This window comes from Streptomyces sp. NPDC026522 (assembly GCF_055567555.1).
In genome coordinates this window covers 1-55,155 of sequence record NZ_JBVHQF010000010.1, presented here as the reverse complement: position 1 = coordinate 55,155, position 55,155 = coordinate 1, and the positions used below count along the sequence as shown (strand labels likewise).

General features: G+C 71.7%; 57 protein-coding genes. 18 read left to right on the top strand and 39 right to left on the bottom strand.

Annotation, left to right across the window (positions count from 1 at the left end):
• Positions 1 to 134: 134 nt before the first annotated feature.
• Positions 135 to 1,298 carry an aminofutalosine synthase MqnE gene (mqnE, locus tag ACZ4M3_RS24970; protein WP_136216557.1) on the bottom strand — a complete coding sequence of 388 codons (1,164 nt, stop codon included), beginning with the start codon at positions 1,296 to 1,298 and terminating at the stop codon, positions 135 to 137.
• Positions 1,299 to 1,405: 107 nt separating this feature from the next.
• Entirely contained in the window at positions 1,406 to 1,861 is a 456-nt protein-coding gene (locus ACZ4M3_RS24965; protein WP_136216558.1) for an Lrp/AsnC family transcriptional regulator, read from the bottom strand.
• Between the two features lie 123 nt (positions 1,862 to 1,984).
• Between ACZ4M3_RS24965 and ACZ4M3_RS24960 the strand changes: the two genes are divergently transcribed.
• Entirely contained in the window at positions 1,985 to 2,119 is a 135-nt protein-coding gene (locus ACZ4M3_RS24960; RefSeq protein WP_268250203.1) for a hypothetical protein, read from the top strand.
• Here the strand turns inward: ACZ4M3_RS24960 and ACZ4M3_RS24955 are convergent.
• The 4 genes from ACZ4M3_RS24955 to ACZ4M3_RS24940 all read right to left on the bottom strand — a co-directional run bounded on the left by ACZ4M3_RS24955 (position 2,116) and on the right by ACZ4M3_RS24940 (position 5,748).
• The gene (locus tag ACZ4M3_RS24955) at positions 2,116 to 2,802 is read right to left on the bottom strand and encodes a UbiX family flavin prenyltransferase (RefSeq protein ID WP_467736143.1); all 687 of its coding nucleotides are present in this window, start codon (positions 2,800 to 2,802) and stop codon (positions 2,116 to 2,118) included. The genes ACZ4M3_RS24960 and ACZ4M3_RS24955 overlap by 4 nt on opposite strands.
• Before the next feature lie 104 nt (positions 2,803 to 2,906).
• Positions 2,907 to 3,830, bottom strand: coding sequence for a menaquinone biosynthesis prenyltransferase MqnP (mqnP, locus tag ACZ4M3_RS24950; RefSeq protein ID WP_467736141.1), 924 nt, complete (start codon positions 3,828 to 3,830; stop codon positions 2,907 to 2,909).
• Positions 3,827 to 4,294, bottom strand: coding sequence for a hypothetical protein (locus ACZ4M3_RS24945; protein WP_467736139.1), 468 nt, complete (start codon positions 4,292 to 4,294; stop codon positions 3,827 to 3,829). The genes mqnP and ACZ4M3_RS24945 overlap by 4 nt, the downstream gene beginning before the upstream one ends.
• Positions 4,291 to 5,748 (bottom strand): menaquinone biosynthesis decarboxylase, encoded by a 1,458-nt coding sequence (locus ACZ4M3_RS24940; protein ID WP_136216561.1) that lies wholly within the window; start codon positions 5,746 to 5,748, stop codon positions 4,291 to 4,293. Before ACZ4M3_RS24940 ends, ACZ4M3_RS24945 begins: the two co-directional genes overlap by 4 nt.
• A 90-nt stretch (positions 5,749 to 5,838) precedes the next feature.
• Here ACZ4M3_RS24940 and ACZ4M3_RS24935 point away from each other — a divergent pair, with 90 nt between their 5' ends.
• On the top strand, positions 5,839 to 6,135 hold the full coding sequence (locus ACZ4M3_RS24935; protein ID WP_467736137.1) for a PLD nuclease N-terminal domain-containing protein: 297 nt from the start codon (positions 5,839 to 5,841) through the stop codon (positions 6,133 to 6,135).
• A gap of 29 nt (positions 6,136 to 6,164) precedes the next feature.
• On the opposite strand, the gene ACZ4M3_RS24930 is transcribed toward ACZ4M3_RS24935, so the two are convergent.
• From ACZ4M3_RS24930 to hemL, 8 genes are all read right to left on the bottom strand, one after another.
• Positions 6,165 to 6,662 (bottom strand): SRPBCC domain-containing protein, encoded by a 498-nt coding sequence (locus ACZ4M3_RS24930; RefSeq protein WP_467736135.1) that lies wholly within the window; start codon positions 6,660 to 6,662, stop codon positions 6,165 to 6,167.
• A 25-nt stretch (positions 6,663 to 6,687) separates the two neighbouring features.
• Complete coding sequence (gene ccsB / locus ACZ4M3_RS24925; RefSeq protein WP_467736133.1) at positions 6,688 to 7,767, bottom strand: c-type cytochrome biogenesis protein CcsB; 1,080 nt, start codon at positions 7,765 to 7,767, stop codon at positions 6,688 to 6,690.
• Positions 7,764 to 9,506, bottom strand: coding sequence for a cytochrome c biogenesis protein ResB (gene resB, locus ACZ4M3_RS24920; protein WP_467736131.1), 1,743 nt, complete (start codon positions 9,504 to 9,506; stop codon positions 7,764 to 7,766). Before resB ends, ccsB begins: the two co-directional genes overlap by 4 nt.
• A gap of 13 nt (positions 9,507 to 9,519) precedes the next feature.
• A complete protein-coding gene (locus ACZ4M3_RS24915; protein WP_467736129.1) occupies positions 9,520 to 10,308 on the bottom strand; it encodes a cytochrome c biogenesis CcdA family protein in 789 nt (262 codons plus the stop codon).
• Positions 10,309 to 10,312: 4 nt separating this feature from the next.
• Positions 10,313 to 10,954 carry a TlpA family protein disulfide reductase gene (locus ACZ4M3_RS24910; protein ID WP_467736127.1) on the bottom strand — a complete coding sequence of 214 codons (642 nt, stop codon included), beginning with the start codon at positions 10,952 to 10,954 and terminating at the stop codon, positions 10,313 to 10,315.
• Positions 10,955 to 11,020: 66 nt separating this feature from the next.
• The gene (locus ACZ4M3_RS24905; protein WP_467736536.1) at positions 11,021 to 12,247 is read right to left on the bottom strand and encodes a polysaccharide deacetylase family protein; all 1,227 of its coding nucleotides are present in this window, start codon (positions 12,245 to 12,247) and stop codon (positions 11,021 to 11,023) included.
• Between the two features lie 202 nt (positions 12,248 to 12,449).
• Entirely contained in the window at positions 12,450 to 13,139 is a 690-nt protein-coding gene (locus ACZ4M3_RS24900) for a histidine phosphatase family protein (protein ID WP_467736125.1), read from the bottom strand.
• Positions 13,136 to 14,458 (bottom strand): glutamate-1-semialdehyde 2,1-aminomutase, encoded by a 1,323-nt coding sequence (hemL, locus tag ACZ4M3_RS24895; RefSeq protein ID WP_467736123.1) that lies wholly within the window; start codon positions 14,456 to 14,458, stop codon positions 13,136 to 13,138. Before hemL ends, ACZ4M3_RS24900 begins: the two co-directional genes overlap by 4 nt.
• A 295-nt stretch (positions 14,459 to 14,753) precedes the next feature.
• Between hemL and ACZ4M3_RS24890 the strand changes: the two genes are divergently transcribed.
• A complete protein-coding gene (locus ACZ4M3_RS24890; RefSeq protein WP_136216611.1) occupies positions 14,754 to 15,191 on the top strand; it encodes a hypothetical protein in 438 nt (145 codons plus the stop codon).
• 9 nt (positions 15,192 to 15,200) lie between these two features.
• Here ACZ4M3_RS24890 and ACZ4M3_RS24885 read toward each other — a convergent pair whose 3' ends face one another.
• Positions 15,201 to 16,337, bottom strand: a complete 1,137-nt coding sequence (locus tag ACZ4M3_RS24885; protein WP_467736121.1) for a serine hydrolase domain-containing protein — start codon at positions 16,335 to 16,337, stop codon at positions 15,201 to 15,203.
• A 127-nt stretch (positions 16,338 to 16,464) separates the two neighbouring features.
• On the bottom strand, positions 16,465 to 17,376 hold the full coding sequence (locus ACZ4M3_RS24880) for an RNA polymerase sigma-70 factor (protein WP_467736120.1): 912 nt from the start codon (positions 17,374 to 17,376) through the stop codon (positions 16,465 to 16,467).
• 173 nt (positions 17,377 to 17,549) lie between these two features.
• Here ACZ4M3_RS24880 and ACZ4M3_RS24875 point away from each other — a divergent pair, with 173 nt between their 5' ends.
• From ACZ4M3_RS24875 to ACZ4M3_RS24865, 3 genes are all read left to right on the top strand, one after another.
• Positions 17,550 to 18,035, top strand: coding sequence for a carboxymuconolactone decarboxylase family protein (locus ACZ4M3_RS24875; protein WP_467736118.1), 486 nt, complete (start codon positions 17,550 to 17,552; stop codon positions 18,033 to 18,035).
• A gap of 462 nt (positions 18,036 to 18,497) precedes the next feature.
• Entirely contained in the window at positions 18,498 to 19,292 is a 795-nt protein-coding gene (locus ACZ4M3_RS24870) for a Mut7-C RNAse domain-containing protein (RefSeq protein WP_467736116.1), read from the top strand.
• A gap of 21 nt (positions 19,293 to 19,313) precedes the next feature.
• Positions 19,314 to 20,825, top strand: coding sequence for an FAD-dependent monooxygenase (locus ACZ4M3_RS24865; protein ID WP_467736114.1), 1,512 nt, complete (start codon positions 19,314 to 19,316; stop codon positions 20,823 to 20,825).
• Between the two features lie 16 nt (positions 20,826 to 20,841).
• On the opposite strand, the gene ACZ4M3_RS24860 is transcribed toward ACZ4M3_RS24865, so the two are convergent.
• Entirely contained in the window at positions 20,842 to 21,336 is a 495-nt protein-coding gene (locus ACZ4M3_RS24860) for a hypothetical protein (RefSeq protein ID WP_467736112.1), read from the bottom strand.
• 159 nt (positions 21,337 to 21,495) lie between these two features.
• On the opposite strand from ACZ4M3_RS24860, the gene ACZ4M3_RS24855 reads away from it, so the two are divergent.
• A complete protein-coding gene (locus ACZ4M3_RS24855; protein ID WP_467736110.1) occupies positions 21,496 to 22,257 on the top strand; it encodes an SDR family NAD(P)-dependent oxidoreductase in 762 nt (253 codons plus the stop codon).
• 139 nt (positions 22,258 to 22,396) lie between these two features.
• Complete coding sequence (locus ACZ4M3_RS24850) at positions 22,397 to 22,984, top strand: dihydrofolate reductase family protein (protein WP_467736108.1); 588 nt, start codon at positions 22,397 to 22,399, stop codon at positions 22,982 to 22,984.
• 21 nt (positions 22,985 to 23,005) lie between these two features.
• Here the strand turns inward: ACZ4M3_RS24850 and ACZ4M3_RS24845 are convergent, their stop codons facing one another.
• Positions 23,006 to 24,205, bottom strand: a complete 1,200-nt coding sequence (locus ACZ4M3_RS24845) for an RtcB family protein (RefSeq protein ID WP_467736106.1) — start codon at positions 24,203 to 24,205, stop codon at positions 23,006 to 23,008.
• Positions 24,206 to 24,399: 194 nt separating this feature from the next.
• Between ACZ4M3_RS24845 and ACZ4M3_RS24840 the strand changes: the two genes are divergently transcribed.
• From ACZ4M3_RS24840 to ACZ4M3_RS24830, 3 genes are all read left to right on the top strand, one after another.
• The gene (locus tag ACZ4M3_RS24840; protein ID WP_467736104.1) at positions 24,400 to 25,254 is read left to right on the top strand and encodes a DUF3558 domain-containing protein; all 855 of its coding nucleotides are present in this window, start codon (positions 24,400 to 24,402) and stop codon (positions 25,252 to 25,254) included.
• Positions 25,255 to 25,448: 194 nt separating this feature from the next.
• On the top strand, positions 25,449 to 26,318 hold the full coding sequence (locus ACZ4M3_RS24835) for a DUF3558 family protein (RefSeq protein WP_467736102.1): 870 nt from the start codon (positions 25,449 to 25,451) through the stop codon (positions 26,316 to 26,318).
• Positions 26,319 to 26,440: 122 nt separating this feature from the next.
• A complete protein-coding gene (locus ACZ4M3_RS24830; protein WP_467736100.1) occupies positions 26,441 to 27,739 on the top strand; it encodes a DUF2637 domain-containing protein in 1,299 nt (432 codons plus the stop codon).
• 81 nt (positions 27,740 to 27,820) lie between these two features.
• On the opposite strand, the gene lysS is transcribed toward ACZ4M3_RS24830, so the two are convergent.
• Entirely contained in the window at positions 27,821 to 29,548 is a 1,728-nt protein-coding gene (gene lysS, locus ACZ4M3_RS24825) for a lysine--tRNA ligase (RefSeq protein WP_467736098.1), read from the bottom strand.
• Between the two features lie 181 nt (positions 29,549 to 29,729).
• On the opposite strand from lysS, the gene argS reads away from it, so the two are divergent.
• Complete coding sequence (gene argS, locus ACZ4M3_RS24820) at positions 29,730 to 31,502, top strand: arginine--tRNA ligase (protein WP_467736096.1); 1,773 nt, start codon at positions 29,730 to 29,732, stop codon at positions 31,500 to 31,502.
• A 26-nt stretch (positions 31,503 to 31,528) separates the two neighbouring features.
• Here argS and ACZ4M3_RS24815 read toward each other — a convergent pair whose 3' ends face one another.
• Entirely contained in the window at positions 31,529 to 32,470 is a 942-nt protein-coding gene (locus ACZ4M3_RS24815) for an NAD-dependent epimerase/dehydratase family protein (protein ID WP_467736094.1), read from the bottom strand.
• A gap of 70 nt (positions 32,471 to 32,540) precedes the next feature.
• Between ACZ4M3_RS24815 and ACZ4M3_RS24810 the strand changes: the two genes are divergently transcribed.
• Positions 32,541 to 33,530 (top strand): LysR family transcriptional regulator, encoded by a 990-nt coding sequence (locus ACZ4M3_RS24810; protein ID WP_467736092.1) that lies wholly within the window; start codon positions 32,541 to 32,543, stop codon positions 33,528 to 33,530.
• Here ACZ4M3_RS24810 and ACZ4M3_RS24805 read toward each other — a convergent pair.
• Entirely contained in the window at positions 33,527 to 33,928 is a 402-nt protein-coding gene (locus tag ACZ4M3_RS24805) for an ATP-binding protein (protein ID WP_467736090.1), read from the bottom strand. The two genes, ACZ4M3_RS24810 and ACZ4M3_RS24805, sit on opposite strands and share 4 nt — an antisense overlap.
• 112 nt (positions 33,929 to 34,040) lie before the next feature.
• On the opposite strand from ACZ4M3_RS24805, the gene ACZ4M3_RS24800 reads away from it, so the two are divergent.
• Positions 34,041 to 34,865 (top strand): helix-turn-helix domain-containing protein, encoded by an 825-nt coding sequence (locus tag ACZ4M3_RS24800; protein ID WP_467736088.1) that lies wholly within the window; start codon positions 34,041 to 34,043, stop codon positions 34,863 to 34,865.
• Positions 34,862 to 35,104: a DUF397 domain-containing protein gene (locus tag ACZ4M3_RS24795; protein WP_467736086.1), complete on the top strand. Its 243-nt coding sequence runs from the start codon at positions 34,862 to 34,864 to the stop codon at positions 35,102 to 35,104. Before ACZ4M3_RS24800 ends, ACZ4M3_RS24795 begins: the two co-directional genes overlap by 4 nt.
• On the opposite strand, the gene ACZ4M3_RS24790 is transcribed toward ACZ4M3_RS24795, so the two are convergent.
• The 8 genes from ACZ4M3_RS24790 to ACZ4M3_RS24755 form a co-directional block, all read right to left on the bottom strand.
• Positions 35,086 to 35,358, bottom strand: coding sequence for a DUF1876 domain-containing protein (locus ACZ4M3_RS24790; RefSeq protein ID WP_136216588.1), 273 nt, complete (start codon positions 35,356 to 35,358; stop codon positions 35,086 to 35,088). The genes ACZ4M3_RS24795 and ACZ4M3_RS24790 overlap by 19 nt on opposite strands.
• A 56-nt stretch (positions 35,359 to 35,414) precedes the next feature.
• Positions 35,415 to 35,774: a hypothetical protein gene (locus ACZ4M3_RS24785; protein WP_467736084.1), complete on the bottom strand. Its 360-nt coding sequence runs from the start codon at positions 35,772 to 35,774 to the stop codon at positions 35,415 to 35,417.
• 83 nt (positions 35,775 to 35,857) lie between these two features.
• The gene (gene hemB, locus ACZ4M3_RS24780; protein ID WP_361313015.1) at positions 35,858 to 36,859 is read right to left on the bottom strand and encodes a porphobilinogen synthase; all 1,002 of its coding nucleotides are present in this window, start codon (positions 36,857 to 36,859) and stop codon (positions 35,858 to 35,860) included.
• 146 nt (positions 36,860 to 37,005) lie between these two features.
• Positions 37,006 to 38,673 carry a bifunctional uroporphyrinogen-III C-methyltransferase/uroporphyrinogen-III synthase gene (locus ACZ4M3_RS24775; protein ID WP_467736082.1) on the bottom strand — a complete coding sequence of 556 codons (1,668 nt, stop codon included), beginning with the start codon at positions 38,671 to 38,673 and terminating at the stop codon, positions 37,006 to 37,008.
• Entirely contained in the window at positions 38,670 to 39,638 is a 969-nt protein-coding gene (hemC, locus tag ACZ4M3_RS24770; protein WP_467736080.1) for a hydroxymethylbilane synthase, read from the bottom strand. The genes ACZ4M3_RS24775 and hemC overlap by 4 nt, the downstream gene beginning before the upstream one ends.
• The gene (locus ACZ4M3_RS24765) at positions 39,635 to 41,440 is read right to left on the bottom strand and encodes a glutamyl-tRNA reductase (RefSeq protein ID WP_467736078.1); all 1,806 of its coding nucleotides are present in this window, start codon (positions 41,438 to 41,440) and stop codon (positions 39,635 to 39,637) included. The genes hemC and ACZ4M3_RS24765 overlap by 4 nt, the downstream gene beginning before the upstream one ends.
• Complete coding sequence (locus ACZ4M3_RS24760; protein ID WP_467736076.1) at positions 41,437 to 42,291, bottom strand: redox-sensing transcriptional repressor Rex; 855 nt, start codon at positions 42,289 to 42,291, stop codon at positions 41,437 to 41,439. Before ACZ4M3_RS24760 ends, ACZ4M3_RS24765 begins: the two co-directional genes overlap by 4 nt.
• A gap of 273 nt (positions 42,292 to 42,564) precedes the next feature.
• Positions 42,565 to 42,843 (bottom strand): glutaredoxin family protein, encoded by a 279-nt coding sequence (locus ACZ4M3_RS24755; protein WP_399279136.1) that lies wholly within the window; start codon positions 42,841 to 42,843, stop codon positions 42,565 to 42,567.
• A gap of 123 nt (positions 42,844 to 42,966) precedes the next feature.
• On the opposite strand from ACZ4M3_RS24755, the gene ACZ4M3_RS24750 reads away from it, so the two are divergent.
• From ACZ4M3_RS24750 to ACZ4M3_RS24740, 3 genes are all read left to right on the top strand, one after another.
• A complete protein-coding gene (locus ACZ4M3_RS24750) occupies positions 42,967 to 43,941 on the top strand; it encodes an HAD family hydrolase (protein WP_467736074.1) in 975 nt (324 codons plus the stop codon).
• A gap of 330 nt (positions 43,942 to 44,271) precedes the next feature.
• Complete coding sequence (locus tag ACZ4M3_RS24745; protein WP_467736072.1) at positions 44,272 to 45,081, top strand: ECF subfamily RNA polymerase sigma factor, BldN family; 810 nt, start codon at positions 44,272 to 44,274, stop codon at positions 45,079 to 45,081.
• 222 nt (positions 45,082 to 45,303) lie between these two features.
• Positions 45,304 to 46,509, top strand: a complete 1,206-nt coding sequence (locus ACZ4M3_RS24740; protein ID WP_467736070.1) for a DUF5667 domain-containing protein — start codon at positions 45,304 to 45,306, stop codon at positions 46,507 to 46,509.
• A 102-nt stretch (positions 46,510 to 46,611) separates the two neighbouring features.
• Here ACZ4M3_RS24740 and ACZ4M3_RS24735 read toward each other — a convergent pair whose 3' ends face one another.
• The 10 genes from ACZ4M3_RS24735 to ACZ4M3_RS24690 all read right to left on the bottom strand — a co-directional run bounded on the left by ACZ4M3_RS24735 (position 46,612) and on the right by ACZ4M3_RS24690 (position 54,987).
• Positions 46,612 to 47,607, bottom strand: a complete 996-nt coding sequence (locus tag ACZ4M3_RS24735; protein WP_467736068.1) for a lysophospholipid acyltransferase family protein — start codon at positions 47,605 to 47,607, stop codon at positions 46,612 to 46,614.
• Positions 47,607 to 48,680 (bottom strand): NAD-dependent epimerase/dehydratase family protein, encoded by a 1,074-nt coding sequence (locus tag ACZ4M3_RS24730; RefSeq protein WP_467736066.1) that lies wholly within the window; start codon positions 48,678 to 48,680, stop codon positions 47,607 to 47,609. The genes ACZ4M3_RS24735 and ACZ4M3_RS24730 overlap by 1 nt, the downstream gene beginning before the upstream one ends.
• Before the next feature lie 95 nt (positions 48,681 to 48,775).
• A complete protein-coding gene (locus tag ACZ4M3_RS24725) occupies positions 48,776 to 48,874 on the bottom strand; it encodes a 30S ribosomal protein bS22 (protein WP_003948845.1) in 99 nt (32 codons plus the stop codon).
• A 140-nt stretch (positions 48,875 to 49,014) separates the two neighbouring features.
• On the bottom strand, positions 49,015 to 49,224 hold the full coding sequence (locus tag ACZ4M3_RS24720) for a helix-turn-helix domain-containing protein (RefSeq protein ID WP_008738568.1): 210 nt from the start codon (positions 49,222 to 49,224) through the stop codon (positions 49,015 to 49,017).
• 114 nt (positions 49,225 to 49,338) lie between these two features.
• Positions 49,339 to 50,169, bottom strand: a complete 831-nt coding sequence (locus tag ACZ4M3_RS24715) for a phosphatase (RefSeq protein ID WP_467736064.1) — start codon at positions 50,167 to 50,169, stop codon at positions 49,339 to 49,341.
• Between the two features lie 91 nt (positions 50,170 to 50,260).
• On the bottom strand, positions 50,261 to 51,409 hold the full coding sequence (locus ACZ4M3_RS24710) for an acetoin utilization protein AcuC (RefSeq protein WP_467736534.1): 1,149 nt from the start codon (positions 51,407 to 51,409) through the stop codon (positions 50,261 to 50,263).
• Positions 51,381 to 52,610 carry an MFS transporter gene (locus ACZ4M3_RS24705; protein ID WP_467736062.1) on the bottom strand — a complete coding sequence of 410 codons (1,230 nt, stop codon included), beginning with the start codon at positions 52,608 to 52,610 and terminating at the stop codon, positions 51,381 to 51,383. Before ACZ4M3_RS24705 ends, ACZ4M3_RS24710 begins: the two co-directional genes overlap by 29 nt.
• Before the next feature lie 206 nt (positions 52,611 to 52,816).
• Positions 52,817 to 53,647 carry a DUF5995 family protein gene (locus tag ACZ4M3_RS24700; RefSeq protein ID WP_467736060.1) on the bottom strand — a complete coding sequence of 277 codons (831 nt, stop codon included), beginning with the start codon at positions 53,645 to 53,647 and terminating at the stop codon, positions 52,817 to 52,819.
• 23 nt (positions 53,648 to 53,670) lie between these two features.
• A complete protein-coding gene (locus ACZ4M3_RS24695) occupies positions 53,671 to 54,255 on the bottom strand; it encodes a hypothetical protein (protein WP_467736058.1) in 585 nt (194 codons plus the stop codon).
• A 78-nt stretch (positions 54,256 to 54,333) separates the two neighbouring features.
• Entirely contained in the window at positions 54,334 to 54,987 is a 654-nt protein-coding gene (locus ACZ4M3_RS24690; RefSeq protein WP_467736056.1) for an HAD family hydrolase, read from the bottom strand.
• Positions 54,988 to 55,155 lie beyond the last annotated feature (168 nt).

Genomic DNA, 55,155 nt, shown 5'->3' with positions numbered 1-55,155 from the left:
GGCGGAGAATATCTATTACCAGATGGGCCCGGCAATGCTTTTCCGGCGCCTCTTGCGGCGCCCGGGAACGGCGCGGGCCCCGGTCCACCAGGACCGGGGCCCGCCGCCTCCGTACCACCCGCGCGCCGTGCGCGTCAGACGCGCATCGCCTGCGGCGACTCGCGCAGGTCCGCGTCCGGGCCGGGGTACTCGCGGATGATCTCGTAGCGCGTGTTGCGCTCGACCGGGCGGAAGCCGGCTTCCCGGATGAGCTCCAGGAGGTCGTCGCGGCCCAGCTTGTTCGGGGTGCCGTAGTTGTCGGCGTCGTGCGTGATCTTGTACTCCACGACCGAGCCGTCCATGTCGTCCGCGCCGTGCTGGAGCGCCAGCTGGGCGGTCTGCACGCCGTGCATCACCCAGAAGACCTTCACGTGCGGCACGTTGTCGAACAGCAGGCGCGAGACCGCGAAGGTCTTGAGCGCCTCGGCGCCCGTCGCCATCGTCGTGCGCGCCTGGAGCTTGTTGCGGACCTTGCCGTCCTGCATGTCCACGAAGTCGTGCTGGTAGCGCAGCGGGATGAAGACCTGGAAGCCGCCGGTCTCGTCCTGGAGCTCGCGCAGCCGCAGCACGTGGTCGACGCGGTGGCGCGGCTCCTCGATGTGCCCGTAGAGCATGGTCGAGGGGGTCTTGAGGCCCTTCGAGTGCGCCAGGCGGTGGATGCGCGACCAGTCTTCCCAGTGGGTGCGGTGGTCCACGATGTGCTGGCGGACCTCCCAGTCGAAGATCTCGGCGCCGCCGCCGGTCAGCGACTCCAGGCCGGCCTCGATCAGCTCGTCCAGGATGTCGGAGGCCGACATGCCGGAGATCGTCTCGAAGTGGTGGATCTCGGTGGCGGTGAACGCCTTCAGCGAGACGTTCGGCAGCGCCTCCTTGAGCGCGGAGAGCGAGCGCGGGTAGTAGCGCCACGGCAGGGTCGGGTGCAGGCCGTTGACGATGTGCAGCTCGGTGAGGTTCTCGTTCTCCATGGCCTTGGCCAGGCGGACGGCTTCCTCGATGCGCATCGTGTACGCGTCCTTCTCGCCCGGCTTGCGCTGGAACGAGCAGTACGCGCAGGACGCGGTGCACACGTTGGTCATGTTGAGGTGGCGGTTGACGTTGAAGTGGACGACGTCACCGTTCTTGCGCGTGCGCACCTCGTGGGCGAGGCCGCCGAGCCAGGCCAGGTCGTCGGACTCGTAGAGGGCGATGCCGTCCTCACGGGTCAGCCGCTCGCCGGAACGGACCTTCTCCTCCAGCTCACGCTTGAGCCCAGCGTCCATGCCGGTCCTCTCCTCTGTCTGTCCTGATCTGTCCTGCACTGCCCGTGCCTGCGCGGTTGCCGCGCCGACCCGTGTCCGGGTGGCCGCAACCGCCACCCACCGTACTCTCAGCCCTCTTCGGGCAGTTCCCCGACCCGGTTCTCCCACTTGGTGGAGAGCACGATCGTGGTGCGGGTGCGCGAGACGCCCTTGGTGCCGGAGAGCTTGCGGATGATCTTCTCCAGGCCGTCCACGTCGCTGGCGCGCACCTTCAGCATGAAGGAGTCGTCGCCAGCGATGAACCAGCAGTCCTCGATCTCGGCGAGGTCGCGCAGCCGGCGGGCCACGTCCTCGTGGTCCGCGGCGTCGGAGAGGGAGATGCCGATCAGCGCGGTGACGCCGAGGCCGAGCGAGGCCGCGTCCACGGTCGCGCGGTAGCCCGTGATCACGCCCGCCGTCTCCAGGCGGTTGATGCGGTCGGTGACGCTGGGGCCGGAGAGGCCCACGAGACGGCCCAGCTCCGCGTACGAGGCACGGCCGTTTTCCCGGAGTGCCTGGATGAGCTGCCTGTCCACCGTGTCCATTACGTGGAGCCTTCCATTATTCGGCGATTCTGCGAGTCTAGGTATAGAATCTAAGGCACACAGGGGTCAACACCCTGTGATTTCATTCAACAGATCAAAGACGATCTTCAGGAGTGGTTCACCGTGTACACGATCGAGATGGCCTACGCGCACATGCGACAGCTCCAGGAGCTGGCCAACCGATCCCGCACCGACCAGCCGTCCGCCGCGCACCGCGTCGACAAGATGCGCAAGCCGCGCACCGACAAGAAGCGCTAAGCACCGCTCGCCTCCCGGGGAGCCCGGGTACCTCCGAGCTCCCCCTCCCACCTGCGGTACAGCTGGTGCGGCACGCCTGCCGCGTCCAGCACCCGCCCCGCGACGAAGTCCACCAGATCCTGGATGTGCGTCGCACCCGCGTAGAACGCCGGAGAGGCGGGCAGCACGACCGCGCCCGCCTCGTCCAGCGCCACCAAGTGCTTCAAGGTCTGCCCGTTCAGCGGGGTCTCCCGCACCGCGACCACCAGTCGGCGCCGCTCCTTGAGCGTCACGCTCGCGACCCGCTGGAGCAGGTCCTTCGACAGCCCCAGCGCCACCCCCGCCACGCACGCCGTGGACGCGGGCACGATCAGCATCCCCTTGACCGGGTACGAACCCGAGCTCGGGCCGGCGGCCAGGTCCCCGGCCCCCCAGTGGCGTACGCCGTCCAGCGCGGGCGGGGCGAAACTGCCCGGCTTGCCGTCCGCGCCGCGTTCCAGCCACTGGGCGAGGTCCGCGCGCCAGTGCGCGTCACGGAACGCGATGCCGGTTTCGTCCAGCAGGGTGAGCCGCGAGGCCCGGCTCACCACCAGGTCGACGCTTTCCCCCGCCGCGAGGAGCCCGCGGAGCACCGCCGCCGCGTACGGCGTCCCGGACGCCCCGGAAACCCCGACCACCCACGGGGTGCGCTTGCCGTCAGTCATGACTCCGAGACTATCCGGCCACCGCGGGCGGGCACGGAGTAAGGTGCCCGGACGTTCAAAGGGTGGACACGAAAGACGGCGGCGGCCGCCCCCGGGCCGCCCGGCTACAGGGTCAGTCCGCGTACGGCCAGGTCCAGGACGGCGCAGACGAAGAGCGCGATCCCGATGAAACCGTTCACCGTGAAGAAGGCGCGGCCCAGCCGGGACAGGTCGTGCGGCGTGACGATCATGTGCTCGTAGAGGAACGCGGCCACGACGATCACCAGGCCGGCCCAGAAGAACACCCCGGCGTGCGTGGCCACCGCGTACCAGGCCAGCAGGCCGGTGGTGACGACGTGCGCGCCGCGCGCGCCCCACAGCGCGGCCGGGATGCCGAAGCGGGCCGGGACGGACTTCACGCCCTCCGCGCGGTCGGCGGCCACGTCCTGGCAGCCGAAGATCAGGTCGAAGCCGCCGATCCACACGCCGACGGCCAGGCCCAGGATCACCGCGTCCCAGGACCACGTACCGGTGACCGCCAGCCAGGCCCCGACCGGACCCATCGCCTGGGCCAGGCCCAGGATGGCGTGCGGGAAGTTCGTGAACCGCTTGCCGTACGGGTACACCACCATCGGGACCACGGCGAGCGGCGCGAGCGCCAGGCACAGCGGGTTCAGCAGCGCCGCCGAGCCGAGGAACACCGCCAGCGCCACCCCGGCCCCGGTCCAGGCGGAGCGCACGGACACGGCGCCGGTGACGAGTTCGCGCCCGGCGGTGCGGGGATTGCGGGCGTCGATCTCCCGGTCGATGATCCGGTTGGCGGCCATCGCGAAGGTCCGCAGGCCCACCATGCACACCGTGACGAGCAGCAGCTCGGCCCAGTGCATCGTGCGGTCGAGCTGGAACATGGCGGTCAGGGCCGCGATGTAGGCGAAGGGCAGCGCGAAGACCGAGTGCTCGATCATCACCAGTCGCAGGAACGCCTTGACCCGGCCGGGGGCCTGCGGCGCGGGACCGGAACCGACGACCCCGTCGGCTGTCGTCATCATGCGAGGTCGCTCCGGAACGCTTCGAGGTCGGCCGCGAAGTCCGGCCCGGGCCGCAGCTCCAGGGTCTGGGCCGGCCCGTCGTGGCCCTCGGGCGGGGTGACGCGGGCGGTGACGGTCCAGCCGTCCGCGTCCGGGCGGCCGTCCAGGCGCAGGACGTCGCCGGCTTCCACGGTGAACGGGCCGCCGGCGCGCAGGGCGTCCCGCAGCCGCTCGGCGAAGTCCTCCGCCTCGATGTCGCGCAGGCCGGTCAGCTCGAAGCCGTCGCCCTCGCCGTCCTCGCGGTCCAGCATCAGCGCCCAGATGTTGCCGGGGCCCGCGAACTCCTCGGGCGTGACGCCCGCGTGCTCGGCGGCCCGGCGGACCTCCGGGTCGGCCGGGTCGAGTTCGGGGCGGACGAGGGCCACGTAGGTGCTCTCACCGCCGATGAAGAGGGCGGGGCCCCCGAATGCGGATACCGGGCTCACAGGCCGTACTCCTTCCAGCGGCTGTCGACCAGGGCGGCCGTCGCGGGGTCGGACTCCACCATGTCGGGCCAGCCGCCGTCGCGGGTGTAGCCCTCCTCCGGCAGCTTCTTCGTCGCGTCGATGCCCGCCTTGCCGCCCCAGAACTGCTGGTAGGAGGCGTGGTCGAGATGGTCGACGGGACCCTCGACCACGGTGAGGTCGCGGCTGTAGTCCGTGTTGCCGAGCGCCCGCCAGGACACCTCGTGCAGGTCGTGGACGTCGCAGTCCTTGTCCACCACGATGATCAGCTTGGTCAGCGACATCATGTGCGCGCCCCAGATCGCGTGCATGACCTTCTGGGCGTGCTTGGGGTACTTCTTGTCGATCGAGACGATCGCGCAGTTGTGGAAGCCGCCGGACTCGGGGAGGTGGTAGTCCACGATGTCCGGGACGATGATCTTGAGCAGCGGCAGGAAGAAGCGTTCCGTCGCGCGCCCCAGCGGCCCGTCCTCGGTCGGCGGGCGGCCGACCACGATGGACTGGAGCAGCGGGCGCTTGCGCATCGTCACGCAGTCGATCGTCAGCGCCGGGAACGGCTCCTGCGGGGTGTAGAAGCCGGTGTGGTCGCCGAACGGCCCCTCCGGCAGCATCTCGCCCGGCTCCAGCCAGCCCTCGATGACGACTTCGGCGTTCGCGGGCACCTGGAGCGGGACCGTCTTGCAGTCGACCATCTCGATGCGCTTGCCCGCGACGAACCCGGCGAACAGGTACTCGTCGATGTCCCCCGGCAGCGGCGCGGTGGACGCGTACGTCACCGCCGGCGGGCAGCCGAAGGCGATCGCGACGGGCAGCCGCTCGCCGCGCGCGGCGGCGACCGCGTAGTGGTTGCGGCTGTCCTTGTGGATCTGCCAGTGCATGCCGATGGTGCGCTTGTCGTGGCGCTGGAGGCGGTAGAGCCCGAGGTTGCGCACGCCCGTCTCCGGGTGCTTGGTGTGCGTCAGGCCCAGGTTGAAGAAGGAGCCGCCGTCCTTGGGCCAGGTGAACAGGGCCGGGAGCCGGTCGAGGTCCACGTCGTCGCCCGTGAGGACGACCTCCTGGACGGGGGCGGAGTCGCCCTTCACCTTCTTCGGCGGCACGTGCACCATCGAGCCGAGCTTGCCGAACGCCTCGCGCACCCCGATGAAGCCCTGCGGCAGCTCGGGCTTGAGCAGCCCGCCGATCTTGTCGCTGATCTCGGCGTACGACTTGAGGCCGAGGGCCTTGAGCAGCCGCCGGTCGGTCCCGAAGACGTTCATGGCGAGCGGCATGGCCGAGCCCTTGACGTTCTCGAAGAGCAGCGCGGGCCCACCGGCCTTGTTGACTCTGTCGACGATCTCCCCGACCTCCAAGTAGGGGTCGACTTCGGCCTTGATGCGCTTGAGGTCGCCCTCCCGCTCCAGAGCCCGGAGCAGCGAGCGGAGATCGTCGTAAGCCATGGGGCCCAGTATCCGTCACCTACTACCCTGGGGGCGTCACCGGGGCTCCGCGTGGGCCCGCCGCCACTGCCTGGGAGTCGGTCCCGCACCGTGCTGCGCTACCTGCCGTTCCTGCTGATCATCGCGCTGACCATCTACGCCTTCATCGACTGCCTGAACACGCCGGAGGAGGAGGTCAAGCACCTGCCGAAAGTGGTGTGGGTGCTGATCATCCTGCTGTTCTCGATCGTCGGACCGGTGGTGTGGCTGTTCGCGGGCAGGACCCGGACGGCGGCCGGCGGCGGCCGTGCCCGCCGCACCGAATGGGTGGCCCCCGACGACAACCCGGAGTTCCTGCGGTCCCTGCGCGAAGAGCGCGACAAGAACGAGGACAAGGACAAGGACTGAAGACAAGGGCTGAGCGCCGGCGCCCGCGCTCAGGCCCGCCGGGTCAGGGGGCGCGCGTAGGAGTCGCGCAGCTCGGCGCGGCGGGCGCGCGACCAGCCGGCGGGGGCCGTCAGCGCCGCTTCGAGGAGTTCGAAGTGCTGGTGCCAGTCCGCCAGGACCTCCGGCGGTTCGGGGCCCGGGCCCTCGCGTTCGTTCAGGAACCGGATCACCGTCGAGTCCGTGCCGACCGGCTCCAGGTGGAAGCGGATCCGGCCGAGCCCGCCGAGCGTGTACTCCACGACCCGTTCGACGTCCCAGGCCGTGATCCGGCCCGATGCCGCCGGGCCGCCGTCGAGCGGGCGCAGGGTGACGGCGCCGTCGAGGTGCCGCTCCAGGACCTCCGCCTCGCCCAGCCAGCCGCGCAGCCCGTCCGCCGTGGTCAGCGCGGGCCAGAGGGCCTCGTACGCGTACGGCAGGTGCGGCTCGAAGCGGATCAGCCGGCGGTCCTCGCCGCGGCTCTCGCTGGTGCCATGGCTCACAGGAGACATGACACCAGCGTCCCACTCCCGCCGGTCAGACGCCCGCGTACGAGTGCTTGCCGTTGAGCAGGATGTTCACGCCGTAGTAGTTCCAGATCCAGCAGGCGAAGGCGAACAGCGCCAGGTAGGCGGCCTTGCGGCCCTTCCAGCCCGCGGTGGCCCGCGCGTGCAGGTAGCAGGCGTACGCCACCCACGTCACGAAGGACCAGACCTCCTTGGGGTCCCAGCCCCAGTAGCGGCCCCACGCGTCGCCCGCCCAGATGGCGCCCGCGATGATCGTGAAGGTCCACAGCGGGAAGAACGCCGCGTTGATCCGGTACGAGAACTTGTCCAGCGTGGCCGCCGAGGGCAGCCGCTCCATGACCGAGGTGACGAAGCGGCCCGGCTGCTCGCCGCGCTCCAGCCGGGCCTCGTAGCCGTCGCGGAAGAGGTACAGCAGCGTGCCGGTCGCACCGATGTAGAAGACCGCGCCGCAGATGATCGCGGTGGAGACGTGGATCCACAGCCAGTACGAGTGCAGGGCGGGAACCAGCTGGTCGCTCGCGGTGTACAGCCAGGTGGTGGCGATGCCCAGGTCCAGCAGGACGGTGGTGACCAGGATCAGGCCCATCCAGCGGACGTTCTTGCCCAGCAGCAGCAGGATCAGGTACGCGGCGACGGCCACCGTGGAGAAGGTGAGCGAGAACTCGTACATGTTGCCCCAGGGGGCCCGCTTCACGGACGTCGCGCGCGCGACGACGCCGGCCGCCTCGATGAGGAACGCGAGCGCGGTCAGCGAGACCGCGATCCGCCCGTAGAGGTCGCCCTGCTCGGTGCCGCCCGCGGCGCCGGGGCCGTCCGGGACGTCACGGGTGCCGGCGGCGGAGCGGGTGACGACCTTCGGCCGGTCCAGGACGGCGGTGCCCCCCTTGGCACGCACCTGCACCGCCGGGGCCGCGGCGGCCTTGGCGCCGGTCAGCGCGGCGGCCGTACGGCCGACCTTGCTGCGGCTGCCGAAGATCCACTCTGCGATGTGGGCGAGGAAGGCGAGCGTGTAGACCGCCATGGACGAATAGACCAGGTAGTTGCTGATCTGGGCCAGGTTCTCATTGGCCTCGGCTGCGAGCGGCGTCATCCGCGCTCCCCTTCAACGGTTTCCTTGACAGGTTGGTCGGGCGCCGAGGGCGCCTGCTGGTGGAGTGCGGCGGCGAGTGCGGCCAGCTCCTCCGGGAGCTTGGTGGACTCGCTGCGGCCCAGGGCCGCCATCTCGACCACGGTCACCCCGTCCTCGCCCGTGACCGCCCGGACCCAGATCCGGCGGCGCTGGATGAACAGGGAGGCGGCCAGGCCGCCGATGGCGGCGATTGCGCCCGCGAGGGCGAGGCCGCTGCCGGGCTGGTGGGTGATGGAGAAGGTGGCCCAGCGCTCGATGCCCTCGAACTTCACGGTGCCCGCGCCGTCCGGCAGGGTCATCGTCTCGCCGGGCAGCATCTTCTGCTTGAACAGCTGCCCCGAGTCGTCCTTGAACATCTGCATCTTCGACGTGTCGAGCTGGTAGACGTTCTGCGGCAGACCCGAGTCCACGCCGAGGCTGCCGTGCCAGGCGCTGAGCATGAGCGCCGGGAAGTCCAGGTCGGGGAACTGGGAGAACATCGTCCCCTTGCCCTCGCCCGCGTAGGTCGGCACGAACATGGCACCGAAGCCGAGCTGTTCCTTCTTGCCGTCCTTGTTCTGGTAGCCGTCGGTGACCTTGATGGCGCCGGAGGAGGTCAGGTTCGAGTCCTGCGGCAGCATCGGCACGGCGTCCTTGAAGATCACCTTGCCGGTGGGGTCGGTCACCGAGACGATCGGCGCGTAGCCGTGGCCGAGGAGGTAGACCTTCGAGCCGTCGACCTCCAGCGGCTTGTTGACCTCGATCTCGCGCTTGTGCGGTGCGCCGTCCGCGCCGTCGCGGAAGGTGACGTACGCCTTGAAGTCGCGCGCGGTGCCCTTCTGCGGGCCGGTCTTGGCGTACGAGGCGTCGAACCGGTCCAGGGTGAAGGAGAAGGGCGGCAGGTCGTCGGGGGTGAAGAAGGACCCGGACTTGAAGTCGTCGTACTGGGTGAGCGTGTTGGAGAAGCCCTTGCCGCGCAGGACGAGCTTGCCGCCCTCGGACTTGTAGAGCTGCCCCCAGGCGAAAGCCACCAGCATGACGATGAGGGCGATGTGGAAGGCCAGGTTCCCGGCCTCGCGCAGGTAGCCCTTCTCGGCGGCCACCGAGCCGGCACCCGGTTCGGCGGCGGCCGTCTCGGTGCGGAAGCGGCTGCCGCCGAGCACCTTCCCCGCCGCCGCGATGACCTCGCCGGCGGGCTTCTCCGTACGCCACGTCGTGTACGCGGGCAGCCGGTCCAGCCGCCTCGGGGCGCGGGGCGGACGGCCGCGGAGCTGGCCGACGAACTGCCAGGAGCGGGGCAGGATGCAGCCGATCAGCGAGATGAACAGCAGCAGGTAGATCGCGGAGAACCACACCGAGCTGTAGACGTCGAAGAGCTGGAGCTTCTCGGCGACCGTCACCCAGGAGGCGTGCTCGCGCTTCCAGGTGGCGACCTTCATCGCGTCGACCTGGGTCTGCGGGATGAGCGAGCCGGGGATGGAGGCGAGGGAGAGCAGGAACAGCAGGATCAGCGCCACCCGCATGGAGGTGAGCTGGCGCCAGAACCAGCGCAGCCAGCCGATCACGCCGATGCCCACGGGGCCGCCGGGGGCGTCCTCCAGGGGGGCGGTGGACAGCTGCGCCCGGGCGGCGGCGTCGTCCGTCTGCTGGGACGCCTCGGCCTGCCGGGAGGCGGCGGTCTGCTGGGACGCCTCGGGGGACGCCTTGTCGGTCGTACTCATGTCCGTGTAGTCCTCAGATCCCCACCGTGAAGCCGTTGGTCCAGCTCTGCATGTCGCTGATGAGCGTGCCCCACCAACCTGTGACGAGGAGCAGTCCGGTGACGATCAGCATGCCGCCGCCGATCCGCATCACCCACGCGTAGTGCCGCTTCACCCAGCCGAACGCACCGAGCGCCTTGCGGAACGCGAGCGCCGTGAGGATGAACGGCACCCCGAGGCCGAGGCAGAACACCGTGGTCAGCAGGGCGCCGCGGCCCGCGGTCGCCTGGTCGATGGAGAGCGTGTTGACGGCGGCGAGGGTGGGCCCCATGCAGGGGGTCCACCCGACGCCGAAGAGTACGCCGAGCAGGGGCGCGCCGATCAGACCGGCGGCCGGTTTCTTGTGGAAGCGGAACTCGCGCATCGTCAGGCCGGGGATCGCCCCCATGAAGAACAGGCCGAGCACGATCACCAGGCCGCCGAGGACGCGGGCTATGACGTCCTTGTTCTCCGCGAGCGTGTCGCCGAAGTAGCCGAACAGCGCGCCCGTCGAGACGAAGACCGCGGTGAAGCCGAGGACGAACAGGCTCGCCCCGGCCAGCATCCGGCCGCGCCGGGCTTCGGCGAGGTCGGCGCCGCCGACGCCGGTCACGTAGGAGAGGTAGCCGGGGACCAGCGGCAGCACGCAGGGCGAGAAGAAGGAGACCAGGCCGGCCAGCAGGGAGAGCGGCAGCGCGAGCAGCAGCGCCCCGTTGAGGACGGTGGTGTTCACGCCGGTCGCCCCGGCGGCGAGCAGGTGGAGCTCGGTGACCTCGGTGACCACGGGGTCACTTCTCCGCGAGCAGCGGGTCGATCATCGAGCGCAGCTGGGTCTCGTTGAGCGCGACCAGCGTGCGGGCGGCGATCTTGCCCTCCTTGTCGAGGACGACCGTGGAGGGGATCGACTGCGGGTTCAGCGTGCCCTTGGGGAAGCGCAGGATCAGCCGGCCGTCGGGGTCGTAGAGGCTCGGGTAGGTGATCCCGAAGTTCTCTTCGAAGGCGGCGGCGTTCTGCTTGCTGTTGTCGCGGATGTTCAGGCCGACGAAGGCGACGTCCTTGCCGCTGTCGGCCAGCTCCTTGGACACCTTCGCGAAGTACGGGGCCTCGGCCCGGCACGGCGGGCACCACGAGCCCCAGACGTTGAGGACGACGACCTTGCCCTTGAGGGTGGTCGTGTCGAGCGTCTTGCCGTCGACCGTCTCGCCGTCGAGCTTGGGCGCCTGGGTGCGCTCGCCCTTGGCGACGGTGGAGATGCCGCCGGCGCCCGCGACGTAGTTGCCGCCGGCCGAACCGGAGGGCTTGCTGCTGTCCGAATCCCCGCACGCGGTGAGGGTGAGGGCGCTCGCGAGGGTCACCGCGGTCAGCAGGCTGACGCGGCCGCTGGTCGAGCGGCGGCTACTTCGGCGGGCAAGCGCGCGGCTAAGGCTCATGTGAAAAGTTTCGCATGACCGATTTGCGGATCTTCCGCGCCCCCCGGGGGTGTGTTAAGCCGCTGGTCAGCTGAGGGAGAGATACGTGCGCCAGCCACCGGCCGGCTCCTGGCCGGGGGTGAGGGCGCGCAGCTTGGCGAGGAGGCGCGGGTCCTGGACGTCGAGCCAGTCGGCGAACTGCCGGAAGGATACGAGCCGTACGTCCTTTTTGTCCGACATGCCCTTGAGGGCTTCCTCGACGGCGTCCATGTAGATCCCGCCGTTCCACTCCTCGAAATGATTTCCGATGAACAGGGGCGCGCGGTTCGTCTCGTACGCCCGCTTGAAGCCGCTCAGGTAGGCGCCGGTGGCCTGGGTGCGCCAGAACGGGTAGTTGCCGGGGACGCCCCGGGTGGTGTTGACGGACTGGTTGGCGAGGATGTTGTAGTCCATCGACAGCACCTCGAAGGAGTGCCCGGGGAAGGGCATCGACTGGAGGGGCAGGTCCCACAGGCCCTCCCGCTTCTGCGGCCACCGCTGGTCACCGCCGGGCGAGGAGGCGTCGTAGCGCCAGCCGAGCTTGCGGGCGGTGGGCAGCAGGTTGTCCTGGCCGAGCAGGCAGGGGGTGCGGGCGCCGACCAGCTCCTTGCCGTAGTCGAAGGGCAGGGGTTCGAGGTCGGTGAAGCCGGTGTTCGTCCGCCAGTTGGTGACGAACGACACGGCCTGGTCGATCTCGCTCTGCCAGTCCTCCTGGCTCCAGTGCGCGACCGAGCCCGAGCCGGTGCAGAAGTGGCCGTTGAAGTGGGTGCCCACCTCGTGGCCGTCCAGCCACGCCTGGCGCACGTGGGTGAGGGTGGCGCGGATGTGCTCGTCGCTGAGGTAGCCGATGTCGGAGGCGCCGACGGGGTTGCCGGGGGGCCGGTAGAGCTCCCGCTTGGACTCGGGCAGCAGGTAGAGCCCGGAGAGGAAGAAGGTCATGGCCGCGCCGTGGTCCTTGGCGACCTTGAGGAAGCGCGGGAAGAGGCCGTTGCCGACCTCGCCGGCGCCGTCCCAGCTGAACACCACGAACTGGGGCGGGGTCTCGCCCGGCTGGAGCGGGACGGGGGCGGCCGGCTGGTGCGGCTGCGGGCCGGTGTCGGCGGTGGAACCGTCGCCGATCGGCTTGACGGGGGCCGCGCCGCCCTTGGTGCCGCCCCGGGGGTTCGCGGGACCCGGGCTGCCCGGGCCGGGCGCGCCGCCGCCGCACCCGGCGAGGCCGGCCGCCGCGGCGCCAAGTCCGAGGCCGAGCAACGCCCTTCGGCTGAAGTCGCGCACATCGCTCATGAAATGTCATACAAGCGGACATTCACGGGGAGGGGGAGGGCGACACGACCCCTCGGAGCGACTTGTACGAAAATAGGCCAACTCTTGGTCCATCCCAGGCCGAGCCCGGGGTGGCGGGCCGGGACCGCGCGGCGCCGGGCGGCCGGGGCGCGCAGCCCCGTACCTACCGCCCGGCCAGGGCCTACGCCTGCGCCTACGCGCCGAAGGCCTTCGACTTCCCCTTCACCGGCTTGGCCCCCGCCAGCAGGTGCGCCGGGACCAGGTCCCGGGCCGGCTCGCTGTAGCCCACCGACACCAGCGCATCGCCCTGGAACGTGAACGAGGTCAGCGACGCGAGCGTGCACTGACGGCGGCGCGGGTCGTGCCACAGCCGCCGCTTCTCCGCGAAGCTGCGCACGATCCAGATCGGCAGCTGGTGGCTCACCGCCACCGCCTCGTGCCCGCGCGCCGCGTCGCGCGCCGCCTCCAGCGCGCTCATCATCCGCACGACCTGCTCGACGTACGGCTCGCCCCAGGACGGCCTGAACGGGTTCGTCAGGTGTTTCCAGTTCGCCGGCTTGCGCAGCGCCCCGTCACCCACGCCGAACGTCTTGCCCTCGAAGACGTTCCCCGCCTCCAGCAGCCGCGCGTCGCTCGCCACGTCCAGTCCGTGCGCCTTCGCGACCGGCGCGGCCGTCTCCTGCGCCCGCTCCAGCGGGGAGGACACGACGTAGGTGATGTCCCGCGACTGGAGGTGCTCGGCGACCCGCTCGGCCATCTGCCGGCCCAGGTCGGAGAGGTGGTAACCGGAGCGGCGGCCGTAGAGCACGCCGTCCGGGTTGTGCACCTCGCCGTGCCGCATCAGGTGGACGACGGTGATCTCGCCCGGTGTGCTGCTGCTCATGCGGTGGCCTCCGCGGCGGCGCGGGCGGCGGCGGGCAGGGCGGCGGCGATGCGCTCCACGGCCTGCTCGTCGTGGGCGGTCGACACGAACCACGACTCGAACGCCGACGGCGGCAGGTAGACGCCCTGCGCCAGCATCGAGTGGAAGAAGCCGTTGAAGCGGAAGGCGTCCTGCTTCTTCGCGTCGTCGTAGTTCTTCACCTCGTCCTCGGTGAAGAACACCGAGAACATGTTGGAGGCGGTCTGCAGCCGGTGCGCGACGCCCTCCTTGGTCAGCGCCTCCGTGACCAGGCCCTGGACCTGCCGCGACACCGCGTCGACCTTCCCGTACGCCGCCTCGTCCAGCAGCCGCAGCTGCGCGAGGCCGGCGGCGGTGGCGACCGGGTTACCGGAGAGCGTGCCCGCCTGGTAGACCGGGCCGGCCGGGGCCAGGTGGCCCATCACGTCGGCGCGGCCGCCGAACGCCGCCGCCGGGAAACCGCCGCCCATGACCTTGCCGAAGGTCATCAGGTCCGGCTTGACCCCGTCGACGCCGTACCAGCCGGCGCGGGAGGTGCGGAACCCCGTCATCACCTCGTCGGAGATGTACAGGGCGCCGTTCTCCCGGCACAGGTCGGCCAGGCCCTGGTTGAAGCCCTCGCCGGGAGTGACCACGCCCATGTTGCCGGGCGCCGCCTCCGTGATCACACAGGCGATCTCGCCGGGGTGCGCGGCGAACGCCGCCCGGACCGCCGCCAGGTCGTTGTAGGGGAGCACGATCGTGTCGCCGGCCTGCGCGCCCGTGACACCGGGGGTGTCGGGGAGCGCGAAGGTCGCCAGCCCGGAACCGGCGGAGGCCAGCAGCGCGTCGACGTGCCCGTGGTAGCAGCCGGCGAACTTGACGACCTTGGCGCGGCCGGTGAAACCGCGGGCCAGCCGGATCGCCGACATGGTCGCCTCGGTGCCGGACGACACCAGACGCACCTGCTCGACGGGCTCGATGCGCGCGACGATCTCCTCGGCGAGTGCGACCTCGCCCTCGCCCGGGGTACCGAAGGACGTGCCGCGGGCGACGGCGGCCTGGACCGCCTCGATCACGGCCGGGTGGGAATGGCCGAGGATCATCGGCCCCCACGAGCAGACCAGGTCGACGTACTCGCGGCCGTCGGCATCGGTCAGATACGGACCGGTACCAGACACCATGAACCTGGGCGTACCCCCCACGGCGCGGAACGCGCGCACGGGAGAGTTCACGCCGCCGGGCGTCACTACGGACGCGCGCGCAAACAGGTTCTGCGAGACTGGGGCTTCATAGGGATACGGGTAGCTCACACCAGCCATGGTCTCAGAGGCCGCGACGGACTTGCGGACGGGCGTTTCACCGCGCCGCCCCGGGGGAGGTCACTGCCATGATGATCAGGCTGCGTGGCGGGGGCCGCGGGGCCGGGGCAGGCAATACCAGTCGGGTGGAGATATGCAACGCGGTGGTGGACCGGGCGAGGGTACGGACGGCCTGGACCCGCAGCGCGCCCGTGATGCCCGCCGTCGCGGCAAGCACCGGCGGCGCGGCACCGAGGCCGCCGATGCGGTACCCGAACCCGTCCGGCCGTCGGACGACCTGCCCAAGGGGCGCGGTATGGGGGTGACGTACAAGTACTTCGGCGCACCGGACGGCGCGACGGCGGCGCGGGTGCCCGTCACCATGCGGCCGGAGGAACTCGGCGGCGACGAGCTCGGCATGGGCGGCCTGTTCACCAAGATCAAGCCCGAGACGATGGCGGCCATGGTGCTGACCGGCATCGAGGGAATACCCCTGCACAAGGTGCCCCCGCTGGAACTGGTCGTCCTGCACCCCGACTACGCGGTGGTCAAGCTGCCGATGACGGTGGTGGACCCGCTGCGCGGCGTCGGCGAGGAGTCGGTCGGCGCGGCGGCCTTCATCTGGTCCACGGTGCCGGACCGCGGCGGTCCGAGCGACGCGTTCAACGTCTACCAGCTCCTGCACGAATGGCAGGACTTCTCCCACCGCCTCCACGAGGCGGGCCACCAGGCGTACTGCCTCGTCTGGCCGTGACGCGCGGTCTCACCCGGTCAGGGTCTTGAGGGCGCGTTCGCGCAGCGGGGCCAGGCGGACGCGGGGGGCGCCGTTGTGGACGGCGTTGGTGGCGATGACCACGTAGCGGCCGGTGGCGGGGGCGAGGTAGAGGCTCGTTCCGGTGAAGCCGTGGTGGTAGGCCACCGTTCCGCCGGCGGCGAGGACCCAGCCCAGGCCCCGGTAGAGGCCCGGCTCGATCTCGGCCTGCGGGGCGAGGCTCTCGCGCAGCCACCGGCAGAGCGGGCTCGCGTCGGCGTGGGCGGGGTCCGGGTGGGCGGGGTCCGGGTGGGCCGGGTCCGGGTGGGCCGGGTCACCGTGGGCGGGGCTCGCGTGACTGGGGCTCGGGTAGCTGGGGCGCTGGTGTCCGCCGAGCAGGTGCTCCGCGTACGTGGCGAGGTCGGCGGCGGGCGCGAACACCCCGGCGTGGCCGGCCACCCCGCCCATCGTCGCCGCGTTCTCGTCGTGCACCCAGCCCCAGAGGCGGTCATGGCCGTCGGGGTGCTCGGTCGGCGCGACGTCGGGCGCCTGGGGGACCGGACCGTAACTGGTGCGGCCCATGCCCAGCTCGGCCCAGAAGGCCGCGGCCTGCCGGTCCAGCGGCTCGCCGCCGACGTGCGCGAGGGCCAGGCCGAGCAGGATGTAGCCGCGGTTGATGTAGCGGTGGGTGCCGGGCAGGCTCTCCATCAGCTCGTGGCAGATCAGCTCGTGCAACGGCCGCGAGGTGAGGTCGTACAGGTCGAGACGGGTGGCGGCCTGGAGACCGGAGGTGTGCGACAGCAGCTGGCGCATGGTGGCCTCGCCGCTGGGCATGTGGCCCTCCATCGGCGGCAGGTACGCCCGTACCGGGGTGTCGAGGTCGAGCAGCCCGTCCGCGACCGCGCGGCCGACGAGCGGCCAGGTGGCGGTGACCTTCGTCAGCGAGGCCAGGTCGTAGACGGTGTTCTCGTCCGGGGCCTTGGGGTTGGTGTACGGGGAGACCACCCCGGCGGAGATCACCGTCCGCTCCCCCGCGGCCGTACCGCAGACGACGACACCGCCGGGGGTGGCGCGGGCGGCGACGGTCTCGGCCAGCGTGTCGCGCAGCCCGTGGGTCTCGGCGGTCGTGAACGGTACGGCCTGGGTCATCTCTGCCTCCGGGGTCGTGCTGGGCGGTGGTGATCTCCGCACTTAGCGTGGCCAGCGCGGGCACGGCCCGCCCGTCGCCGCGCCGGACCGTCCGCCGGGTCCCCCGGGCGGGTGCTCGTGCGCGCGGTCAGCGGCGCAGGGCCGTCGCCCGGCGCATGTGGGACAGCTTCTCGGGGTTGCGCACGGCGTACAGCCCGGTGATCAGGCCCTCGTCCATGCGCAGCGCCAGGACGGTGTCGAGTTCGCCTGCGAGGTGCAGGACCAGCGCCGGGTGGGCGTTGACGTGGGCCGGCCGCAGCGACGCCGCGGTGAGCCTGCCCAGGCCGGCGGCCAGCAGCCGGGCCACCTTGTCGGCGCCCACGACGGGCCGCAGGACGGCCTGCTTGATCCCGCCGCCGTCGCCGAGGAGGACCACGTCCGGCGCGAGCAGGTCGACCAGGCCCTGGATGTCACCCGTCTCGACCGCCCGCCGGAACGCCTCGAACGCGTCGCGGCTCTCGGTCGGCGACACCGCCCCGCGCGGTCGGCGCGCCGCGACGTGTGCGCGCGCCCGGTGGGCGATCTGGCGGACCGCGGCCGGGCTCTTGCCGACGGCGTCGGCGATCTCGTCGTAGCCCAGGTCGAACACCTCGCGCAGCACGAACACCGCCCGCTCGGTCGGCGCGAGCGTTTCCAGGACCAGCATCATCGCCATCGAGACGCTGTCGGCCAGCTCGACGTCCTCGGCGACGTCCGGTGCGGTCAGCAGCGGCTCGGGCAGCCACTCGCCGACGTACGTCTCCTTGCGCCGGCCGAGCGCGCGCAGCCGGCTCAGCGCCTGGCGGGTGGTGATCCGGACCAGGTACGCCCGCCGGTCCCGCACCGCGGCGAGGTCGACGCCCGCCCACCGCAGCCAGGTCTCCTGGAGCACGTCCTCCGCGTCGGCGGCCGAGCCGAGCATCTCGTAGGCGACGGTGAACAGCAGGTTGCGGTGGGCGACGAACGCCTCGGTGGCGGGGTCCGGGCCCACTGCTCGCTCGCTGTGCTGTCCGTTCTCCACCGGCTGCTCCTCGCCCGTTCGCTCCGACGCTGACACGCGCACAAGACGCCGCTCCCCCGGAGTCTGTGACACCGCTGCGCCGTGGCGCTCGTCACAGGGCCGCACCTGTCACACGGAGCGGGCCGCCGGCATCTCTTGTGCGTCCCGGCAACACCACGAGTGAGGACGACGTCATGGAAACCCGGTTCAACCTGTTCGAGAACGAGATCGCGCTCAAGTTCGCCAAGCGGTTCGCCAACACCGGCCTGGTGACCCAGCAGTCGCCGCTGGCGAAGTCCACGCAGGAGCTGGTGTCGCTGCGCGCCAGCCAGATCAACGGCTGCGGCTGGTGCATCGACATGCACACCAAGGAGGCCGCGGCCGCCGGTGAGACGGCGGTCCGGCTCCACCTGGTCGCCGCGTGGCGCGAGTCCACCGTGTTCACCGACGCCGAGCGGGCGGCGCTGGCCCTCGCCGAAGAGGGCACCCGGCTCGCCGACGCCCACCAGGGCGTGTCCGACGAGACCTGGGCCGAGGTGCGCAAGCACTACGACGACGACGAGACCGCTGCGCTGGTCTGCCTGGTCGCCCTGATCAACGCGGCCAACCGGCTCGCGGTGATCGTCCACCAGCAGGGTGGCTCCTACGAGCCCGGCATGTTCGCCGCGGCCCTCGGCTGACCCCGCGCCGGTCGCGGTCGCGGCGGGTGCCGGGCGGGGCCGGGGCCTGATCGGCCGCTGCGCCGCCGCGCAAGCGCCTCCGGGCTCCGCCCGGACCTCGCGGGGCTCCGCCCCGCACCCCGCGCCTCAAACGCCGGCGAGGCTGGATTTGCCCCGCCGTGCGCGGCGCGCGTCCGGGCGGAGCCCCAGCCCCTCACCGTCGGCGGATGGGGGGCGGGGCTGGGGCCGCCCGACCGCGGCAGGGCTGCCCGCTGGGGCCACCGTGTCGGCGCTGCCCGGAGGCAGGGCGACCGCGCTCCGCCCGGTGCGCATCCCGAGGGCCGCCGCGGTCTCCGTCTCCAGCGCCGGGACCACGGGCGGCGAACGCGCCCGCCGGGCCGGAGCTGCCCGAGGGCACGGCGCACCGCGGCCGGGGCCCGAAATTCCCAGCCGGTCGCCGGAGGCCAATGGCATGCTGGCAGGGTGAACGGACCCGGCATTCAGCTCACCCTCGCACCCGAACTGCACGTCTTCGCCGCGCCCAGCCGGCGGGCCGAGCGGGTTCCCACCGTGACCGACGGCGCCTCCAGCCTCGGGCACGTCGTCGAGTCCGCAGGCGTCCCGCTCACCGAGGTCGGCCGACTGCTCGTCGACGGCCACGAAGTGCCCGTCTCGTACGTGCCCCAAGCAGGTGAGCTGGTCGAGGTGTTCGGCGTCGACCGCCCCCAGCGGATCCCGCAGCACAGCGACGACGGCACCACCCCCCTCCGGTTCCTCCTCGACGTCCATCTCGGCACGCTCGCCCGCCGTCTGCGCCTGCTCGGTGTCGACGCCGCCTACGAGAACGAGGACATCGGCGACCCCGCCCTCGCCACCCGCTCCGCCGCCGAGCACCGCATCCTGCTCTCCCGTGACCGCGGCCTGCTGCGCCGCCGGGAGATCTTCGCCGGGGCGTACGTCTACAGCGACAACCCCGACGAACAACTGCGCGACGTACTCAGCCGCTTCGCCCCGCCCCTCGCACCCTGGACCCGCTGCACCGCCTGCAACGGACCGCTCCGCCAGGCCGACAAGGGCAGCGTGGGCGACCGCCTCCAGCACGGCACGCAGCGCTCCTACGACGTGTTCGCCCAGTGCACCGACTGCGAACGCGTGTACTGGCGCGGCGCCCACCACGCCCGCCTGGAGCGGATCGTCTCCGACGCCCTGGCGGAGTTCGGCAACAACAGCGGCAACACCGGCGGCAACAGCCATGGCGACGGTGACGCCGCCGCGTGACGTGCGGCAGACTGCCGAGGCATGACTGCCGCTGAGGACCACACCCCCAACGCCGTTGTCGACGTCGCCGTTGTCGGCGCCGGCCCCACCGGGCTCCTGCTCGCCGGCGACCTCGCCGCCGCCCGCCTCTCCGTCACCCTCATCGAGCGACGCCCCCGCACCGCCGCCAATCTGACCCGGGCCTTCGCCGTCCACGCCCGCACCCTCGAACTCCTCGACGCGCGCGGCGTCGCCGACCAACTCGTCTCCACCGGCCGACGGATCGACCGCTTACGCCCCTTCGGTGGCATGGCCCTCTCCCTTCAACGGCTGCGCTCCCGCTACCCCTTCGTACTGGTCACCCCCCAATATGAGACAGAGAAACTGCTGGAGCGCCGAGCGCTGTCCACAGGGGCGGTCATCCGATATGACTGGCAAGTCACCGGCCTCCACCAGGACGACGACACCGTCACCCTCGACATCGCCACCCCCACCGGCCCCGTACGCCAGACCGCCCGCCACGTCGTCGGCACCGACGGCGTCCGCTCCACCATCCGCCAGGCCCTCGGCCTCCCCTTCCCCGGCCGGGCCGTCGTCCGTTCCATGGTCCTGGCCGACGTACGGCTGACCCGGCCCCCCGAGGACTTCCTCGCCGTCAACGGCAGCGCCGACGCCTTCGCCCTCGTCGTCCCCTTCGGCGACGGCTGGTACCGCGCCATCGCCTGGCACCGCCACGGCCGCGCCGCCGACACCGACCCCGTCGGCCTCGAAGAACTGCGCACCATCACCCGCGCCGCCCTCGGCACCGACTACGGCATGCACGACCCCCGCTGGATGTCCCGCTTCCACAGCGACGAGCGCCAGGTCCCCCGGTACCGCGTCGGCCGCGTGTTCCTCGCCGGGGACGCCGCCCACGTGCACTCCCCGGCCGGCGGCCTCGGCATGAACACCGGCCTCCAGGACGCCGCCAACCTCTCCTGGAAGCTCGCCGCCGTCCTGGGCGGACACAGCCCCGACCCCGAGGCCCTCCTCGACAGCTACCACCGCGAACGCCACCCCGTCGGCCGCCTCGTCCTGCGCGCGAGCGGCGCACTCGTCCGCACCGCCATGGTCAGCGACCCCGCCCGCCGCGCCGCCCGCGCCCTCGGCGCCGCGCTCCTCGCCCGGCTCCGCCCCGCCCAGGAACGCGCCCTCGGCATGATCTCCGGCACCGCGATCGCCTACCCGCCCCCGCCGGGCACCCGCCGCCCCACCACCGCGGGCCGCCGCGCCCCCGACCTGCCCCTCGCCGACGGCCTGCGCCTCTACGAGGCCCTGCGCACCGGCGGCTTCGTCCTCATCACCCCGCCCGGCCGGCCCACCCCGCCCGGAAGCCCGCTCGCCCACCACCACTGGCCCACCGGGCGGCGTACGGCGACCGTCCTGGTACGCCCCGACGGCTACGTCGCCTGGAGTTCCGAGCGGGCCGACGACACCGCCACCGCCGCCGCCGTCGCGTCCTGGCTCCTCCCGCAACCCGCCGCCCCGCACAAGGAGCAGCCCCCGCAGGAGTAGCCACCCGGAGCAGTCTTCAGAACGAGTACGCGTCGCCCGTGTCCAGCGCCAGCACCGCGTGCTCGTTGTTGCCGCTGTTGCGGTCGGAGGCGCCGCCGTCCCACCAGGTGTCGACCCGCACCACCACCTCCGGAACCCGCTCCCGCAGCCCGAGCAGCAGCCCGATGTGCCGCCCCTGCCCGTGCGCGGGCAGCGGGCCGGTCTCGCAGACCACCTCCCGCCGCCCCGCCCGAGCACAGCCCTCGGCCAGCTCCTGCCGGTCCCCGAGGTCCACCGACAGCCGTACCCGCAGCGTGGCGTCGGCCACCGCGTTCGGCCCCTCGTTGTGCGGGACCAGCCACACCCGCAGCTGCCCCCGGTCCAGCTGGACCCGGCCGTGGTACGAGACGTCCGCCTCGGGCTCGGGCGCCCGGGCCCCGGCACTGCCCGCGCTCCCGACGCCGCCCAGCACCAGCAGGCCGGCCACCACCACACTCCGTACGGCACCACGGCGCACCGCAACCACCTCCACGCGCGAACGCTAGACCGCCCGGACACCCACCGGTCGGACCATCACACGAACGAGGGCGCGCCGCGGCCCGTTCCGGCGGCCAACCAGCGGCACCGTGCCATCGGCCTATGCTGGCCGGGAATCGCCCGTACGAACGAACGACGAACGAGGAGCACGCCCATGAGCCCCGCCACCCGGACCGCCGTCATCACCGGCGCGAGCAGCGGCATCGGCGCGGCCACCGCCCGGCAGCTCGCGGCGGCCGGCTACCACGTCGTCCTCACCGCGCGCCGCAAGGACCGTATCGAGGCCCTCGCCGCCGAGCTCGCCGACGCCGGACACGAGGCCACCGCCCACGCCCTCGACGTCACCGACCGCGCCGCGGTGGACGCCTTCGCGGCCGCCCTCCAGCGCTGCGACGTGCTCGTCAACAACGCCGGCGGGGCGATCGGGGCCGAGCCCGTCGCCACCGGCGACCCGGCCGACTGGCGCACGATGTACGAGGTCAACGTCATCGGGACGCTCAACGTCACCCAGGCCCTCCTGCCGGCCCTCGTCGCCTCCGGCGACGGCACGGTGGTCGTCCTGTCCTCCACGGCCGGGCACTCCACGTACGAGGGCGGCGCCGGCTACGTCGCCGCCAAGAACGGAGCCCGCGTCCTCGCCGAGACGCTCCGCCTGGAGATCGTCGGGCAGCCCGTGCGCGTCATCGAGATCGCCCCGGGCATGGTCAAGACGGAGGAGTTCGCGAAGACCCGCTTCCGGGGCGACGCGGAGAAGGCCGAGAAGGTGTACGCGGGCGTCGCGCACCCCCTCTCCGCCGACGACGTGGCCGACACCATCACCTGGGCGGTGACCCGCCCCAGCCACGTCAACATCGACCTCCTGGTGGTCCGCCCCCGCGCCCAGGCCTCGAACACGAAGGTCCACCGCGAGCTCTGAGCCCGCCGCGGCGCGAGCGGGGCCGCGCGCCTTGCCGGGCGCGCACCCGGCGACGCTGCGGGCCGGCCCCCGGGTGAACACCCGTCCCCTCGGCCTGAATTACTGTCGGAGTAAATTCAGGCCGAGGGAACGGACCCCCATGCGCAAGCTCACTTACTTCGTCGGCACCACCATCGACGGCTTCATCGCCGCCCCCGACGGCGACTTCGACTTCTTCATGCCGCACCTCACCGAGGACTACCTCCCGTACCTGCTCACCGAGTACGCCGACACCTTCCCGGCGCCCGCCCGCGCCGCCCTCGGCGTCGCCGACGCGCCGAACGCCCGCTTCGACACCGTGCTCATGGGCCGCGGTACGTACGCCCCCGGCCTGGCCCAGGGGCTCACCAGCCCGTACCCCCACCTCCACCAGATCGTCCTCTCCCGCTCGCTCCCCGCCAGCCCGGACCCGGCCGTCGAGATCACGGCCGAGGAGCCGGTGAAGCTGGTCCGCCGGCTCAAGGAGGAGTCCGGACTCGGCATCTGGCTCTGCGGCGGCGCCGACCTGGCCGGCCAACTCCTGCCCGAGATCGACGAACTGATCGTCAAGCAGTACCCGATCGTGGCCGGCACCGGCATCCCGCTCTTCCGGGCCGACTTCGCGCCCCGCACCTTCCGGCTCACCGACAGCCAGTCGTTCCCGGGCGGAAACCTCGTCCTCACCTACGCCAAGGCGTCCGACCAGTAACCACGACGCCGGGGCTCCGCCTTAGCCCTTGATGCAGATGACCTGCTTGAGCTTGGCCACCACCTCGACCAGGTCGGTCTGCTGGTCGATGACCTGCTCGATCGACTTGTACGCGCCCGGGATCTCGTCCACGACGCCGGAGTCCTTACGGCACTCCACGCCCTGGGTCTGCTCCGCGAGGTCCCGGGCGGAGAAGCGCTTCTTCGCCGCCGTCCGGCTCATCTTCCGGCCGGCGCCGTGCGAGGCCGAGTTGAAGGACTTCTCGTTGCCGAGTCCCTTCACGATGTACGAACCCGTCCCCATCGAGCCGGGGATGATCCCGAAGTCACCGCTGCCGGCGCGGATCGCACCCTTCCGGGTGACCAGCAGGTCCATGCCGTCGTACCGCTCCTGCGCCACGTAGTTGTGGTGGCAGCTGATCTCCTGCTCGAAGGAGACCTTGGCCTTCCGGAACTCCTTGCGGATGACCTCCTTGAACAGGCTCATCATCACGGCGCGGTTGAACTTCGCGTACTCCTGCGCCCAGAAGAGGTCACTGCGGTACGCCTCCATCTCCGGGGTCGCCGCCAGGAACACGGCCAGGTCCCGGTCGACCAGACCCTGGTTGTGGGAGAGCCCGCGGGCCACCTCGATGTGGAAGTTCGCCAGCTCGTTGCCGATGTTGCGGGAACCCGAGTGCAGCATGAGCCAGACGGAACCGGACTGATCGAGACAGAACTCGACAAAGTGGTTTCCCCCACCGAGCGTTCCGACCTGCTTTGCAGCCCGTTCCCGGCGGTTTTTGACCGCATCGGCGAGGTAGTCGAACCGCTGCCACAGGTCGTCGTAGGCCGCCTCCTTCGCCCCGAACCCGTACAGCCGCTGCGGGTCCACGGGCTCCTTGTGCAGGCCCACACCCACCGGGATCGCGCGCTCGATCTTCGACCGAAGCGCCGACAGGTCGCCCGGGAGGTCGTTCGCCGTGAGGGAGGTCCGCACCGCCGACATGCCGCAGCCGATGTCGACGCCGACCGCCGCCGGGCAGACCGCGTCCTTCATCGCGATCACCGAACCGACCGTGGCGCCCTTGCCGTAGTGGACGTCCGGCATGACGGCCAGGCCCTTGATCCACGGGAGCGTCGCCACGTTGCGCAGCTGCTGCATCGCGTGGTCCTCGACCGACGCGGGATCGGTCCACATCCGGATCGGAACTTTCGCCCCGGGCACCTCTACATACGACATAACAGCCTCAAAACCCCGTTAACCACAGGAAAGTCGGAATACGCAAAAAGCCTCGCTCATGGCTCCAAAGCGGACAAGGAACCGGCGCCGGCACCAGCGTGTGCGATAGACATTGTGTCCAGCCGTGCCCCAGCCACGGCAAAGCAATTTTCCTGACCGCCGGGCAGCCGGCCGGCCGAAGGGAGCCATGGGACGTGCAGCGCAAGGCAGTACGACGGCGGGCCCTGCCAGGCGTCGCGATGCTCACCGCGCTCGTGGCCGGGGTCACCGGCCTCACCGGGTGCACCGAGACGAGCAAGCCCGGCACCACCACCGACGCGAAGGCCGGCGGCAGCACCGCCCTGCCCGCGCAGCCGGGGAAGTACCGCTACCTCCCCGCGCCGTGCAAGGCCGTCGACGCCAAGCGGCTGCGGGCCATGCTCCCGGCCGACGAGAGCCTCACAAACGAGCAGCGCGAGCAGCTCTACGCCGGGACCGCGGACGCCTCGTACGACGCCGACCGGCGCGTCGGCTGTAGGTGGACCGCGCAGACGCCCTCGGACACCCGGCTGTTGTCCATCGGCTTCGAGCGCGTGGTCTCGTACGACCGGGCCGCCGCGAGCGACGACGACAAGGCGCGGCAGGTGTACGTACGCCGCCTCACCGACGCGCACCTGCCGTTCCCCGGCGCCACGGCGACGCCTTCCGCACCCGCCGCACCCGCCGCACCCGCCGCCCCCAGCACGCCCCCGAGCCCCGCCGGCAGCCCCGCCGGCAGCCCGAGCGGCAGTGCCAGCCCCAGCCCCAGCCCCAGCGCCGCGCCCGAGCTCGGCTCGCGCGTCCTGGAGGGGCTCGGCAACGAGGCGTACATCGAGGACAAGCTGAGCCCGGCCGGTACCAGCACCGCCCAGTCGCGCACCGTGCGCACTGTGTTCCGTACCTCGAACGTCATCGTCACCATCGAGTACAGCGTCCAGCCCGCCCAGCCCGGCGCCGCCCCTTCCAGCACGGAAACCCAAGACAAGGTGCGGCAGTTGGCGCAGGCGCTCGTCGAGCGCTTCAACGACTGACCGTACGCGCCGGAAGGGGGCGCGCGCGCCCCGCGTGACGGCGCGCACAGCAGCCGGGCGCCGGGTCGGGCTACCGTTGTTCGAGTCCCGCGCCCGAACCGCGCCGACACCAAGGGCCGCAGCAAGGGCCGCAGCAAGGCCCGCACGAAGGCCGTAAGAAGGCCCGTGAGACGGCCCCAACGACTGAAGGAACCATGCACCGATCAGCCTCGCGCCTCACCCGCGTTCTCGCCTGCGCAGCCGTCCCGGTGATCCTCACCGTCGCCGGATGCTCCTCCGATTCGGGCAAGGCCTCGGGCTCGGACGGCAAGAAGTCCGATTCCTCCGCATCCTCCAAGCCGGGCGGGAAGAAGACGCCCACCCTGGAGAAGGTGGCGTTCAGCACGCTGCCGGAGCCCTGCAAGGCGGTGCAGCCGAAGACCGTCGACGCCCTCGTGCCCAAGGCGAAGGACAAGAACGGCGCCGCGACGAAGTCGAACGACCTCTCCAGCCGGGCCAGCTGCTCCTGGAACGGCCTCGACGAGGACGGGCTCAAGGGCTCGCAGTACCACTGGCTGTCGATCTCGCTGGTCCGCTACGACTCCCACGCCACCCTCGGCAGCGGCAACAAGCGCGCCGAGGACCAGTACAACAAGCAGGTCGAGACGGCGAAGAAGGTCGACGGCGCCCACGACGTCAAGGTGGAGCAGGCCGGCGGGATCGGCGACCAGGGCACGTCCGTCGCCTACGGCGTGAAGAAGGACGTGGACTTCTTCAACACCACCGTCGTCGTACGCGACAAGAACGTCGTGATCACCCTCGACTACAACGGCGCCGCCTACGAGGGCGCGGCCGCCCCGGACCAGGGCAAACTGCTCCAGGACGCCATCGCCGCCGCCAAGGAGACGGCCGCCTCGGTCGAGGCCGCCGGCACCGGCCAGCCGGCCCCCGGCCAGCCCGCCGACCAGCCCGCCGCGAGCCAGCCCGCCCCCGGACAGGGCGCGCCCCAGGGCGGCGCCCCGCAGCCGTCGCAGTCGGCGCAGGAGTCCAAGTCCCCGGAGCCCTCGAAGTCCGCGGGGCAGTAGGAAACGGCGGAGGCGGGGGCAGCGGTAGGGCTGACATCCAGTCACCCGTACTCTGTGCCTGCCCGGGCTCGTCACAGCTCCCGGCAGCAGCTCGTAGCACGTCGAAGGGGAGGGGATCACGGGTGGCCGCGATGCAGCTGACTCGTACGCACCGGATACTCATCGGTGTCGTGGTCGCCGGAGCCGTGGTCATCGCGGGCATCGGTTTCGCGGGTTCGTACTCCGCGGTGCGCGCGCTGGCCCTGAAGAAGGGTTTCGGCAACTTCTCGCTGGTGTTCCCCATCGGCATCGACGCCGGCATCTGCGTGCTGCTGGCGCTCGACCTGCTGCTGACGTGGATCCGCATACCGTTCCCGCTGCTGCGCCAGACGGCGTGGCTGCTGACCGCCGCGACGATCGCGTTCAACGGTGCGGCGGCCTGGCCGGATCCGCTCGGTGTCGGCATGCACGCCGTGATCCCGATCCTGTTCGTGGTCACCGTCGAGGCGGCCCGGCACGCGGTGGGCCGGATAGCGGACATCACCGCCGACCGGCACATGGAGGGCGTCCGGATCACCCGCTGGCTGCTCTCCCCCGTCCCCACCTTCAAACTGTGGCGCCGGATGAAGCTGTGGGAGCTGCGCTCGTACGAGCAGGCGGTCGGCATGGAGCAGGACCGGCTGATCTACCAGGCCCGCCTCCAGGCCCGCTACGGGCGCGCCTGGCGCCGCAAGGCCCCCGTCGAGGCGCTGATGCCGCTGCGCCTGGCCCGTATCGGCGTGCCGCTCGCCCAGACGGCCCCGACGGGTCTCGCCGCGGCCGGCATCGAGCCGCTGCTGCTGCCCCCGGCCGAGGTGGAAGGGGATGCGGAGCCCGCGGCCCCGGCCCTCGAAGCGGCGCCGCACGGCCAGGCGCCCGGAACCCCCGCCCCGCAGGGCCGGGCGCCCGAAGCCCCCGGCGCCCCCGGCGACCAGCCCGCCGCCCCGCAGCCCGTGGTTCCCGGCCCGCTCCCCGCCCAGCTGCCCTTCGCGGTGGAGCCGACCGCCATGCCCGCGGCCCACAACAGCGCCTGGTTCGCCGCGCCCCTGGCCCCCCAGGCGGCGTACGAGGGCGGCTACAACCCCCAGTACGTCGAGGGCCTGGAGCCGACCCCGGTCATGGCTCCGGCCGGCCCGGACCAGCAGGACCAGGCCCCCGCCCCGGAGCCGGAGACCGCCCCGGACGCGGACATCGACGAGGTGAAGTTCACGGAGGCCGCCTACGAGGTGTTCCGCGGCTTCCTCGACGAGCACTCGCAGTTCCCGACCCCGGAGCAGGTGGACATACACCTCTCGGACCGCCACGGGATAGTGCACCCGCGCAGCGCCTCGATGATCCGTCGCCTGATGCCGGAGCTCAAGCTCCGCTACCAGCGCGACCTGGAGAACGAGCACATCGCGTAAGCGGCCCCACCAGCACGGCGGAAGGGCCCGTACCCCCGGTGGCCACCGGGGCTACGGGCCCTTCTCACGTCCTACGGGGGTTCAGGCGGCCAGCAGCTTGCGCACCCGGTCCGCCCCCACCGCCAGCAGCAGCGTGGGCAGCCGCGGCCCGGTCTCCCGGGTCACCAGCAGCCGGTACAGCAGCGCGAAGAACGTGCGCTGCGCGACCTTGAGCTCCGGCGTCGGCTTGGCGTCGGGCTCCAGCCCGGCCATCACCTTCGGCACGCCGTAGACCAGCGTGGTCAGCCCGTCGAGCGACCAGTGCGAGTCCAGCCCCTCCAGGAGCAGCCGCAGCGACTCCCGGCCCTCGTCGTCCAGCGAGGCCAGCAGCTCGGTGTCCGGCTCCTCGCGCACCAGGGTCCGCTGGTCGGCCGGGACCTGGGTGGTGATCCAGTTCTCGGCGCGGTCCAGCCGCGGCCGGACCTCGTCCAGCGAGGCCAGCGGCCGCTCCGGCTCCAGGTCGGACAGGATGCGCAGGGTCTGCTCGTCGTGCCCGGCGGTGATGTCGACCACCGAGGCGAGCGTGCGGTACGGCATGGGGCGCGGGGTGCGCGGCAGCTCACCGGCAGCGGTCCGTACGGCGCGGGTGTGCGCGGCCGCGTCGGCCGGCAGCACGGAGCCGTCGGCGACCTTGGCCTCCAGCTTGTCCCACTCGTCGTACAGCCGCTGGATCTCCTGGTCGAAGGCGATCTTGAAGGACTGGTTCGGGCGGCGGCGCGCGTAGAGCCAGCGCAGCAGCTGCGGCTCCATGATCTTGAGCGCGTCGGCCGGGGTCGGGACCCCGCCCTTGCTGGACGACATCTTGGCCATGCCGCTGATGCCGACGAACGCGTACATCGGTCCGATCGGCTGCTCGCCGCCGAAGATGTGCACGATCTGTCCGCCGACCTGGAACGACGAGCCGGGCGAGGAGTGGTCGACGCCGGAGGGCTCGAAGATCACGCCCTCGTAGGCCCAGCGCATGGGCCAGTCGACCTTCCAGACCAGCTTGCCGCGGTTGAACTCGCTGAGCGCGACCGTCTCGGTGAACTCGTCCTCGGTGCAGACGTAGGTCAGCTCCGTGGTCGCGTCGTCGTACGAGGTGACCTTGGTGAAGTCCTTGCCGCAGGCACCGCAGTACGGCTTGTACGGGAAGTACTCCGCGCCCTCGGCGCTGCCGTCGTCCTCGGCGGCGGCGCCCGAACCCTCGGCGGCCTCCAGCTCGGCCTCGTCCACCGGCTTCTGCTGCGGCTTCTTGCCGCCCGGCTTCTGCTTCGTGCGGTACTGGTCGAGTACGGCGTCGATGTCCGCGCGGTGCTTCATCGCGAACAGCACCTGCTCGCGGTAGACGCCGGTCGTGTACTGCTCGGTCTGGCTGATCGGGTCGTACTCGACGCCCAGCTCGGCCAGCGACTCGACCATGGCGGCCTTGAAGTGCTCGGCCCAGCTGCCGTACGCGGACCCGGCCGGGGCCGGGACGGCGGTCAGCGGCTTGCCGATGTGCTGCGCCCAGCTCTCGTCCACGCCCTCGACGCCCGCCGGCACCTTGCGGTAGCGGTCGTAGTCGTCCCAGGACAGGACGTGCCGGACCTCGATGCCCCGGCGGCGGATCTCGTCGGCGACCAGGTGCGGGGTCATGACCTCGCGCAGGTTGCCCAGGTGGATCGGGCCGGACGGGGAGAGTCCGGACGCGACGACGACAGGTTTGCCGGGTGCTCGGCGCTCCGCCTCGGCGATGACCTCGTCCGCGAAACGGGAGACCCAGTCGGTCTCGGTGCTGCTCTGAGCCACGACACGTCCTTCTATCTCGAATGCTGGCTTACGCCATTCTCCCAGACGGAACGGGCCGCTCCGGGGTTGCTTTTCTCCCGGGAAACCGCAGGGCCTCCCGTGGGATACTCGGGCTTTGTCGGAACAACCAAGTTCACCTCCCAGCGTGCCCCCGGGCGCGACCTCACAGGAACGGCAGCTCATGGCCTCGGTCCCTTCCCTCGCTTCGTCCGTCAACCAGCGCGTCGCGGACGCCCTCGCCTCCGCCCTGCCGGAGGCCGGTGCCAGCGACCCGCTGCTGCGACGTAGCGACCGGGCCGACTTCCAGGCCAACGGCATCCTGGCGCTCGCGAAGAAGGCCAAGGCCAACCCGCGCGAGCTGGCGGCGGACGTGGTCGGCGCGATCCCCACCGGTGACCTGATCCAGGAGATCGAGGTCTCCGGCCCCGGCTTCCTCAACATCACGATCAGCGACCGGGCGATCATCGAGACGCTGGCCGCCCGCGCCGCCGACGACCGCCTCGGCGTCCCGTACGCCGCGAACGCCGGCACCACGGTGATCGACTACGCGCAGCCCAACGTCGCCAAGGAGATGCACGTCGGCCACCTGCGCTCCGCCGTGATCGGCGCCGCGATGGTCGAGATCCTGGAGTTCACCGGCGAGAAGGTGGTCCGCCGCCACCACATCGGCGACTGGGGCACCCAGTTCGGCATGCTCATCCAGTACCTCCTGGAGCACCCGCACGAGCTGGACCACAAGGCCGACGGCGGCGAAGAGGTCTCCGGCGAGGAGGCCATGTCCAACCTGAACCGCCTCTACAAGGCCTCGCGCGCCCTCTTCGACTCCGACGAGGAGTTCAAGACGCGGGCCCGCGCCCGGGTGGTGGACCTCCAGGCCGGGGACCCGCAGACCCTCGCGCTGTGGCAGCGGTTCGTGGACGAGTCGAAGATCTACTTCTACTCCGTCTTCCACAAGCTGGACATGGACATCCAGGACCCGGACGTCGTCGGCGAGTCCGGCTACAACGACATGCTCGCCGAGACCTGCAAGCTGCTGGAGGACTCGGGCGTCGCCGTGCGCTCCAACGGCGCACTGTGCGTCTTCTTCGACGAGTACAAGGGCCCGGACGGCAACCCGACGCCCCTGATCGTCCAGAAGTCGGACGGCGGCTTCGGCTACGCCGCGACCGACCTCTCCGCGATCCGCAACCGGGTGGGCGAGCTCAAGGCCGACACCCTCATCTACGTGGTGGACGCCCGCCAGTCCCTGCACTTCAAGATGGTCTTCGAGACGGCCCGCCGGGCCGGCTGGCTGAACGACGGGGTCAAGGCCGTCCAGCTGGCCTTCGGCACCGTCCTGGGCAAGGACGGCAAGCCGTTCAAGACCCGTGAGGGCGAGACCGTCCGCCTGGTGGACCTGCTGGACGAGGCCGTCGAGCGGGCGACCGCCGTCGTGCGCGAGAAGAGCGAGAAGATCGGCCTGACCGAGGAGGAGATCGTCTCCAACGGCCAGTACGTCGGCATCGGCGCGGTCAAGTACGCGGACCTCTCCACCTCCGCCGGCCGCGACTACAAGTTCGACCTCGACCAGATGGTGTCGCTGACCGGTGACACGTCCGTGTACCTCCAGTACGCGTACGCCCGTAACCGCTCGATCCTGCGCAAGGCGGGCGAGGTCCGGCCCGTCGCGCACCCGGAGCTGGCCCTGGCCCCGGCCGAGCGGGCGCTGGGCCTGCACATCGACCAGTTCGGGGAGGTCGTCGCGGACGCGGCCGCCGAGTACGCCCCGCACAAGGTCGCGGCGTTCCTCTTCCAGCTGGCGACGCTCTACTCGACCTTCTTCGACCAGTGCCCGGTCCTCAAGGCCGACACCGCGGAGCAGATGGAGAACCGCCTCTTCCTCTGCGACCTGACCGCCCGCACCCTCTCCAAGGGCATGGCGCTCCTCGGCATCCGCACCCCCGAGCGCCTCTGACGGACGGGGCGGGCCTACGGGGCCGTTCAGAGCGCTTCCGCGACGGCGCCGGGCAGCCAGTCGGCCGTGCGGGAGAAGGCGAAGCCCAACTCCCGCGCCCGGTCGTTGGCCATGGCGTAGTGCCGTTCGAAGGAGAACGGTGACGCGACCCCGCCCGCCGCGACGGTCCGGTACACGGGCCTGCCCCCGGTCTGCCCGGCGATCACGGCCACCAGGTCGCGTACGTCGAGCAGACCGTCGGAGCAGGCGTTCACCGGCCCGGTGAACGCGGTGGCCGTCGCGGCCCACAGCAGCACCTCGGCCAGCTCCCGGTAGTGGATGAAGACCGTGGGCCGCGCCCCGGCGTGCACGGCGATCTCCCGCCCCCGGGTGACCTGCTCGACGTAGTGCGCCAGGCGGCCGGTGAACTCCCGGGCGCCGCCGCCGAGTACGTGGGCGCTGCGCACGCAGGCGAAGTCGAACCGGCCCCCACGGCTGAAGACCGCCTCCGCCTGGCGCTTGCCCTCGGCGTAGTGCGCCTCCCGGTGGGCCGCGTCGTGCCAGGGCAGGTCGGTGCGTACCGGCCAGCCGGCCGGGTCCACGACGTCCTCCGCGACCGGCGTACCGGGCGCGACGGCGGCCAGCGCCCCCGGTTCGGCAGTGGCCGGGTCGTACACCTCGATCGTGGACGTCATCACGTACCGCCGGGTGCGCCCGGCGAAGACGCGCACGGCGATCGCGGCCTGCACGGGGGTGTAGCAGACCTGGTCGACCACCACGTCGAAGGTGCGGTCACCGAGCGCGGCGGTGAGGGCGGCCTCGTCGTCGCGGTCCACGACCAGGTGCTCCACGCCCGCCGGCGGCGGGGCGGAGCCGCGGTTGACCACCGTGACCCGGTGTCCGGCGGCCTGCAGCCGCTCGACCAGGAGCTTCCCGAAGTACCGGCTTCCGCCGATGACGCAGACCTGTTGCCTGTGAGTCGTGTGCATGCCGCCATCCTGAAGACGTACCGCCCCCGGCAGAAGTGCCCACTTGGTACCCGCGTATTAAGGAAAACTGTTGATCGATGTGCAACGGCTCCGCGTCCTGCGGGCGGTGGCGGAGCACGGCAGCTTCAACCGGGCGGCAGCGGCCCTGCGCCTCACCCCCTCGGCCGTCTCCCAGCAGGTGGCCGCCCTGGAGCGCGGCCTGGGCGCGCCGGTCGTCGCGCGCAGCACGCGCGGGGTCACCCTCACCCCCGCCGGACGGATCATGGTCGGCGCGGCCGAGTCGGTCGCCGCCGAACTCACCCGCGCGCGACAGCAGGTCGACCGGCTCGGCACGGGCCGCACCCGGCTCGCCATCGCCACCTTCACCAGCGGCGGCCGGCTCCTGCTCCCCGGCGCCCTCACCGAGCTGATGGCGACCCACCCCGACACGGTGGTCCACGTCAGGGAGGACGAGCCCGAGGACAGCCTGGCCCTGGTCCGCCGGGGCGCCGTCGACCTCGCGCTCGCCTACCGCTTCGACGGCCCGCTGCCCGGACGCACCGGCCGCAGCCCCGCCCTGGAATGGACGCCCCTCATGGCGGACCCGCTGTACGTGGTCCTGCCCGAGGAGCACCGTCTGGCGGACCGCGCGGCGCTCGACCTCGCCGAGTTGGCGGACGAGCCCTGGGTGCTCGGCTGCCTCAAGACGGAGGCGTACCTGCGCCGGTACGCCGAGCGCGCCGGCTTCGACCCCCAGGTGCGCGGCACCACCACCGACTACTTCTTCGCCCGCTCCCTCGTCGCCGCGGGCCTCGGCCTCTCGCTGATCCCGTCCATCGCCCTGGCCCCGCCGGTACCGGGCCTGCGCGCCGTCCCGGTCGAGGCGCCGACCCCGACCCGGCACATCGGCGTCGCCACCCTCGGCCACCACCGCGACCAGCCGGAGCTCACCACCCTGATCCGCGCCCTGCGGAACCGGGCGGCGGCGCCCGCGTGGCCCCGACCGGGGGCGTCGGGTCCCGGGTCGCGCGGCGAACGTTCCGCTGGGCACCGCCGGGTCGGGGAGCGGGGGCGGGGCTAAGGAGTGTCCAGCTCGCACCACACCGTCTTGCCGGGGCTGCGCAGGCCGACGCCCCAGCGGTCGGCGACGGCCGCGACCAGCAGCAGCCCCCGGCCCCGTTCGGCGGCGGCGTCGCGGTCCGCGATGCGCGGGCGGCCGCCGCCGCTGTCGTGCACCTCGACCCGGACGACGCCGTCGAAGCGGAACAGCCGCAGGCGGTAGCCCCGGCCGGGGGGCACGCCGTGCAGCAGGGCGTTGGTGGCCAGCTCGCTCACGCAGAGCAACACGTCGTCCAGCCGGGCCCCGGCGTCCCACGCGTCCAGGGTCTCGGCCGCGAAGTGCCTGGCTGCGGCGACGGTTTGACGGCTGCGCGGATAGAACCGGTCCCGCACGAGGGCGGGTTCATTCGTCACGTTCACCTGACGAGCGTCGCGGTCTGTGACTAGCGTCACAGAGGCGACCGACCCGTACTCCTCACTGAGTACGGGTTGTCACGGCTATCACTCGTGCACAGGTGGGGAGTTCACTTTCATGCCACCAAGGAAGAGGGCCCGGCCGAACTCGACGACCATGAAGATGGTCGGTGAGCTCGTCGCCGTCGCCCGCGTAGCCAAAGGACTGACCCAGCGCGCCCTCGCCGAACTCGTCGTCATAGACGTCGAGACGCTGGCCTCCATCGAGCAGGGCAGGCGCGTCCTGATGCCGGACGTCGCCGAGCGGATGGACCGGATCCTCGGCCTCCCCGGCCTGCTGACGGTCGCCGCGAACCGGCTGCCGGAGGTCGACACCATCCCGGCCTGGGCCGAGGAGTACATGGAGCGCGAGCGGGAGGCCCTGGCGCTGTCCTGGTACGACACGATGACCGTGCCGGGGCTGCTCCAGACCGAGGCCTACGCCCGCGCGGTGCTCAGCTGCCGCGTCCCGTACGCGGGCGAGGAATGGATCGAGCTCCAGACCGCCCTGCGGATCAAGCGCCAGGAGATACTGCGCCGCCCCACCCCGCCCACCCTCAGCTTCGTCATCTGGGAGGCGGCCCTGCGCGACCGGATCGGCGGCGACGAGGTCTACCGGGAGCAGCTCAGGCACCTGCGCGCCTGCGCGGACCGGCCGGGCATCGCCATCCAGGTGCTGCCCCTGGGCAGCACCGCCCACGCGGGTCTCAACGGCCCGTTCATCCTGCTCGAAACCCCCGAGCACCAGCACCTCGCGTACTCGGAGACCCAGCGCGGCAGCATCCTCGTACGGGACCCCAACGAGGTCAGCATCCTCACGCAGAAGTATGCGATGCTGCGGTCACAGGCCCTCAACTTCGTGGAGACGAAGGCCCTGTTGGACCGGCTGCTAGGAGAGCAATGAGCACCGAACTCGTGTGGTTCAAGTCCAGCTACAGCGGCAGCGAGGGCGGCGCCTGCCTCGAAGTTGCCGTCGCCTGGCGCAAGTCGAGCTACAGCGGTGACGAGGGCGGTGCGTGCGTCGAGATGGCCACCTGCCCCGCCGACCAGGTACACGTGCGGGACTCGAAGGTCCCGCACGGTCCCGTCCTCACCCTCTCACCGGCTACCTGGACCCGCCTCGCTCACTGGGTCAGCGGGTAGGAGTGCCGGCCCGACTCCGCGTCGATCTCGGTGTGGGCCTTGTCCAGTAGCTGCGACGCGAGATCCATGAGCGCCCGTGCGCCCGCGATCTCCTCACCGACCCGGAGCTGGTCCGTGTCGGACGGATGGCGCATGGCGTAGCCGCGCGCCCGCAGTTCTGTGCCGTCCATGAGCCTGAGCAGGGCTGCCGCGCTGGTGCGGTGGCCCTCCTCGGTGAATTCCATCTCCACGTGCCACCCGGCGAGCGTGGCCATGAGGCATCACCTCCAGAGGTCGACCTCTTCCCTCCAGGGTGCGCCCACCGCTCGGCCTACGGCCAGTCGACCATGCCGTAGAAGAGGACCCAGGCCAGGAGGACGGCCGCGGGCGCGAGCGCGGCGAGCAGCACGCGCTTCGCGGCGTGCCGGCGCTGCCAGGGCAGCACCCAGGCGGTCACCAGCAGGCCGAGCGCCACGGCCAGGCCGGCCTGGAACACCGTGAAGGCGGCGGCGAAGCTGTCGTCGAACCGGTGCGCCTCGTCGCCGTTGCAGGAATCGCAAGCCATCGGGCTGATCCCGGCGAAGAACAGCGCCACCAGGCCGAGCGGCAGCGTGATCAGGGTCGCCACGAGCGGCGCGACGAAGGCGCGGCGGTCGGGGGCGGCGGTGGCGGTGGCGGCGTTCTGCGTCATGCCCCCATCCAGCCACCGCCGCGCCGCCCGCGCATGAGTGCCGGTACTCATCCGGCGGGCGAGGCTACCCAGGTGGGGACCCCTCAGCGCTCCCGGCCCAGCCACTGCGCGACCTCGGTCGCCCAGTACGTGAGGATCGTGTCCGCGCCCGCCCGCTTGATGCCGAGCAGCGTCTCCATGACGGCGCGGTCGCGGTCGATCCAGCCCTTCTCCGCCGCCGCCTCGACCATCGCGTACTCGCCGCTGATCTGGTACGCGGCCACCGGCACGTCCACCGCCTGCGCGACCCGGTACAGGATGTCCAGGTAGGGGCCCGCGGGCTTGACCATGACCATGTCGGCGCCCTCCTCCAGGTCCAGGGCCAGCTCCCGCAGGGACTCGCGGGCGTTCGCCGGGTCCTGCTGGTAGGTCTTGCGGTCGCCCTGGAGGGAGGAGGCGACGGCCTCGCGGAAGGGACCGTAGAACGCCGACGAGTACTTCGCCGTGTACGCCAGGATCGACACGTCCTCGTGCCCGGTCTCGTCCAGCGCGTCGCGGATCACCCCGACCTGGCCGTCCATCATCCCGCTGGGCCCGACCACGTGCACCCCCGCGTCGGCCTGGACCTGCGCCATCTCGGCGTACCGCTCCAGCGTCGCGTCGTTGTCGACGCGGCCGTGCTCGTCCAGGACACCGCAGTGGCCGTGGTCGGTGTACTCGTCCAGGCACAGGTCGGACATGATCACCAGATCGTCCCCCACCTCCGCCTTCACGTCGCGGATCGCGACCTGGAGGATGCCGTCCGGCTCCGTGCCCGCCGTGCCCAGCGCGTCCTTGTTCTCGTCCGCCGGGACACCGAACAGCATGATCCCCGCGACGCCCGCCGAGACCGCCTCCACGGCGGCCTTGCGCAGGGTGTCGCGGGTGTGCTGGACCACGCCCGGCATCGCCGAGATGGGCAGGGGCTCGCTGATGCCCTCGCGCACGAAGGCGGGGAGGATCAGGTCCGAGGGGTGCAGGCGGGTCTCCGCGACCATCCGCCGCATCGCCGGGGTGGTGCGCAGCCGGCGGGGGCGCGAGCCGGGGAAGGATCCGTACGTGCTCATCTTGTAGTCGCCTCTTCGAGCATCGAGAACAGTCGGGAACCAGCGTAGGCCGTACCCGCCCGCACCCCCGCGCCGCACCGCACCCCGGGTACGCCGCGGGGCCCGGACGCATCGCGTCCGGGCCCCGTCGAGTCCTACGGCCGCCCTCAGGTGGTACGGCGGCGGCGCGCGCCCGGGCGGCGCTCGCTCGGCCGGTACACCGACTCGCCGGCCTCCTTGGCCGCCTCGCGGCGCGCGGCCCCGTACTCGGCCAGCGCCTCCGCCAGCTTCGACACCGACGGCTCCGGCGACAGCACGTCGACCCGCAGGCCGTGCTCCTCCGCCGTCTTGGCCGTCGCCGGGCCGATACAGGCGATCACCGTCACGTTGTGCGGCTTGCCGGCGATCCCGACGAGGTTGCGCACCGTCGAGGACGACGTGAAGAGAACGGCGTCGAAGCCGCCGCCCTTGATCGCCTCACGGGTGTCCGCCGGCGGCGGCGACGCGCGCACCGTCCGGTAGGCGGTGACGTCGTCGACCTCCCAGCCGAGCTCTATCAGGCCCGCGACCAGCGTCTCGGTCGCGATGTCGGCGCGCGGCAGGAAGACGCGGTCGATCGGGTCGAAGACCGGGTCGTACGGCGGCCAGTCGTCCAGCAGTCCGGCGGCCGACTGCTCGCCGCTCGGCACGAGGTCCGGCTTCACGCCGAACTCGACCAGCGCGGCGGCGGTCTGCTCGCCCACCGCGGCGACCTTGATGCCGGCGAAGGCGCGCGCGTCGAGCCCGTACTCCTCGAACTTCTCCCGCACCGCCTTCACCGCGTTGACGGAGGTGAACGCGATCCACTCGTAGCGGCCGGTCACCAGGCCCTTGACGGCCCGCTCCATCTGCTGCGGGGTGCGCGGCGGCTCCACGGCGATGGTCGGCACCTCGTGCGGCACCGCGCCGTACGAACGCAGCTGGTCGGAGAGCGAGGCGGCCTGCTCCTTGGTGCGCGGCACGAGCACCCGCCAGCCGAACAGCGGCTTCGACTCGAACCAGGCCAGGTCCTCGCGGCGCGCGGTGGCGCCGTGCTCGCCGACCACGGCTATGACGGGCCGCGCGCCCTCGGGCGAGGGGAGCACCTTGCCCTGCTTGAAGACCTGCGCGATCGAACCCAGCGTCGCGCTCCAGGTCCGCTGCCGGGTCGTCGTACCGGCCACGGTCACCGTCAGCGGGGTGTCGGGCTTGCGCCCGGCGCCCACCAGCTCGGCGGCGGCCGCCGACACCGTCTCCAGCGTCGCGGAGACGACGAGGACGCCGTCGCTGGCGCCGACCTCGCTCCAGCAGCGCGCCGAGGCGGTCCGGGCGTCCAGGAAGCGCACGTCCGCGCCGCCCTGGCCGCGCAGCGGCACACCGGCGTACGCGGGCACGCCGACGGCGGTCGCGACACCGGGCACCACCTCGAAGGGGATCCCCTCGGTGGCGCAGACGAGCATCTCCTCGGCCGCGTTGCCGTCGAGCCCGGGGTCGCCGGTGACGGCACGCACGACCCGCCTGCCGGACCGCGCGGCCTCCATGACAAGATTGGTGGCGTCGCGGATCACCGGCACCCCGGCGGCTGCTGACACTTCGTCAGCGATCGTCAGCTGCGGCGTGTCGACACCCGCGCGCGCGTGGGTACGGACGACCTCCAGCACCTCGGGCTCCGCGATCAGCACGTCCGCCGAGGCGAGCGCCTCCACGGCGCGCAGCGTCAGCAGACCCGGGTCACCGGGGCCGGCGCCCAGGAAGGTGACGTGCCCGTGGGCGGCGACCGCCGCAAAAGCGGAGGGAGTGGGACTTGAGGGGTTCAAAGCGATCGCTCCCCCATCAGACCGGCCGCGCCCTTGGCCAGCATCTCGTCCGCGAGTTCGCGGCCGAGCGCCATGGCCTCGTCGTAAGACTGGGGCACGGGACCGGTGGTGGACAGCTGCACCAGCGTCGAGCCGTCGAGGGTTCCGACGACTCCGCGCAGGCGCATCTCATTGACAATCTGCCCGTCGGCCAGCAGGTCGGCGAGCGCGCCCACGGGGGCGCTGCATCCGGCCTCCAGGGCGGCGAGGAGGGACCGCTCGGCGGTCACGGCGGCCCGGGTGAACGGGTCGTCGAGTTCGGCGAGGGCGGCGATCAGGGCCGGGTCCGACGCGAGGCACTCCACGGCCAGGGCTCCCTGGCCGGGTGCGGGCAGCACGTTGTCCACGGACAGCAGGTCGGTGGCCTCGTCGCCGCGGCCGATCCGGTTCAGGCCGGCGGCGGCCAGGACCACGGCGTCGAGCTCACCGGCGCGCACGTACCCGATCCGGGTGTCGACGTTCCCGCGGATCGGCACGGTCTCGATGACCTTGCCCAGGCTCTTGGCGTACGCGTGCAGCTGCGCCGTGCGGCGCGGCGAACCGGTGCCGATCCGGGCGCCGTCGGGCAGCTGCTCGAAGGTCAGGCCGTCCCGGGCGACGAGCGCGTCCCGCGCGTCCTCCCGCTTCGGCATCGCCGCGATCACCAGTTCCGCGGGCTGCGTGGTCGGCAGGTCCTTCAGCGAGTGGACGGCGAAGTCCACCTCGCCCCGGGCCAGCGCGTCCCGCAGGGCGGTGACGAATACGCCGGTGCCCCCGATCTGCGCGAGGTGCTCCCGGGACACGTCACCGTAAGTCGTGATCTCCACGAGCTCGACGGGCCGGCCGGTGACCGCCCGTACCGCCTCGGCGACGTGCCCGGACTGGGACATGGCCAGCTTGCTGCGTCGCGTGCCAAGCCGGAGGGGCTGGTCGGGACGTGTGTTCATGATGCCCGTCCTGGGTCGTCGTTCTTCGGATCGGCCGCGTCCGCCCGGCTGACGGAGGCCACCGTCTGAGGGTCGAGGTCGAAGAGTTCACGCAGCGCCTCCGCGTACCCGGCGCCGCCGGGCTCGCTCGCGAGCTGCTTGACGCGCACGGTCGGCGCGTGGAGGAGCTTGTCTACGACGCGCCGCACGGTCTGCGTCACTTCGGCCCGCTGGCGCTCGTCCAGATCCGGCAGGCGGCCGTCGAGCCGTGCCACCTCCATGGCCACCACCTCGGCGGCCATGGCGCGCAGCGCGACGACGGTGGGCGTGATGTGCGCGGCCCGTTGCGCCGCGCCGAAGGCCGCCACTTCCTCGGCGACGATCGCGCGCACCGCGTCGACGTCGGCCGCCATCGGGGCGTCCGCCGAGGCCTCGGCGAGCGACTCGATGTCGACCAGCCGCACCCCGGGGATCCGGTGCACGGCCGCGTCGATGTCGCGCGGCATGGCCAGGTCGAGCAGCGCCAGCCGGACCGGCCGGACGTCGACCTGGCTCCGGGCGCCCTTGCGGGGCTGCCGGTGCGCGGCGGCCTCGCCCTGGTCGGCCCAGGTGCCGTGCAGCTCAAGGGAGCTGGCGTCGACCCCGGTCAGCGCGGACCGCCCGTCGGGACCCACGGGGCACCCGTCGGGCTCGGCCGGAGCACTGGTGATGACCCGCGCCGCCCCGGCGTCGGCGAGGCGCCGGCCGCCTTCGGCGGCGGCGACCAGCCGGGCGAGTACGTCCCGGTCCAGCCCGGCCACGTCCGCCACGTGAGGCGCGACGGCCAGGGCGCCGCCCCGCCCATCCAGCCCCGCCGGCGTTTGAGGCGCGACGGCCGGAGCGCCGCCCCGCCCATCCAGCCCCGCCGGCGTTTGAGGCGCGACGGCCAGAGCGCCGCCCCGCCCATCCAGCCCCGCCGGCGTTTGAGGCGCGGGGTCCGGGGCAGCGCCCCGGGAAGCGGCGGCGAGCACGTCGTCGGCGGTCAGCACCAGCCCCGTCGCGCCCGTGCAGGACACGACGACGTCGGCCCGCGCCAACTCACCCGGCACAGCGGCCATCGTCACGGCCCGCGCCCGCACCCCGGTGCCCGAGGCAACCAGAATCCCGGCCAAACGCTCCGCCCGCTCCGCGGTCCGGTTCGCCACGGCGATCTCGGCGACGCCGACCCGCGCGAGCGTGGCCGCCGCCAGCGAGGACATCGACCCGGCGCCGATCACCAGCGCCCGCTTGCCCGCCGCCCACGCGGAGACCTCGGCGCCCATGGACAGCTGCTCCAGCCCGAACGTCACCAGCGACTGCCCGGCCCGGTCGATCCCGGTCTCCGAGTGCGCCCGCTTACCGACCCGCAGCGCCTGCTGGAACAGGTCGTTGATCAGCCGGCCCGCGGTGTGCTGCTCCTGCCCCAGCGCCAGCGCGTCCTTGATCTGTCCGAGGATCTGCCCCTCGCCGACCACCATCGAGTCCAGCCCGCACGCCACCGAGAACAGGTGGTGCACCGCCCGGTCCTCGTAGTGCACGTAGAGGTACGGGGTGAGCTCCTCCAGGGCCACCCCGCTGTGCTGCGCCAGCAACGTCGACAGTTCGGCCACACCGGCGTGGAACTTGTCCACGTCCGCGTACAGCTCGATGCGGTTGCAGGTGGCGAGCACCGTCGCCTCCGTCGCCGGCTCGGCCGCGAGGGTGTCGTGCAGCAGCTTGACCTTGGCGTCGGCGGACAGCGAGGCCCGCTCCAGCACGCTCACCGGCGCGCTGCGGTGGCTCAGCCCTACGACCAGCAGACTCATGCCGGCATCACCGCCGGAACGTCACCCTCGGGGCCGCCCTTGCGGACGGCGGAGGCGGCGGAGGCGGCAGCCGGGTTCGCGGCAGCGGTCACCGGGCCGGCGGCAGCGGTCACCGGGTTCACGGCCGCGCCCGAAGCGACCGCGCCCGTACCGGAGTCGCCGGCGGAGCCCGCGGCGGCCGCCGCTTCCTCGCCGGCCTTGCGCTGCTCGTGGAACGCCAGGATCTGGAGCTCGATCGACAGGTCGACCTTGCGCACGTCCACGCCGTCCGGCACGGACAGCACGGTCGGCGCGAAGTTCAGGATGGAGGTGACGCCCGCCGCGATGAGCCGCTCGCTCACCTGCTGCGCCGCGCCCGCCGGGGTGGCGATGACCCCGATGGAGACCCCGTTCTCCTCGATGATCTTCTCCAGCTCATCGGTGTGCTGCACGGGCATGCCGGCCACCGGCTTCCCCGCCATCGCCGGGTCGGCGTCGATCAGCGCCGCGACCCGGAACCCGCGCGAGGCGAAACCGCCGTAGTTGGCCAGGGCCGCGCCGAGGTTGCCGATGCCGACGATGACGACCGGCCAGTCCTGGGTCAGCCCGAGCTCGCGGGAGATCTGGTAGACGAGGTACTCGACGTCGTAGCCGACCCCGCGCGTGCCGTACGAGCCGAGGTAGGAGAAGTCCTTGCGGAGCTTGGCGGAGTTCACCCCGGCGGCGGCGGCGAGCTCTTCGGAGGACACCGTGGGCACCGATCGCTCGGAGAGCGCGGTGAGGGCACGCAAGTACAGCGGAAGCCGGGCGACAGTGGCCTCGGGAATACCTCGGCTGCGGGTCGCCGGTCGGTGAGTTCGGCCAGTTGCCACGATGCTCCTGCGGGATGAGCGGGGCTGCAGGCGGTCACTTGTCCCAAGACCGCCCCGTCGGAAGCAGGCTATGTCTTTGTGAACGCGTGCACAAAGATTGTGTCCGCTTTGTCCGACCAAAGTGACCGGGGTCACGCGCTCCGGGCGCCAACGGGCGGAACCGGGAACGGGCCGAACCCGTTCAATTCCGGAGGGGGGCAAAACCGTACACACTCCTCATCGATACGCCCCCGAGCCCCCACAAATCGCCCATGATGGTAACCGGCCGGACGGTCAGCTCTCCAACGCCCGGCGCAGCCGCTCGGGGTTCACCCGCCAGAAGGTGTGCTGTTCACCATCCACCAGCACCACGGGGATCTGCTCCCAGTGCAGCCGGTACAGCTCCGCGTCCTGCGAGATGTCCTTCTTCTCCCACCGCGCGCCGGTCTCGGCGCAGACCTTCTCGACCACCTCCTGCGCGTCGTCACACAGATGGCATCCCGGTTTCCCGATGAGCGTGACCAGCCGCTCCTCGGGACGCTTCTTCTCCTTGCGGCGCAACAGAGGACTCATGTCCTCATTGTCCCGCGCCCCGCGGGAACCGCCGACGGGCGGGGAGGCGCCCGTTCCGAAGAGTTCACGCCCGCGTTCCTCCTCGGTTCGGGAACTCCCGAACACAGTGGCTATGCTCGCGTCATGGCCGCTCTGGGATGGCTCACCCCCCGTAGGCGCTCCGCCACCGCGCGCAGCGTGCTGGCAGGCGAGGCCTCGGCCGAGGCCGCGCGCAAGAGCGCGCAGGACGACGCGCCGCCGCTCACCGGAGCACCACAGGCGGCCCCGCAGAAGTCCCCCGAGAAGCCCGCCGAGAAGCCCGCCGAGGCCGAGTTCCCCGTGCGGGGCGACGACCTCGCCGCCGCCTTCTTCGACCTCGACAACACCGTCATGCAGGGCGCCGCGATCTTCCACTTCGGCCGCGGCCTCTACAAGCGCGAGTTCTTCCGCCGCCGCGAACTGGCCCGCTTCGCCTGGCAGCAGGCCTGGTTCCGGCTCGCCGGGGTCGAGGACCCCGAGCACATGCAGGACGCCCGCGACAGCGCGCTGTCCATCGTCAAGGGCCACAAGGTCTGCGAACTCATGGCGATCGGCGAGGAGATCTACGACGAGTACATGGCCGAGCGGATCTGGCCGGGCACCCGCGCCCTGGCCCAGGCCCACCTCGACGCCGGCCAGAAAGTGTGGCTGGTGACGGCCGCCCCCGTGGAGACCGCCACGATCATCGCCCGCCGCCTCGGCCTGACCGGCGCCCTGGGCACCGTCGCCGAGTCCGTCGACGGCATCTACACCGGCCGCCTGGTCGGCGAGCCGCTGCACGGCCCCGCCAAGGCGGAGGCGGTGCGCGCCCTGGCCGCCGCCGAGGGACTCGATCTCGAACGCTGCGCCGCCTACAGCGATTCGCACAACGACATTCCGATGCTGTCGCTGGTCGGACACCCGTACGCGATCAATCCCGATACAAAACTGCGCAAGCACGCCCAGGCCCACGACTGGCGCCTGCGCGACTATCGAACCGGCCGCAAGGCCGTGAAGGTCGGCGTCCCGGCAGCCGCGGGCGTCGGCGCGATCGCAGGCGGCACGGCCGCCGCCATCGCCCTGCACCGCCGCCGCAAGTAGCCCCGGCGCGCCCGCGGTGGACCGCGCGCGCAACCCCGCACCTTTACCCGCGCCGTCGGCGCGGCACTCCGGCATGCCCGACTCGGTCGCGCAGCACAGTGGAAGCGCCCATTCCGCGTACCCAACCGATCAAGAACCGATCACCAACTGCGACTGAATATGCCCTGGGTACGCAACAGAAGTGTCGGAACCGGTGATTTGAGCAACTGGGTGTAGCGCTGCCTGTACGAAGCGTTATTCTCCTCAAACGCATGCCACCGCCCATCTGTCGCCACGACGGGTGAACGGTCCCGCACTGCACGTGATGGAAGCTCTGCCTCTGGGAGTCCCGTGTACCCACCTGTCGGGGTTGACGCCTCGGGCCTGGCTACGCTGCGCGCAACGGTCCTCGACCACCTGCGCGGCTTCGTCCCCACCGCGTACGCCGTCCCCGCCTTCGCCGCCGCGGTCCCTGCCGGCCTCGGCCCGGCCGGTCCTTGCTACGCCCTGACCGACGGCGGAGCGACGGTGGGCAGACGCGGTCGCGCGGGCGGTGCGGGCACCGCCTCCGGCACCAGCGCGCCCGCCGCCCGCCGCCCCACCGCGGACAGCGACCAGGCCCGCATGATGGACCTGGTCGAACGCGCCCAGGCCGGCGAGGCCGAGGCCTTCGGCCGGCTCTACGACCAGTACAGCGACACGGTGTACCGCTACATCTACTACCGCGTCGGCGGCAAGGCGACCGCGGAGGATCTCACCAGCGAGACCTTCCTGCGCGCGCTGCGCCGCATCTCCACCTTCACCTGGCAGGGCCGCGACTTCGGGGCCTGGCTCGTGACGATCGCGCGCAACCTGGTGGCCGACCACTTCAAGTCCAGCCGCTTCCGCCTGGAAGTGACCACGGGCGAGATGCTGGACGCCAACGAGGTGGAACGGTCCCCCGAGGACTCGGTCCTGGAGTCCCTCTCCAACGCGGCCCTGCTGGAGGCGGTGCGAAAACTCAACCCGCAGCAGCAGGAGTGCGTGACCCTGCGCTTCCTGCAAGGCCTCTCCGTCGCCGAGACGGCCCGGGTGATGGGCAAGAACGAGGGCGCGATCAAAACGCTCCAGTACCGGGCGGTCCGCACCCTGGCCCGCCTCCTCCCGGACGACGCCCGCTGACCGCCTCCCGCCACCGATCCCGTTGATGACTCCGATGCCGCTGTGGTCCGATCATCCTTCGTCCGTAACCCAAGTGCCGCGCCGCTCGTTGTGCGGAATGCAGGCTCCCTGTGGACACGCCCTGCCCGAAGCCGCTCACTCGAAAGTGTGGATGTGCTCAAGGAAGGCAACCTTCCGGACACCTGGGGGAGTCGATCGTCATGACGAGAGGAGGTGCCGCCAGTGATCGCGAACGTGACTCCGCACCGGCGGGCGAACGCCTTCGCCCAGGCCCTGGAGGAGCGGACCCCGTCCGACCTTTCGGAACCGGACCCGGCGGCCGAGCAGTCCGAGGCACCTGCCGAACCTGCCGACCACGACCGGTTGTTGGCCCTGGCGAACGCGCTCGGCGAAAGAATGCCGCGCCCGGTGCTGGACCCCGAGGTCAAAGTGGTGCAACGAGCACAGCTCGTCGCCGCCATGGAGGCCCTGGTGAAGGAAGAGAGGGCCGGAGGCAGTGCCGCACCGGACCCTCTGGTGCCCGAACAGCGGACCGGCCGCGGCGCCCACCGGGCGACCTCGCTCCGGAAGATGCGGCCCCGCTCCCGCTGGTCCAAGGGCATCGCAGCGGGCGGCCTCACCGTGGGTGTGGCCGCGGGGGCCTTCGGCGGAGTGGCCGCTGCCAGCACCGACGCCCTGCCCGGTGACTCCCTCTACCCCGTGAAGCTGGGCATGGAGGACCTCAAGCTGGGCATGGCCGACGAGGACTCCGACCGGGGCGAGCTCTACCTCGACCAGGCCTCGAACCGGCTCTCGGAGGCCCGCAGGCTCATGGAGCGCGGCCGGACCGGCGTCCTGGACCACGAGTCCCTGGGCGCGATCCGCCGGGCCCTGGCGGGCATGAGCCACGACGCGGCGGAGGGCCACCGGCTGCTCCAGGCGGCCTACGAACGGGACGGCTCGCTCGGCCCGATGCAGATGCTGTCCTCCTTCTCCCGCTCCCACCGGGACGCGTGGGGCAAGCTCCGGGAAAAGCTCCCGGCGCAGCTCACCGACGTCGGAGGGCAGGTCGAGTCGGTCTTCCAGGCCATAGACGAAGACGTGGCGCCCATCCAGAACCTGCTGCCCAAGCCCCCGGAGCAGTCCCGCGGGTCCACGGGCGGCCAGGCGAAGCCCAGCGCCTCCCCCGGCAAGCAGCAGCCCGAGCCCCCCGCAGGCCACCCGGCGGCGTCCCCCCCGAGCGCGCCCCCGTCAGCGGCCTCCAAGCCCCCGTCCTCCGGCGGGCTGCTGGGTGGCACCGGCGATCTGCTCCACCCGCCGGCAGAGGGTCAGGCCACGCCGCCCCCCTCGGGAGCGGCCCCGGCACAGCCCCAGCCGGACATCACCCTTCCGCCGCTCCTGCCCGGCCTGCTCCCCGGCCTCGGCATCAAGGCGGAAGACGCCGAATAGCGCGCAGCGGTGCCCGGCGGAATCGTCCGCCGGGCACCGCTGCCCCGTACCCCGGGACCGGGCCCGGGCCTGCCTTAAGGGCCGCCCCCAGAAGGGCCGCCCTCAGAAGAAGACCGACCGCCGCTGGACGAGCAGCCGGTACAGGGTGTGCTGTATCTGCTCCCGCACCTGGTCCGTCAGGTTGAACATCAGCATCGGATCCTCCGCCGCCTCCGCCGGATACCCCTCCGTCGAGATCGGCTCCCCGAACTGGATCGTCCACTTCGTCGGCAACGGCACCATCCCGAGCGGCCCCAGCCACGGGAACGTCGGAGTCACCGGGAAGTACGGCACCCCCAGCAGCCGCGCCAGCGTCTTCGCGTTGCCGACCATCGGGTAGATCTCCTCCGCCCCCACGATCGAACAGGGCACGATCGGCGTCCGCGCCCGCAGCGCCGTCGACACGAACCCGCCCCGCCCGAACCGCTGGAGCTTGTACCGCTCCCCGAACGGTTTCCCGATCCCCTTGAACCCCTCCGGCATCACCCCGACGAGCTCCCCGGCCTCCAGCAGCCGCTGCGCGTCCTCCGCGCACGCCAGCGTGTGGCCGGCCTTGCGCGCGAGCTCGTTCACCACCGGCAGCATGAACACCAGGTCCGCGGCCAGCAGCCGCAGGTGCCGCTCCGCCGGATGGTGGTCGTGCACCGCCACCTGGAGCATCAGCCCGTCCAGCGGCAGCGTCCCGGAATGGTTCGCCACGATCAGCGCGCCGCCCTGCTTCGGGATGTTCTCGATGCCCTTGACCTCGACCCGGAAGTACTTGTCGAACAGCGGCCGCAGCATGGACATCAGGACCTGGTCCGTCAGCTCCTTGTCGTAGCCGAAGTCGTCGACCTCGTACTCCCCGGTGATCCGCCTGCGCAGGAAAGCCAGCCCGCCGGCGATCCGCCGGTCCCAGTCACCCGGCCGGCCCGCGGCCCCGGCGCCCGCGCCCGCCACGGCAGGCTCCGGTACGGGCTGCACCACCGGCTCCCCGGCCGGCTGCGCCACCCGGACCCGCCGCGACGGCCGCCGCCGCGGCCGCTCCTCGTCGAAGGGGATGACCTTCGCGTCCGCCACTATCGCTCCGCTCCCTCAGCCGCCGGCCCGACACCCGACAGATCCGCGTTCAGCATCCCGGCCACCCCGTCCACGGCCCGCCCCACCCGCTCCGGCGGCAGCAGCCCGCTTCCCCGGCTCCGCGCGAAGTCCGCGAACGTCTCGGCGGTCGTGTACATCGGCTCGAACCCTAGGGTGGACCGCATCTGCGTGGTCTCCACGACCCGCCCGTGCGTCAGCAGCCGGATCTGTTCGGGCGAGAACTCCGTCACCCCGACCGCCCGCAGCGCCGACCCCACCCACGTCACCGCGGGCATCACCAGCGGCACCGTCGGCCGCCCCAGCCGCCGCGCGCACTGCGACAGCAGCAGCACCCCGTCGCCCGCGATGTTGAAGGTACCGCTGTTCAGCGTCCCCCGCTCGGGCTCGCCGGCCGCCAGCCGCAGCACGTCCACCACGTCGTCCTCGTGGACGAACTGCAGCCGCGGGTCGTACCCCAGCACGGTCGGCATCACCGGGATCGAGAAGTACTCGGCCAGCGCCGAATCCGCGTAGGGCCCCAGGATGTTCGCGAACCTCAGCACGCACACCGCCACGTCCGGCCGCCTGCGCGCGAAGCCCCGTACGTATCCCTCGACCTCCACCGCGTCCTTCGCGAAGCCGGCCGCGGGCAGCGACTTCGGCTGCGTGGTCTCGGTGAAGACGGCCGGATCGCGCGAGGTGCCCCCGTACACACTGGTACTGGACTTCACCACGAGCCGCCGCAGCGTCGGGGACTTCTGGCAGGCGCCGAGCAGCTGCATCGTCCCGATGACGTTCGTTTCCTTCACGGCGCTGCGCGCACCGCCGCTGCCCGCGCTGCCTCCCGTCACGGCGAGGTGCACCACCGTGTCGACGGCGTGCTCGGCGAGCACCCGGGCGATGGCCGAGCGTCTGATGTCCGTACGCACGAACTCGGCCGACCCGAGCCGGTGCGGAGGACTCACCGAATCCACCGCGATCACCCGCTCGACATCCGGCTCCCGCTGGATGCGCCGCACGAAGCGGCCCCCCAGCTGCCGGGCAGCACCAGTGACGAGAACGACCTTGCCCACGAGTTCAGCGCCTCCCTCGAAGAAGTCCCCCGGCTACACCGCAGCCCCTCCACCAGGATGGTGGAGGGGCTGCGGAGAACACGTACAGCTGCCGTTTACTTCTTGTTACGGCGCTGGACGCGGGTGCGCTTGAGCAGCTTGCGGTGCTTCTTCTTGGCCATCCGCTTACGCCGCTTCTTGATAACAGAGCCCACGACTACCCTCGCTCACTTCTCGGAACATCCCCGCGCCAGCGGGGATCGGTGCGGGGCGTCTGGGCCCACACGACCTACGTCGGCCTAGCCTACCCGCCCGAGCTCTGAGCTTGTAATCCGAGGGCAACCCGAGAGTCATCTCAAGCCGACTCCACCCCCACATAGGACTCTCGGAGGTACTCGTGAACCGCGTTCTCGGGGACCCGGAAGGACCGGCCCACCCGGATGGCGGGCAGATGACCGTTGTGCACCAGGCGGTACACGGTCATCTTCGACACTCGCATCACCGAGGCGACCTCCGCCACGGTCAGGAACTGAACCTCACTGAGAGGCCTCTCGCCAGCAGCCATGACACACCTTGACCTTCCGCGCATGACGGGCACCGGCTTCCCCTCCGGTTACGCCCCGTCGTCGCACGCTCACTCCCCAGAGTAGGGGCGTGTGATACGAGTGGGGAAGAGGAGCTACGGCCACTCCTGACGCCACGGCAGACCGGCCCGGTCCACGACGTACCGCGTGAGGGGCCGGTAGAAATCCGCACGCACCCCGTCATCAAGCGGAACCGCCACCGCGACCCGCCCCTCGGCCTCCCCGACGAACAGCGCGGGATCGTCCGTATCCGCCAGCCCGATCGCCGCCACACCCAACTGACCTGCACCGCAGACCCACCCGTGGTCCCCCACCACCAGTTCCGGCAACGGCCCGCCCGCGTCCGCCAACGCCCCCAGCGCGATCCGAACCGGCAGCGGCGAATGGGTGTGCGCGCCGGTGACACTCGCAGGTGGCCGCGCGCCGGGTTCCCGCACCAGTGCGACCCCCCGTACGTAATCGATGCGGTGCCCGCGTACGCCGAACCGGGTCGCCATGTCGACACGGACCCCCTGCGCCGGGGTGAGGACAACACAGCCCGCCGCCGACAGGGCCCGCGCCAAACTGGCGTAGAACCCCAGGAGGCGGTGCGGATGACCCGTCCCGAACAACACCGGCGACCGCGCCCGCGCCACCTCCCGCAGCCGCGCCGCGAAGGCCTCCAGCCCGGCCAGCGTCCGCTCCGGATCGATCACGTCCGGCCCGCTGACGTGCGACGGGTCCGCGGAGACCCCGCACCGGTCCGCCATCAGCCGCAGCAGCTCCCCCTCACCCCAGCACCGCTCCGGCTCCAGCCCCAGCAGCACCCGCGGATCGCGCGCCGCGAACAGTCTGTAACTGCGCAGGCTCTCCTCACGCGAGGTGGCGACGGGCCCGGCCAACCGGGAAGCCAGCAGATGCGCACGCAGCGCGCCGGTGCTCAACACCCTCCGATGCTGCCGCACCCGCCCCGGCCCCTCACCAATTCCACCGAACCGCCCCACCGTTGGCGTAACGATGCTTCGCCCCGCGCACCCCCTACACGAGCATCCCGCGCACCGGGAACACCGCCCGCCGCGTCGCCAGGACGGCCTGATCCGTACTGTCCGCCGGGTCGTAGCCCGCCTCCCAGTCCCGCCACCCCACCGTCCGGCCGTCGGTCATCCGCGCCGGCCCCGGCTGCCGGGTCCGCGCGTACACCTCGCTGCGCCACTCCGGCGGCACGGCCGAGGCCGGATCGACCGGCCGGTGCGCCGCGATCCCCACCAGGTGGGTCCAGGAGCGCGGCACGACGTCCACCACCGCGTAACCGCCCCCGCCCAGGGCGAGCCAGCGGCCGTCCGCGTACTCGTGGGACAGCCGGTGACACCCCTCCTGGACGGCCCGCTGCGCGTCCAACGACACCGCCAAATGGGCCAGCGGATCCTCGAAATGGGTATCGGCCCCGTGCTGGGACACCAGTACCTGCGGCCGGAAGTCCGCGAGCAGCTCGGGCACCGTCGCATGGAAGGCGCGGAGCCAGCCCTCGTCCCCCGTCCCGGCCGGCAGCGCCACGTTGACCGCCGAACCCTCGGCGGCCGGTCCGCCCGTCTCCTGCGGCCACCCGGTCTGCGGGAACAGCGTCCGCGGATGCTCGTGCAGGGACACCGTCAGCACCCGGGGGTCGTCCCAGAACGCCGCCTGCACCCCGTCCCCGTGGTGCACGTCCACGTCCACGTACGCGACGCGCTCCGCGCCCAGCTCCAGCAGCCGGGCGACCGCCAGCGCCGCGTCGTTGTACACGCAGAACCCGGCCGCGCCGCCCGGCATCGCGTGGTGCAGCCCGCCCGCGAAGTTCACCGCGTGACCGGCCTCCCCGCGCCAGATCGCCTCCGCCGCCGCCACCGACTGCCCGGCGATCAGCGCCGACGCCTCGTGCATCCCGTGGAAGGCCGGGTCGTCGACGGTCCCGAGCCCGTACGAACCGTCGGCCAGGCCGGGATCGGCCGACACCTCCCGTACCGCGGCGACGTAGTCCTCCCGGTGGACGAGCCGCAGCGTCGAATCCCCCGCCGCGCGGGCCGCCCGCACCTCCATGGCCCGGTCCAGCCCGAAGGCCCGCACCAGCCCCATGGTCAGCGCCAGGCGCACCGGGTCCATCGGATGGCCCGGCCCGAAGTCATACCTCGTTACCGCCTCGTCCCACATCAACAACCCGGTCACCGGCTCGCCGCTCATGCCCGACACCGTATCGGGCGCCGACGACCCCGAAGGAACGGGCATAGAACAGCGTCACCAACACCAGCACCATCGGTACCAGCATCGCCCCGCGGTAGCTCCAGGCGTCCCCGATCCCGCCGACCAGCGGCGAACCGACCAGGAAACCGACGTAGTTGAAGATGTTCAGGCGGGCGATGGCCGTGTCCGACGCCCCGGGGAACAGCCTCCCCGCGGCGGCGAAGGTCTGCGGCACGATCACGCACAGCCCGATCCCCAGCAGCGTGAACCCGAGCATCCCCGTCCACGCCCCGGGCGCGGCGGCCACCACCGCGAACCCGCCGGCCGCGACCACCGTCCCGGCCCGCACCACCGCGACCGGCCCGAAGCGGCGCACGCCCAGGTCCCCGACGGCCCGCCCCAGCAGCGTGGTCACCATGTACACGTTGTACGGGACGGTCGCCAGCTGCTCCGAACTCCCCAGCACGTCCTGGAGGTACTTGGCGCTCCAGTTGGAGACGGTCGAGTCCCCGATGTACGCGCACGCCATCACCAGGCACAGCGGCAGCAACAGTCCGAACCCGCCGGCCCCCAAGCCCTTGCCCGCTTCCCCGCCCGGACCCGGGCCGCCCTGGTCCACGTAGAACCGGCTCCCGGCCACGACCGCCGGCAGCAGGAGGACGACGGCCGGCAGGTAACTCACGAAGAGCCCCAGATGCCAATGGGCCCCCGCCCACGCGGCGGAGGCCCCGAGGATCCCGCCCAGGCTGTACGAGGCGTGGAACCCGAGCATGATGCTGCGGCCGTACGTGCGCTGGAGGCTCACCCCCAGCATGTTCATGGAGGCGTCGAGCGCCCCGACCGACAGCCCGAACGCGCCGAGCGCCAGGGCCACGTGCCACAACTGATCGCCGGCCCCGACACCGAGGAGGGCGAGCAGCACCAGCGGCTGGGCCCACCGCAGGACCACGCTGGGCCGGACCCGCTTCACCAGGTGCTCGGTCACGACGCTGGCGACCCCGGCGAGGACGGGCACGGCGGCCAGGAAGGCGGGCAGCAGCCCGTCGGATATCCCGTACTGGTCCTGAATGGCGGGGATCCGCGTCACGAGGAGGGCAAAGGTCACGCCCTGCACGAAGAAACTGAACCCGAGGGACAACCGGCCACGGCGCAGCCGCACGTCATCTGTCATGGCGGCTCAGCGTAGGGCGCCGGGCTACCTGTGGGTAGAGCGATCACACACCCAAATCGCGAGCCGGTCATCGTCATCGGTCACCCGTGAGTGAGCGTTTTCAGCGCTGCCCCTCCAGGGTGAGGATGGCGGCGGCGATTGATGTGAAACGGCTCGGGCTGCACCCGGCCCGGTGGAGGATCCGCCAGGCCTTCAGTCGCGCGGTACTACGCGATGGGCGTATTCGCCGCGGGCCAGTGCCGGCGTTCGGGAATCAACCTGCGCAGGATCCACAGGCCGGCGCGCAGCTTCCAGTCTCCGGGGGAGCGGACTTCGGAGATGAGCGCGCCGGTGCTCCTGCCGATCGACCGCGACGCTTCCTCGGTCGCATCCGGGTCCAACAGTCTGTCGCAGTTGAACCAGGCCAAGCCCCGTGCGACCCGGATCCCGTAATTGGTCAACAGCTCGTCACTACGGGTGAACAGCCTGTCCAAAGAGCTGAGCCCATGAATGTACCTGGACGAAAGGTCGTCCTGGACCCTGTCGATACAGGACCCCAGCACGTCGTTCATGCGGTGGAAGTCCGCGATGTGGCTGCGGTCGCCCTTGGACGTCGCCATGCGCCGCAGTGCTCCCGGCAAGTCGTACGAAATGTGCGCCATCATGGAAAAGAGCACGTCTTCCAGCGTGTACGAGCGCGGGACACTCGAAGCGGCGAAGACGTCTCGCCATGGTTGAGGGATGGAGTCCGGCAGGTCACTGGGCCGGACTTCGTCCGCGGAGCCACCGGGTCGTCCTGCCAGCCATGCGTCGATGCCGTCCATCGCGGCGAAGTAGGCCGACGCGAGCGTCTCACACAGCTCGGCGACCCACGGCGGGTCGTTGAACGCGGGGCTGCCGGTGTCCAGGGCGGTGGCGAGCGTCGTCGTGAGGCGGTAGTAGGTGTAGGCGAACGCCGCCCGGCGATCGTGCGTGGTGTCGTACTGCCTGACCCGGTCGGCAAGCAATCCGGCGACCAGGGTGACCTTTTCGGCGGGGAGCATGGACTCGGCGGTCATCGGGGGTACGTCCCTGCCGCCCGCTAAGCCGGCGCGCTGATTCGGCGGGTTTCCTCGGTCGCCCTGCCCCAGTCGCACACCAATTCCGCGAAGAGGCTCTGGCGGTCGGGTGATACCTGATAGTCCGCTGTCCAAGGGGTTTCGAGCAACGGCATGTGGTAGGTCGCGGCCATGCCTTCGTCGCGAATTTCCGCAGAGTAGGTGAAGGCCCGCGTGAGCAGGCCCGGCACAGGGCCGAGCCTCTCCTTCGCGCGGACAGTGACTCCGGTCCCGTTGCTGTCCAGTACGTACTGCTCTTCCAAGAGGTAGAGGGTCACGCCGAACTTGGACATCCTGACCACATTGTCGGCCTGGCCGAACTCGCCCTCGTCCGGCTTCGCCACGATCGTCGAACTCTGCCGTGGCGCGCCGGCGAGCAGCTCGATGGTGTGCATGGCGGTGGCGAGCAACTTGTTCGTCAATCCGATGCGGCTGCGCACGAGACGACGCCAGGAAGTGACCCGGAAGGTGGCTTTTCCATGCCAGGTGCCGGTCCCGATGTCGAAGTAATAGACGTGGTTGGGCGCGGTCGTGCGCTGTCGAGAGATGCCCTCGGGCTCCATTGTCACGGTACGTAGCGTATCATTACGCTTTGTAAATGCTGGCCCTGGACCGCCCCGGCACGAGGCAGCGCCGAAAACGCTCGGTCACTCCTCGATGCCGAGCAACCGGATCAGGTCCTTCATCTCGCCGAAGCAGGCCGTCGCCCCGGCCAACTGGTCGGCGGGCATCATCCCGGTGAACCCGTACACCTCCATTCCGGCGGCCACGGCCGCCGCGACCCCGAGCGGGCTGTCCTCCACGACCACGCACCGCGCCGGTGCCACGCCCATCCGGTCGGCGGCGTGCAGGAACAGATCGGGCGCGGGCTTGCCGCGGCCCACGTCCTGCGCGCTGAAGATCCACTCCTCCTCGAACCACCCGTCGATGCCGGCGGCCCGGTGCCCGACCCGGATCCGCTCGTGGCTCCCGGAGGAGGCGAGACAGTAGGCGATCCCGTGCGCGGTCAGCGCCCCGAGCACCTCCTCCACCCCGTCGACGGGCCGGAGTTCCCGGGCGAACGCCTCGAACGTCCGCGAGTGCAGCATCTCGTCGAACTCCTCGGGCAACCGCTGCCCGGTCCGCTCCAGCACGAGATCGTGCACCCGGTGCACGGCGCCGCCCATGTAGTCGCGGAGCGACTCGTCGTACGAGGTCGGGTGCCCGAGCTCGGTGAGGTAGCCGGCGAGAATCCGATTGGCGAGCGGCTCACTGTCCACCAGCACGCCGTCGTTGTCGAAGATGACGAGGTCATAGCCCATACGACCACCCTACGAGTCGTGGCTCGGCGGCCACGCGACCCATGCCGGGCATCCGTAGGACTTTTTACGGTTGTCGGCCGGTGAACGCAGAAAAGCCCCGCACCATGCCCGTGAAGGGCTGGTGCGGGGCTTTCCCACAATGATTGTTCGGCGGCGTCCTACTCTCCC

Excerpts from the sequence above, each read along its gene's own strand:
- mqnE (WP_136216557.1), bottom strand. The coding sequence starts at position 1,298 with ATGGACGCTGGGCTCAAGCGTGAGCTGGAGGAGAAGGTCCGTTCCGGC.
- ACZ4M3_RS24965 (WP_136216558.1), bottom strand. The coding sequence starts at position 1,861 with ATGGACACGGTGGACAGGCAGCTCATCCAGGCACTCCGGGAAAACGGC.
- ACZ4M3_RS24955 (WP_467736143.1), bottom strand. The coding sequence starts at position 2,802 with ATGACTGACGGCAAGCGCACCCCGTGGGTGGTCGGGGTTTCCGGGGCG.
- mqnP (WP_467736141.1), bottom strand. The coding sequence starts at position 3,830 with ATGATGACGACAGCCGACGGGGTCGTCGGTTCCGGTCCCGCGCCGCAG.
- ACZ4M3_RS24940 (WP_136216561.1), bottom strand. The coding sequence starts at position 5,748 with ATGGCTTACGACGATCTCCGCTCGCTGCTCCGGGCTCTGGAGCGGGAG.
- ACZ4M3_RS24930 (WP_467736135.1), bottom strand. The coding sequence starts at position 6,662 with ATGTCTCCTGTGAGCCATGGCACCAGCGAGAGCCGCGGCGAGGACCGC.
- ccsB (WP_467736133.1), bottom strand. The coding sequence starts at position 7,767 with ATGACGCCGCTCGCAGCCGAGGCCAATGAGAACCTGGCCCAGATCAGC.
- resB (WP_467736131.1), bottom strand. The coding sequence starts at position 9,506 with ATGAGTACGACCGACAAGGCGTCCCCCGAGGCGTCCCAGCAGACCGCC.
- ACZ4M3_RS24910 (WP_467736127.1), bottom strand. The coding sequence starts at position 10,954 with ATGAGCCTTAGCCGCGCGCTTGCCCGCCGAAGTAGCCGCCGCTCGACC.
- ACZ4M3_RS24900 (WP_467736125.1), bottom strand. The coding sequence starts at position 13,139 with ATGAGCAGCAGCACACCGGGCGAGATCACCGTCGTCCACCTGATGCGG.
- hemL (WP_467736123.1), bottom strand. The coding sequence starts at position 14,458 with ATGGCTGGTGTGAGCTACCCGTATCCCTATGAAGCCCCAGTCTCGCAG.
- ACZ4M3_RS24890 (WP_136216611.1), top strand. The coding sequence starts at position 14,754 with ATGGGGGTGACGTACAAGTACTTCGGCGCACCGGACGGCGCGACGGCG.
- ACZ4M3_RS24885 (WP_467736121.1), bottom strand. The coding sequence starts at position 16,337 with ATGACCCAGGCCGTACCGTTCACGACCGCCGAGACCCACGGGCTGCGC.
- ACZ4M3_RS24875 (WP_467736118.1), top strand. The coding sequence starts at position 17,550 with ATGGAAACCCGGTTCAACCTGTTCGAGAACGAGATCGCGCTCAAGTTC.
- ACZ4M3_RS24865 (WP_467736114.1), top strand. The coding sequence starts at position 19,314 with ATGACTGCCGCTGAGGACCACACCCCCAACGCCGTTGTCGACGTCGCC.
- ACZ4M3_RS24855 (WP_467736110.1), top strand. The coding sequence starts at position 21,496 with ATGAGCCCCGCCACCCGGACCGCCGTCATCACCGGCGCGAGCAGCGGC.
- ACZ4M3_RS24850 (WP_467736108.1), top strand. The coding sequence starts at position 22,397 with ATGCGCAAGCTCACTTACTTCGTCGGCACCACCATCGACGGCTTCATC.
- ACZ4M3_RS24845 (WP_467736106.1), bottom strand. The coding sequence starts at position 24,205 with ATGTCGTATGTAGAGGTGCCCGGGGCGAAAGTTCCGATCCGGATGTGG.
- ACZ4M3_RS24835 (WP_467736102.1), top strand. The coding sequence starts at position 25,449 with ATGCACCGATCAGCCTCGCGCCTCACCCGCGTTCTCGCCTGCGCAGCC.
- argS (WP_467736096.1), top strand. The coding sequence starts at position 29,730 with ATGGCCTCGGTCCCTTCCCTCGCTTCGTCCGTCAACCAGCGCGTCGCG.
- ACZ4M3_RS24815 (WP_467736094.1), bottom strand. The coding sequence starts at position 32,470 with ATGCACACGACTCACAGGCAACAGGTCTGCGTCATCGGCGGAAGCCGG.
- ACZ4M3_RS24800 (WP_467736088.1), top strand. The coding sequence starts at position 34,041 with ATGCCACCAAGGAAGAGGGCCCGGCCGAACTCGACGACCATGAAGATG.
- ACZ4M3_RS24795 (WP_467736086.1), top strand. The coding sequence starts at position 34,862 with ATGAGCACCGAACTCGTGTGGTTCAAGTCCAGCTACAGCGGCAGCGAG.
- ACZ4M3_RS24790 (WP_136216588.1), bottom strand. The coding sequence starts at position 35,358 with ATGGCCACGCTCGCCGGGTGGCACGTGGAGATGGAATTCACCGAGGAG.
- ACZ4M3_RS24785 (WP_467736084.1), bottom strand. The coding sequence starts at position 35,774 with ATGACGCAGAACGCCGCCACCGCCACCGCCGCCCCCGACCGCCGCGCC.
- hemB (WP_361313015.1), bottom strand. The coding sequence starts at position 36,859 with ATGAGCACGTACGGATCCTTCCCCGGCTCGCGCCCCCGCCGGCTGCGC.
- hemC (WP_467736080.1), bottom strand. The coding sequence starts at position 39,638 with ATGAACACACGTCCCGACCAGCCCCTCCGGCTTGGCACGCGACGCAGC.
- ACZ4M3_RS24765 (WP_467736078.1), bottom strand. The coding sequence starts at position 41,440 with ATGAGTCTGCTGGTCGTAGGGCTGAGCCACCGCAGCGCGCCGGTGAGC.
- ACZ4M3_RS24755 (WP_399279136.1), bottom strand. The coding sequence starts at position 42,843 with ATGAGTCCTCTGTTGCGCCGCAAGGAGAAGAAGCGTCCCGAGGAGCGG.
- ACZ4M3_RS24750 (WP_467736074.1), top strand. The coding sequence starts at position 42,967 with ATGGCCGCTCTGGGATGGCTCACCCCCCGTAGGCGCTCCGCCACCGCG.
- ACZ4M3_RS24720 (WP_008738568.1), bottom strand. The coding sequence starts at position 49,224 with ATGGCTGCTGGCGAGAGGCCTCTCAGTGAGGTTCAGTTCCTGACCGTG.
- ACZ4M3_RS24710 (WP_467736534.1), bottom strand. The coding sequence starts at position 51,409 with ATGTGGGACGAGGCGGTAACGAGGTATGACTTCGGGCCGGGCCATCCG.
- ACZ4M3_RS24705 (WP_467736062.1), bottom strand. The coding sequence starts at position 52,610 with ATGACAGATGACGTGCGGCTGCGCCGTGGCCGGTTGTCCCTCGGGTTC.
- ACZ4M3_RS24700 (WP_467736060.1), bottom strand. The coding sequence starts at position 53,647 with ATGACCGCCGAGTCCATGCTCCCCGCCGAAAAGGTCACCCTGGTCGCC.
- ACZ4M3_RS24690 (WP_467736056.1), bottom strand. The coding sequence starts at position 54,987 with ATGGGCTATGACCTCGTCATCTTCGACAACGACGGCGTGCTGGTGGAC.